Below are 56856 nucleotides of genomic sequence, written 5' to 3' on the forward strand. Positions count from 1 at the left end.
TGGGGTTGGCCGTCCGTCAACTTACGCACCAACCATTGAAACTATTCAGAAACGTTATTATGTTCGCCTTGCATCCAAACGTTTTGAACCGACAGAGTTGGGAGAAATTGTCAACAAGCTCATCGTTGAATATTTCCCAGATATCGTAAACGTGACCTTTACAGCTGAAATGGAAGGCAAACTGGATGACGTCGAAGTCGGAAAAGAGCAGTGGCAACGTGTCATTGATGCCTTTTACAAACCTTTCTCTAAAGAGGTTGCCAAGGCTGAAGAAGAAATGGAGAAAATCCAGATCAAGGATGAACCAGCTGGATTTGATTGTGAAGTGTGTGGCAGTCCAATGGTTATTAAACTTGGTCGATTTGGTAAGTTCTACGCTTGTAGCAATTTCCCAGATTGCCGTCATACCCAAGCAATCGTGAAAGAAATCGGTGTTGAGTGTCCAAGTTGTCATCAGGGACAAATCATTGAACGCAAAACCAAACGTAACCGCCTTTTCTATGGTTGCAATCGCTATCCAGACTGTGAATTTACCTCTTGGGACAAGCCTGTTGGTCGTGACTGTCCAAAATGTGGCAACTTCCTCATGGAGAAAAAAGTCCGTGGTGGTGGCAAGCAGATTGTTTGTAGCAAGGGTGACTACGAAGAAGAAAAGATTAAATAAGAAGAGAGTCCTGAAAGTGAATTTCAGGCTCCTTTTGGTTGGAACTTGACAAAATTCATCATTTTATGCGAAACTAGAGGAAGATTATTTTATACTCAATGAAAATCAAAGAGCAAACTAGGAAACTAACCGCAGGTTGCTCAAAGCACTGCTTTGAGGTTGCAGATAAGACTGACGAAGTCAGGAACCATACCTACGTCAAGGCGACGTTGACGCGGTTTGAAGAGATTTTCGAAGAGTATTAACTAGGAGAAGTTATGCGTATTATTTATCTAATTATTGGTTTTTTATCACTGGCCTTGGCTATTGTTGGGGTTGTTTTACCCTTGTTGCCTACAACGCCTTTTCTTTTGTTGTCTATTGCTTGTTTCTCAAGAAGTTCCAAGCGCTTCGAAGATTGGTTGTATCATACCAAGCTCTATCAAGCATATGTTGCTGATTTTCGCGAGACTAAGTCTATTGCGCGTGAACGTAAAAAAAAGATTATTGTCTCTATCTACGTCTTGATGGGAATTTCCATTTATTTTGCTCCTCTCTTACCAGTCAAAATCGGTCTAGGTGCTTTGACCATCTTTATCACCTATTATCTCTTTAAGGTTATTCCAGACAGAGAATAGTTAAAATAGTAGTTATTTGCCTTGATAAAATTGAAAGTATATTCACAACAATATGATATAATAAATTTAAAGTAATCTTCAAGGAGAATCAAATGATTTACGAATTTTGTGCTGAGAATGTGACCTTGCTTGAAAAAGCGATGCAGGCTGGAGCTCGTCGAATCGAACTTTGTGACAATCTAGCAGTTGGTGGGACAACCCCTAGCTATGGAGTAGCTAAGGCAGCAGTTGAACTGGCAGCTAACTATGATACGACCATTATGACCATGATTCGGCCACGTGGTGGCGACTTTGTCTATAATGATATGGAAATTGCTATTATGCTAGAAGACATTCGGTTGACTGCTCAGGCTGGAAGTCAAGGAGTTGTATTTGGGGTTTTAACTGCTGATAAGAAGTTGGATATGCCTAATCTGGAGAAGCTAATTGCGGCATCAAAAGGAATGGAAATTGTCTTTCATATGGCCTTTGATGAATTGAGTGATGAAGACCAGTTGGAAGCTATTGACTGGCTTAGCCAAGCTGGAGTCACTCGTATCCTGACTCGTGCGGGTGTGTCTGGCGATTCACTAGAAAAGCGTTTTGCTCACTACCACAGAATTTTGGAACATGCTAAAGGTAAAATTGAAATTTTACCAGGTGGGGGGATTGACTTGGACAACCGTCAAACCTTTATCGACCAGCTAGGTGTGACACAATTGCACGGAACCAAGGTTGTCTTTTAAAAAATAGAAAGGAACTGCTAGCTTTGGGTAGCAGTTTTCACTTATGTTTGAAATTTTTAAATCCTATCAGTTTAATCAAGAAAAGGCTTATGCTTATGGTTTTGTAGAAAGTAGTGGAGTCTGGATCTATAGTTGCCAGATTTTGCAGGGTGACTTTGTCATGACTGTGTCCATCACTGCTGATAATGTGAGTTTTCAGGTCTTTGATCAGGAAATGGGTGACCTCTATCCTCAAGTTCATATGGAAAGTATGACAGGAAGTTTTGTTGCAAGTGTCCGTGAGGCTTGTCTGGAGATTCTCTACCAGATTCGGAAGGCTTGTTTTGATGTGCAGGATTTTATCTGTCCTCAGACTAAGCGTATCATGGCTCAGATTCAGGAAAAGTACGGAAATCAGTTGGAGTATCTGTGGGAGAAATCGCCTGATACGGCAGTGTTAAGACATGAAAGTAATAAAAAGTGGTATGCCGTCTTGATGAGAATCTCTTGGGATAAGCTGGAAAAGGGTAGAGAAGGATTAGTGGAAGCAGTCAACCTCAAGCATGACCAAGTAGCTGACTTACTTTTAAAAAAGGGAATTTATTCAGCTTTTCATATGAACAAACGCTACTGGATTAGTGTGGCTTTTGATGATACTTTATCAGATGAAATAGTACTGGAATTGATAGAAAAAAGTTGGAATTTAACTTCTAAAAAATGAAACATTTCAAGGATTTTCAATTAGCTAAATATTCTATACTGAAGAAATTTTCAGAAAATATTGGATTTTTTCTTGACAAGTAGTTTTGTCTATGCTAAAATACTAAACAAGATATCAAACGAAGGAGAAAGTCAAACATGAAAACAGCTAAGTTTAATCAATTCGCTTTGTTGTTGAGGTACTCGGGCTAGTGCAAAAAGCATTAGTCCTGTTTGGCTTACCAAGCGGGAGTGAATCAACATCTCGCTTGGACTTCTAAGCGAGATGTTTTTTTAAAAACCACATTTGGAAAAGGGGAAATCTTATGAGAACAGTTGAATTTCTAGATACCAGCCTTCGGGATGGAGAACAGACACCTGGTGTTAATTTTTCAATCAAGGAAAAAATTGCCATTGCAAGACAGCTGGAGAAATGGGGCATTTCAGCCATAGAAGCTGGTTTTCCAGCGGCGAGTCCTGATTCATTCACAGCAGTGCAGGAGATTGCTAAGGTCTTGAAGAAAACAGCGGTGACTGGTTTGGCACGTTCGGTCAAGTCTGATATTGATGCTTGTTACGAGGCCCTCAAGGATGCCAAGTATCCACAGGTTCACGTCTTTATCGCTACCAGTCCGATTCATCGTAAGTATAAGCTCAATAAGAGCAAGGAAGAGATTTTGGAAGCTATTAAGGAGCATGTTTCTTATGCCCGTTCTAAGTTTGAAGTGGTCGAATTCTCTCCTGAAGATGCGACCAGAACAGAGTTGGATTTCCTCTTGCAAGTTGTTCAAACAGCGGTTGATGCAGGGGCGTCTTATATCAATATTCCTGATACGGTAGGATTTACCACACCAGAGGAATATGGAGCCATCTTCAAATACCTGATTGAGAATGTCAAGACGGATCGCCAGATCATCTATTCACCTCACTGTCATGATGATCTTGGAATGGCAGTAGCTAATAGCCTTGCTGCCGTCAAGAATGGGGCAGGACGTGTTGAAGGAACTATCAACGGTATTGGTGAGAGAGCTGGAAATGCTGCTTTGGAAGAAATAGCAGTTGCTCTCAATATTCGCCAAGATTACTACCAAGCAGAAACCAGTATTGTCCTAAATGAGACCATCAATACGTCAGAAATGGTTTCTCGCTTCTCAGGAATTCCAGTTCCTAAAAACAAGGCTGTGGTCGGTGGCAATGCCTTTTCTCACGAATCTGGTATTCACCAAGACGGAGTCCTTAAAAATCCTCTTACCTATGAAATCATCACTCCTGAATTAGTCGGTGTTAAGAGTAATAGCCTTCCACTTGGAAAATTGTCAGGTCGCCATGCCTTTGTCGAGAAACTAAGAGAATTGGCCCTAGACTTTACAGAAGAGGACATCAAACCACTCTTCGCTAAGTTCAAGGCTCTGGCAGATAAGAAACAAGAAATCACAGATGCAGATATTCGTGCGCTGGTAGCTGGAACCATGGTTGAAAATCCAGAAGGATTCCACTTTGATGATTTACAACTTCAAACTCATGCAGATAATGACATTGAAGCACTCGTTAGCCTGGCCAATATGGATGGTGAGAAAGTCGAATTTAATGCGACAGGGCAAGGTTCCGTTGAAGCGATCTTTAACGCTATTGATAAGTTCTTTAACCAATCTGTCCGCTTGGTGTCCTATACCATTGATGCGGTGACAGATGGAATTGATGCTCAAGCTCGTGTCTTGGTTACTGTTGAAAACAGAGATACAGAAACCATCTTTAACGCAGCAGGTCTTGATTTCGATGTATTGAAGGCTTCGGCTATTGCCTATATCAATGCTAATACCTTTGTTCAAAAAGAGAATGCTGGCGAGATGGGACGTAGCGTTTCCTATCGCGACATGCCTAGTGTGTAAAGGAGAAGGCTATGACAAAGAAAATAGTAGCTCTAGCAGGGGACGGAATCGGCCCAGAAATCATGGACGCTGGTTTAGAGGTTCTGGAAGCTCTAGCTGAAAAAACAGGTTTTGACTATGAGATTGATAGACGACCTTTTGGAGGTGCAGGTATTGATGCAGCAGGGAATCCCTTACCTGATGAAACCCTCAAGGCAAGTAGAGAAGCAGATGCCATTCTCCTAGCAGCTATTGGTAGTCCCCAGTATGATGGAGCAGCGGTTCGGCCTGAACAAGGCTTGCTAGCTCTCCGTAAGGAACTCAATCTTTACGCTAATATTCGCCCTGTAAAAATCTTTGACAGTCTCAAGCATTTGTCACCACTCAAACCGGAACGAATTGCTGGTGTAGACTTTGTCGTGGTGCGGGAGTTGACAGGCGGGATTTACTTTGGAGATCATATCCTTGAAGAGCGCAAAGCGCGTGATATCAACGACTATAGCTATGAGGAAGTGGAGCGGATTATTCGCAAAGCCTTTGAAATTGCAAGAAATCGCAGAAAAATCGTTACTAGTATCGATAAGCAAAATGTGTTGGCAACTTCAAAACTCTGGCGGAAAGTAGCTGAGAAGGTCGCACAGGATTTCCCAGATGTAACCTTGGAGCACCAGCTAGTCGACTCAGCTGCCATGCTCATGATTACCAATCCTGCTAAGTTTGATGTCATCGTGACAGAAAATCTTTTCGGAGATATTCTCTCTGATGAATCGAGCGTTCTATCTGGTACACTTGGAGTCATGCCATCAGCCAGTCACTCCGAAAATGGCCCAAGTCTCTATGAACCTATTCACGGTTCAGCACCTGATATTGCTGGTCAAGGAATTGCCAATCCTATTTCCATGATTTTATCAGTGGCCATGATGTTGAGAGATAGTTTTGGACGTTATGAGGATGCAGAGCGTATCGAGCGTGCTGTTGAGGCAAGTTTGGCAGCTGGCATTTTAACGAGAGATATAGGTGGACAGGCTTCGACCAAGGAAATGACAGAAGCTATTATTGCAAGGTTATGAAGTTAGACGAAAAAATTACTCTAGTCCTTTTGATTTGGAATGTCATGGTTTTCTTGATTTATGGTATTGACAAATCTAAGGCGAGGAGAAGAGCTTGGCGCATTCCTGAGAAAATCTTACTTATTTTAGCCTTTACTTGTGGTGGTTTTGGTGCCTGGCTAGCAGGAATCATCTTTCACCACAAGACTCGAAAATGGTATTTTAAAACAGTTTGGTTTCTCGGGATGGTGTCCACACTAGTAGCCTTATATTTTATTTGGAGGTAATGGATGGCAGGAAAATCGATTTTTGATAAATTATGGGACCGTCATGTCATCACAGGAGAAGAGGGGCAGCCCCAACTCATGTATGTGGACCAGCACTATATTCATGAAGTGACCAGCCCTCAGGCTTTTCAAGGATTACGAGACGCAGGTCGTAGATTGAGACGACCAGACTTGACATTTGGAACCTTTGACCACAATGTCCCGACGGTCAATATCTACGATATTCGAGATGTGATTTCTAAGGCACAAATTGATAAGCTGGCTGAAAATGTTGAGGAATTTGGAATTGAACATGCGGCCCATGGTTCTGAAAAACAAGGAATTGTTCACATGGTTGGTCCAGAGACAGGACGGACCCAGCCAGGAAAATTCATCGTCTGCGGAGATAGCCATACGGCTACTCACGGAGCTTTCGGAGCAATCGCTTTTGGAATTGGGACCAGTGAGGTCGAACATGTCTTCGCTACCCAGACCCTCTGGCAGGTCAAACCCAAGAAAATGCTGGTGGAATTCACTGGAGTTCCTCAAAAAGGAGTTTATTCCAAGGATTTCATTTTAGCCTTGATTGCCAAGTATGGTGTTGCCTGTGGAGTTGGCTATGTGGTGGAATATCGTGGACAAGCTATTGATGCACTGAGCATGGAAGAGCGAATGACCATCTGCAATATGTCCATCGAGTTTGGATCCAAGATGGGAATCATGAACCCAGATCAGACGACTTATGACTATCTCAAGGGACGAGAATGTGTTCCAGAAGATTTCGAAGAGGCTGTGGCGGATTGGAAAACAATTGTCAGTGATGATGATGCTGTTTACGATAAGGTTATCCAGATGGATGTCTCAGGATTGGCTCCTATGGTGACCTGGGGTACCAATCCTGCAATGGGGGTTGACTTTGACAGTAGCTTCCCAGAAATTAAGGATATGAATGATGAGCGAGCCTACAATTACATGGACTTGGAGCCAGGTCAAAAGCCAGCAGATATTGAACTAGGCTATATCTTTATCGGTTCTTGTACCAATGCTCGTCTCAGCGACTTGCAACTGGCTGCGCGATTTGTCAAAGGGAAGAAAATAGCTCCTAACTTAACGGCTATCGTGGTTCCGGGCTCTCGTCCTGTCAAACGAGCTGCTGAGAAGTTGGGTTTGGACAAGGTCTTTCTGGATGCTGGATTTGAGTGGAGAGACCCAGGTTGTTCTATGTGCCTAGGAATGAATCCGGACAAGGTTCCTGATGGTGTCCACTGTGCCTCAACAAGCAACCGCAACTTTGAAGACAGACAGGGATTTGGTGCTAAGACCCACCTCTGCAGTCCAGCCATGGCAGCAGCAGCAGCTATTGCAGGGCGTTTCGTAGATGTTCGGCTAATGCCAGAAGCCCAGTAAGGAGAGGATATGGAGAAATTTACAGTTTATACGGGAACGACCGTTCCTCTCATGAATGATAACATCGACACCGACCAAATCCTACCCAAGCAGTTTCTCAAGTTGATTGATAAAAAAGGCTTTGGTAAGTACCTCATGTATGCTTGGCGTTATCTGGATGACAAGTATACTGAGGACCCAGACTTTGTCTTTAACCGACCTGAATATCGTAAAGCCAGTATTCTTATCTCAGGGGATAACTTTGGGGCAGGGTCTTCGAGGGAACATGCAGCTTGGGCCTTAGCAGACTATGGTTTTAAGGTCGTGATTGCAGGGTCTTTCGGTGATATTCATTACAATAATGAACTCAATAATGGCATGTTACCTATTGTTCAGGCTAGAGAGGTTAGAGAGAAACTAGCCCAGCTAAAACCAAGTGACCAGGTAACTGTGGACTTGGAACAACAAAAAATCATCTCACCAATTGGAGAATTCACTTTTGAAATCGATAGCGAGTGGAAACACAAGCTCTTAAATGGTTTGGATGATATCGGTATTACCTTGCAGTATGAAGACTTGATTGCTGCATATGAAAAACAACGACCAGCCTATTGGCAGGATTAGAAGAAAAATAGAAAAGGAAATAGAACTATGACAAAACACATTCAATGGAACGGAACACTTTCACAAGAAGGCTATGATATTTTAAAAGGTGAGGGCGGTTGTATTGTTTGCCCTACTAAAGTTGGTTACATCATCATGACTAGCGATAAGGCTGGTCTTGAACGTAAGTTTGAAGCCAAAGAACGTAACCGTAACAAACCAGGTGTTGTTCTCTGTGGTAGCATGGATGAGCTTCGCGCCTTAGCACAACTCAACCCAGAAATTGAAGCCTTCTACCAAAAACATTGGGACGAAGACATTCTTCTTGGTTGTATCCTACCTTGGAAACCAGAAGCCTTTGAAAAACTGAAAGCATACGGTGATGGTCGTGAAGAACTGATGACTGACGTGCGTGGTACTAGCTGTTTTGTTATCAAATTTGGGAAAGCTGGTGAACAATTGGCTGCCAAACTTTGGGAAGAAGGCAAGATGGTCTACGCCTCCTCTGCAAATCCATCTGGAAAAGGAAACCGTGGTAAGGTAGAAGGTATCGGAGAACGCATCGAAGGAGCTGTTGACCTTGTTATCGAGGCAGATGACTATGTGGCATCCATCCAACCAGACAAAACGATTGAAACTCGCTACGAGCAAGGTGTGATGGTCTCTATGGTTGATAAAGACGGCAAACTCATCCCAGAACAAGGAGGAGCACGTTCAACTTCACCAGCTCCAGTTGTAATCCGCAAAGGGCTTGACATTGATAAGATTATGATGCACTTGTCAGACACCTTTAACTCATGGGACTACCGTCAGGGTGAGTATTATTAGGATAGAGAAGGAGTGGGGAGAAAATAATCTCTCCTTTCTTTTGTTATTCACACAATAAAAACCGAACGATATATTTTAATTTATAAAATTATTTGACAAAAACTGTACTTTTGTTTATAATGAATTAAGGAAACGTCGGAAAAGGCGTAGTGATGCGAGAGCATAGGTAGGTCATTACAAAAGAAACGAGACATCGATATGTTAAATGAATTTCCAATTTTTGATTACGAAGATATTCAATTGATCCCAAATAAATGTGTCATTAAAAGCCGTGCAGAAGCGGATACAAGTGTCACTCTAGGAAATCACACCTTTAAACTACCTGTTGTGCCAGCTAATATGCAGACAATTTTGGATGAAAATGTAGCAGAGCAACTGGCTAAAGGGGGTTACTTCTACATTATGCATCGTTTTGATGAGGCAGGACGCATTCCTTTTATTAAACGCATGCACGATCAAGGGCTCATTGCTTCTATCTCTGTCGGTGTTAAGGATTATGAGTATGATTTTGTCAGCCAGCTCAAGGCTGATGCTCCAGAATACATCACGATTGACATTGCTCATGGTCATGCGGATAGCGTGATTTCTATGATTCAACACATCAAGAAAGAATTGCCAGATACTTTTGTCATTGCTGGAAATGTGGGAACACCAGAAGCTGTGCGTGAATTGGAAAATGCTGGTGCGGATGCGACTAAGGTCGGAATCGGTCCTGGTAAGGTTTGTATCACCAAGGTCAAGACAGGTTTTGGTACAGGTGGTTGGCAGTTGGCTGCTCTCCGTTGGTGTGCCAAGGCTGCGCGTAAACCGATTATCGCTGATGGAGGAATTCGTACTCACGGTGATATTGCCAAGTCTATCCGCTTCGGTGCCAGCATGGTCATGATTGGTTCCCTCTTTGCAGGACATATTGAAAGTCCGGGGAAAACGATTGAGGTCGATGGTGAACAGTTCAAAGAATATTACGGTTCAGCCTCACAATATCAAAAAGGTGCTTACAAAAATGTGGAAGGCAAACGTATCTTGCTTCCTGCTAAAGGTCATCTGCAAGACACTTTAACTGAGATGGAACAAGACCTTCAAAGTGCTATTTCCTATGCAGGTGGACGTCAGGTTGCTGACCTTAAACATGTTGATTATGTTATCGTGAAAAACTCTATCTGGAATGGGGATGCTTCCCACTAAGACGGCCTATCTCACTAGAAAAAAACTTGTTATTAGAGCAAATTTCTGTTATAATAAAACAAGTTTCCACTCTTAGTGTAATGGATATCACGTAAGATTCCGGTTCTTGAGATGGGGGTTCGATTCCCTCAGGGTGGATGTAAACATCCTAAAAAAGCCTTTAATAGGGCTTTTTTCTTTACACTGCTCTAAATTTGTCCCTAAAACTGAATGAAAATCAAAGAGTAAACTAGGAAGCTAGCCGTAGACTGTACTTGAGTACGGCAATGCGAAGCTGATGTGGTTTGAAGAGATTTTCAAAGAGTTTAAAACTGAAAATCATATTCTATAGAGTGCCCAAATCCCCTCCAGTTCCGTTTTAAAGTGACTCAGGGGGCTTTTTTTGATATAATAAAAAGGACTGTTATCAGTTAGAAAGAGGTTAGTATGAAAGAATTACAAACTGTACTAAAGAACCATTTTGCAATCGAATTTGCAGACAGAAATTTATTGGAAACTGCCTTTACTCATACGAGTTATGCCAATGAGCACCGCCTCTTAAAAATTTCACACAATGAACGCTTGGAATTTTTAGGAGACGCTGTTCTACAGTTATTGATTTCAGAATATCTGTATAAAAAATATCCTAAAAAGCCTGAGGGTGACTTGTCTAAACTCCGTGCCATGATTGTCCGAGAGGAGAGTTTGGCTGGTTTTGCGCGCGATTGCCAGTTTGACCAGTTTATTAAGTTGGGTAAGGGGGAAGAAAAATCGGGTGGTCGTAATCGTGATACCATTCTTGGTGATGCCTTTGAGGCCTTTCTCGGTGCCCTCCTTTTGGATAAGGATGTGGCTAAGGTCAAGGAATTTATTTATCAGGTTATGATTCCTAAGGTTGAAGCAGGCGAGTTTGAGATGATTACAGACTACAAAACCCATCTCCAAGAGTTACTTCAGGTCAACGGGGATGTGGCTATTCGTTATCAGGTGATTTCTGAAACAGGGCCTGCCCACGATAAGGTCTTTGATGTAGAAGTTCTGGTTGAAGGCAAGAGCATTGGTCAAGGTCAAGGTCGTTCTAAGAAATTAGCAGAGCAGGAAGCTGCCAAAAATGCCGTTGAGAAAGGGCTGGATTCATGTATTTAAAGGAAATCGAAATTCAGGGATTCAAGTCTTTTGCTGATAAGACTAAGGTCGTCTTTGACCAAGGTGTGACGGCAGTTGTTGGACCCAATGGATCTGGAAAGTCAAATATCACAGAAAGCCTGCGATGGGCATTGGGAGAGTCCAGTGTTAAGAGTCTCCGTGGTGGCAAGATGCCAGACGTTATCTTTGCTGGAACTGAAAGCCGCAAACCACTCAATTATGCTTCTGTAGTTGTGACTTTGGATAATCATGACGGATTTATCAAGGACGCAGGTCAAGAAATTAGAGTGGAACGCCATATCTATCGTAGTGGAGATAGCGAATACAAGATTGACGGCAAGAAAGTCCGTCTCCGTGATATTCATGACCTCTTCTTGGATACAGGTTTGGGACGAGATTCCTTCTCCATCATTTCCCAAGGGAAGGTTGAGGAGATTTTTAATTCCAAGCCTGAAGAACGTCGTGCCATTTTCGAAGAGGCTGCTGGAGTTTTGAAATACAAGACTCGTCGAAAAGAAACTGAGAGTAAACTGCAGCAAACTCAGGATAATCTAGACCGCTTAGAGGACATTATCTACGAGTTGGATAATCAAATCAAGCCTCTTGAGAAGCAAGCTGAAAATGCCCGTAAGTTTCTAGATTTGGAAGGTCAACGTAAGGCCATTTATTTAGACGTGCTGGTTGCCCAAATCAAGGAAAATAAAGCTGAACTAGACTCGACAGAAGAAGAGTTGGCACAGGTTCAAGAACTCTTGATGAGTTATTACCAAAAGCGTGAAAAATTAGAAGAAGAAAATCAAACTCTTAAAAAGCAACGCCAAGATTTACAGGCTGAAATGGCCAAAGATCAAGGCAGTTTGATGGATTTGACCAGTCTGATTAGTGATTTAGAGAGAAAATTAGCCCTATCGAAATTAGAATCTGATCAAGTAGCCCTCAATCAACAGGAAGCACAAGCTCGTTTGGCCTCTTTGGAGGATAAGAGAAATTCACTCAGCAAAGAAAGATCTGATAAGGAAAGATCTTTAGCTCTCTTAAAGGAAAATCTAGTCCAAAATAATCAAAAACTCAATCGTTTAGAGGCTGAATTGCTAGCTTTTTCAGATGATCCTGATCAGATGATTGAGCTCTTACGTGAACGCTTTGTAGCTCTTCTACAAGAAGAAGCGGATGTCTCAAACCAACTGACACGCATCGAGAATGAGTTGGAAAATAGTCGTCAGCTTTCTCAAAAACAAGCAGACCAACTAGAAAAGCTGAAAGAACAACTGGATTCAGCTAAAGAGAAGGCTAGTCAGCAAGAGGCTGAGCTTGAAACTGCCAAGGAGCAGGTTCAAAAATTATTGGCAGACTATCAAGTCTGTGCCAAGGAGCAAGAGGAGCAGAAAGCTTCCTATCAAGCTCAACAAAGTCAACTATTTGACCGTCTGGACAGTCTTAAAAACAAGCAGGCCAGAGCTCAAAGTTTGGAAAATATCCTGAGAAATCATAGCAACTTTTACGCGGGTGTTAAGAGTGTTCTCCAAGAAAAAGACCGCCTTGGTGGGATTATTGGTGCAGTCAGTGAGCACCTGACCTTTGATGTTCATTATCAAACTGCTCTAGAGATTGCCTTAGGGGCAAGCAGTCAGCATATCATCGTAGAAGATGAAGAGTCGGCAACTAGAGCCATTGATTTCCTCAAACGGAACAGAGCCGGTCGTGCGACCTTCCTTCCCTTGACGACTATCAAGGCCCGTACAATTTCTAGCCAGAACCAAGATACTATCGCAGCAAGTCCGGGATTTTTGGGCATGGCAGATGAATTGGTTACTTTTGATACTAGACTAGAATCCATTTTCAAGAACTTGCTAGCTACGACGGCTATCTTTGATACCGTAGAACACGCGCGTGCAGCAGCTCGCCAAGTTCGTTATCAGGTTCGTATGGTCACTTTGGACGGCACAGAGTTGCGCACAGGTGGTTCTTATGCGGGTGGTGCCAATCGCCAGAATAACAGCATTTTCATCAAGCCAGAGCTGGAACAATTGCAAAAAGAAATTGCTGAAGAAGAAGCAAGCTTGCGTTCAGAAGAGGCGAGTTTGAAGTCCTTGCAAGATGAGATGGCTAGATTGATAGAAAGATTAGAAACCATCAAATCTCAGGGGGAGCAGGCCCGTATTCAGGAGCAAGGCTTGTCCCTCGCTTATCAGCAGACCAGTCAGCAAGTTGAAGAGCTAGAAACTCTTTGGAAACTCCAAGAAGAGGAATTAAATCGTCTTTCTGATGGAGATTGGCAAGCAGATAAGGAAAAATGCCAAGAGCGTCTTGCTACTATTGCCAGTGACAAGCAAAATCTGGAAGTTGAGATTGAAGAGATTAAGTCTAACAAAAATGCCATCCAAGAACGCTATCAAAATTTGCAGGAAGAGGTAGCGCAAGCTCGCCTGCTTAAGACAGAACTGCAAGGGCAAAAACGTTACGAAGTTGCGGATATTGAACGTTTAGGCAAAGAATTGGACAATTTAGATATCGAACAAGAGGAAATCCAGCGCCTTCTTCAAGAAAAGGTTGATAATCTTGAGAAGGTTGATACAGAATTGCTTAGTCAGCAGGCCGAAGAAGCCAAAACTCAGAAAACAAATCTCCAACAAGGTTTGATTCGCAAGCAGTTTGAATTAGATGATATAGAAGGTCAGCTGGATGATATTGCCAGTCATTTGGATCAGGCTCGCCAGCAGAATGAAGAGTGGATTCGAAAGCAAACTCGTGCTGAAGCCAAGAAAGAAAAGGTCAGCGAGCGCTTGCGCCATCTACAAAGTCAATTAACAGACCAGTATCAGATTAGCTATACTGAAGCTCTAGAAAAGGCGCATGAGTTGGAAAATCTCAATCTGGCAGAGCAAGAGGTTAAGGATTTAGAGAAGGCTATTCGCTCACTGGGTCCTGTCAATTTGGAAGCTATTGAACAGTACGAAGAAGTTCACAGCCGTCTGGATTTCCTAAATAGCCAGCGAGATGATATTTTGTCAGCGAAAAATCTGCTTCTTGAGACTATCACAGAGATGAATGATGAGGTCAAAGACCGCTTTAAATCAACCTTTGAGGCCATCCGTGAGTCCTTTAAAGTGACCTTCAAGCAGATGTTTGGTGGAGGTCAGGCTGACCTGATTTTGACTGAGGGAGACTTGCTGACAGCTGGGGTTGAAATTTCTGTCCAACCACCAGGCAAGAAAATCCAGTCTCTCAACCTCATGAGTGGTGGGGAAAAAGCCCTATCGGCTCTAGCCTTGCTTTTCTCTATCATTCGAGTTAAGACCATCCCGTTTGTTATCTTGGATGAGGTTGAGGCTGCACTGGATGAAGCCAATGTTAAACGTTTTGGAGATTATCTCAACCGCTTTGATAAGGACAGTCAATTTATTGTCGTAACCCACCGTAAGGGAACCATGGCAGCGGCCGATTCCATCTATGGAGTGACCATGCAAGAATCAGGTGTCTCAAAAATTGTTTCAGTTAAGTTAAAAGATTTAGAAAGTATTGAAGGATGACAATTAAACTAGTAGCAACGGATATGGACGGAACCTTCCTAGATGGGAATGGGCGCTTTGATATGGACCGCCTCCAGTCTCTCTTGGTTTCTTATAAGGAAAAAGGGATTTACTTTGCGGTGGCTTCGGGGCGCGGATTTCTATCTCTAGAAAAATTATTTGCTAATGTTCGTGACGACATTATTTTCATCGCGGAAAATGGCAGTTTGGTCGAATATCAAGGTCAAGACTTGTATGAAGCGACCATGTCTCGTGAGTTTTATTTGACGACTTTTGAAAAGCTGAAAACGTCACCTTATGTCGATATCAATAAATTGCTCTTGACGGGCAAAAAAGGCTCTTATGTTCTGGATACGGTTGATGAGACCTATTTGAAAGAGAGCCAGCATTATAATGAAAACATCCAAAAAGTAGTGAGTTTGGAAGCTATCACAGATGATATTTTCAAATTTACAACCAACTTCACAGAAGAAACGCTTGAAGCTGGGGAAGCTTGGGTAAACGAAAACGTTCCTGGTGTTAAGGCCATGACAACTGGCTTTGAATCTATTGATATTGTTCTGGACTATGTCGATAAGGGAGTGGCCATTGTTGAATTAGCTAAAAAACTTGGTATCACAATGGATCAGGTTATGGCTTTTGGAGACAATCTAAATGACTTACACATGATGCAGGTTGTCGGTCATCCTATAGCTCCTGAAAATGCACGACCAGAAATTTTAGAATTAGCAGAGACTGTGATTGGTCACCATAAGGACCAGTCGGTTATAGCTTATATGGAGGGCTTATAATGGCAGATATAAAATTGATTGCATTGGACTTGGACGGGACTTTGTTAACTACTGATAAAAGACTTACGGATCGTACCAAGGCAACCTTGAAAGCTGCGCGTGATCGTGGTATCAAGGTCGTATTGACAACTGGTCGTCCCTTAAAAGCTATGGATTTCTTTCTACATGAGCTAGGGACTGACGGACATGAAGATGAGTATACCATTACTTTTAATGGTGGTTTGGTTCAGAAAAATACAGGTGAAATTCTTGATAAGACAGTCTTTTCATACGACGATGTAGCACGTTTGTATGAGGAAACAGAAAAATTATCACTGCCTCTTGATGCTATTTCAGAAGGAACTGTTTATCAAATTCAATCTGACCAAGAAAGTCTTTATGCCAAATTTAATCCAGCATTGACCTTTGTTCCAGTGGACTTTGAAGACTTGTCTAGTCAGATGACCTACAATAAATGCGTGACTGCCTTTGCTCAAGAACCCTTGGATGCAGCTATTCAGAAGATTTCTCCAGAATTGTTTGACCAATATGAAATCTTTAAATCACGTGAAATGTTGCTAGAGTGGTCACCAAAGAATGTTCATAAAGCAACAGGCTTGGCAAAACTAATCAGCCATCTTGGAATTGACCAAAGCCAAGTCATGGCATGTGGTGACGAGGCCAATGACCTTTCTATGATTGAATGGGCAGGGCTCGGTGTTGCCATGCAAAATGCTGTTCCTGAAGTTAAGGCAGTCGCAAATGTGGTAACTCCTATGACCAATGATGAGGAAGCTGTCGCCTGGGTTATCGAAGAATATGTGCTAAAGGAGAACTAAGATATGGGATTGTTTGACCGTCTATTCGGAAAAAAAGAAGAACCTAAAATCGAAGAAGTTGTAAAAGAAGCTCTGGAAAATCTTGATTTGTCTGAAGATGTTGAGCCTGCCTTCACAGAAACTGAGGAAGTTCCTCAAGAAGAAGCAGAGGTTGAAAGTTCTGAAGAGCCTGTGATTGAAGAGGAGGAAATCAAAAAAACTGTTGAAGAAAATTATGATTCAGAGCCAGTTGTAGAGGTTCATCAAGAAGAAGTCGAAGAATTCCCAAACTCAGAAGAAGTCACAGAGGAAGAGAATACTGAGCTCCTAGAGACTGTAGAAGAAAATAGTTCTGAAGTGCTTGAAGCAGAAAGGCCTCAGGTAGAAGAAACTGTTCAGGAAAAATATGACCGCAGTCTCAAGAAAACTCGTACAGGCTTCGGTGCCCGCTTGAACGCCTTCTTTGCCAATTTCCGCTCTGTTGATGAAGAATTTTTCGAGGAACTGGAAGAACTGCTGATTATGAGTGACGTTGGTGTCCAGGTCGCTTCTAACTTAACCGAGGAGTTACGCTACGAAGCCAAGCTTGAAAACGCAAAGAAAACTGACGCACTTCGCCGTGTCATCATTGAGAAATTGGTTGAGCTTTATGAAAAGGATGGCAACTATGATGAAAGTATCCACTTCCAAGATGGCTTGACAGTCATGCTCTTTGTTGGGGTTAATGGTGTCGGGAAAACAACTTCTATCGGGAAACTAGCCCACCGCTATAAACAAGCTGGTAAGAAGGTCATGCTGGTTGCGGCAGATACCTTCCGTGCAGGGGCGGTAGCCCAGCTAGCTGAATGGGGCCGTCGTGTGGACGTTCCAGTTGTAACTGGACCTGAAAAAGCTGACCCAGCTAGTGTAGTCTTTGATGGCATGGAACGTGCTGTAGCTGAAGGTATCGATATTCTTATGATTGACACCGCTGGTCGTCTGCAAAACAAGGACAACCTTATGGCTGAGTTGGAGAAGATTGGACGTATCATCAAACGTGTTGTGCCAGAAGCGCCTCATGAAACCTTCTTGGCACTTGATGCATCAACAGGTCAAAATGCCCTAGTACAGGCCAAAGAATTTTCTAAAATCACGCCATTAACTGGAATTGTCTTGACTAAGATTGATGGAACTGCTCGAGGTGGTGTTGTTTTAGCCATCCGTGAAGAACTCAATATTCCTGTAAAATTGATTGGTTTTGGTGAAAAAATCGATGATATTGGAGAGTTTAACTCAGAAAACTTTATGAAGGGTCTCTTAGAAGGCTTAATCTAATCAGAAACAAAAATCCTGCAAGCTACAAACTTGCAGGAAATTTTTTTATTCTAAACGACCATCTTGACGATAGGCGATATCTGGTTGCCAAGTCCATTTGGCACCGAATTTTTCAAGTAAGTCAAAGCTGGCTTGAGGTCCCATACTTCCAGCTTTATAATCATGAAGTGGGGCACCGTTTTCAGCCCAGAGCTCTTCGATACGGTCAATCAATTTCCATGACGCACCAACTTCATCCCAGTGGCTAAAGTTAGTTGAGTTGTTATTTAGGACATCATAAATCAATTTCTCGTATGGTTCTGGAGAAGCACCAGTTGCGGTCGCGTCTGTACGGTAATCAAGTGAGTTAGGAGCCAAGTTGAATTCTTCTCCTACTTGCTTCCCATTTAGGCTAAGAGAGAATCCTTCTGTTGGTTGGATATAGATGGTCAAAATGTTTGGAGCAAGTGGCTCACCAAAGATAGAGTCCATTTGTTTAAAGACGATGTTGACATGAGTTCCTTTTTCAGTCAGACGTTTACCAGTACGGAAGAAGAAAGGAACGCCACGGAAGCGATCGCTGTCTACAAAGAAGGCACCAGATGCAAAGGTTTCAGTTGTTGATTCTGGATTCACATTTGGCTCGCTACGATAAGAGATATATTTCATGCCATCAATCTTACCTGAACGGTATTGACCACGGATAAAGTGTTCTTTAAGTTCTTCATCAGTTGGATGATAGAGGTTTTTAAAGACCTTAATCTTTTCAGCACGAATCTCGTCTTTTGTGAAGCTTGCTGGCTTGTCCATGGCAAGGAGAGAAAGAAGTTGTAGTGTATGGTTTTGTACCATGTCACGGAGGGCACCAGATTGGTCATAGTAGCCACCACGTTCTTCTACACCCAAGCGCTCCGCAAAGGTAATTTGAACATTGTCGATAAAGTCTTTGTTCCAAACGTTTTCAAAAATCAAGTTTGCAAAGCGAACTGCAAAGATACTTTGGATCATTTCCTTACCAAGATAATGGTCGATACGGAAAATTTGTTCTTCATCAAATGTTGCTAGGAGCTCGTCATTCAACTTGCTTGCAGTTGCGTAATCTGTACCAAATGGTTTCTCAACGATTAAGCGCTCAAAACCTTTTCCATCTACAATGTTTTCAGACTTGAGGTGCTTAGCAATGGTTCCAAAGAATTGAGGAGCCATAGATAAGAAGAAGAGCTTGTTGTGTTCAGCTTGGTACTTATCATTTAGTTCAGCCTGCAATTGACGCAATGCAATGTAGTGTTCCGTATCATTGACATCATGACTTTGATAGTAGAAGTGGCTAGCGAACTCTTGAGCCTGTTCGGTACTATCTGCCAAATCAAGGATCGATTCGACTACAACAGATTCAAAATATTCCTTGCTCCAAGGACGACGAGCAGTGCCAATAACTGCAAAGTGCTCGGAAAGATTGCCGGATTTATATAGTCTAAAAAGGGAAGGGTAGAGCTTGCGTTTAGCCAGGTCTCCACTCGCACCAAAAATTGTAACAATAACCTTAGATGACATCTAGCTACCTAATTTCTATTTTTATTCCTAGTCCTGCTAGGTATGAGGAAACCTCATTTCATAAACTTAATTCTAACATAATTTTCCGAAAAATCAAAAAATCCAATACGAGATAGAAAAAAACTGCAAGGAAATCCTTACAGTTTAAGTTTAAACGTTTAAGACCTTGTCCAAGAACTCTTTCAGACGTGGGTGTTGTGGGTTGTCAAAGATTTGATCTGGTGTTCCGTCTTCAAGGAACTCGCCATCTGCAGTAAAGATAACGCGGTTGGCAACCTGACGAGCAAATCCCATCTCATGGGTTACGATAATCATGGTCATACCTTGCTCAGCCAATTCCTTCATAACGTTTAGTACGTCTCCGACCATCTCAGGGTCAAGGGCAGAAGTTGGTTCATCAAAGAGCATGATGTCTGGATTCATTGCTAGTCCACGAGCGATAGCCACACGTTGTTTTTGACCACCTGATAGGCTATCTGGGTTAGCATTAGCTTTATCTGCTAGTCCAACCTTTTCAAGCAACTCCATTCCCAATTTCTCAGCTTCTTCCTTAGTCATCAACTTGTGCTCAATTGGAGCAAAAGTAATGTTGTCCAATACAGACATGTGTGGGAAGAGATTGAAGTGTTGGAAAACCATTCCGATATTTTCACGGACGTGGTCAACGTTGGTTGTTTTTTCAGTTAAGTCATAACCGTTCACAGTGATGTGACCACTAGTGACTTCTTCTAGAAGATTGAGGCTACGGAGGAAGGTTGACTTACCAGAACCTGAAGGACCGATGATACAAACAACATCTCCTTCATAGAACTTAGTCGTAATTCCTTTTAGGACTTCATTTTTTCCGTAGTTTTTGTGTAAATCATTTACATCAATTTTTAATTTTGCCATTAACGAATCCTCTTTTCTAAGCGTTTCGCTAGTCTAGTCAAAAGTGTGATAATTACAAGATAGAAGATAGCAAGGATTGCATACATCTTGAAACTTTGGTAGTTACGGGCGATGATAATCTTACCAGTTTGGAAGAGTTCAACCAAACCGATAGCAGATACGATGGTTGTATCTTTAAGAGCGATAACGAATTGGTTAACAAAGTTTGGCAACATCAATTTAGTTGCTTGTGGCAAGATAATCTTACGCATGGTTTTTCCATAAGAGATACCCAAGCTTCGGCTGGCTTCCATTTGGCCAACTGGAACGGCCTGAATACCACCACGAACGATTTCAGCGATATAAGCAGCCGCATTGAGTGAGAGGGCAATGGTACCGGCTACGAAGTCGTTAATTGGACTTTGTTGGCCTGTAATAGACTCGATGAAGTTTGGAATTCCCCAGAAGATGAAGGCTGCAAGAATCATCAAAGGAATACCACGGATAACGTCAACGAAAATCTCAGAAATCACACGAAGAGATTTGTAGGGGCTAACGCTAAACATACCGAAGATAATCCCGATAACAATAGCAATAGCAAATGAGATAAGAGCTAGAGCAAGAGTGATGCCAAGCCCGCTAAGGAGCTGTTTGTAGTTATTTTGAAGCAAGCCCCAGATAGTTGTCTCATCAACAGTGCTTGTTGAAGCAGATGAAGATTCGCTAGCTAGGTATTTATCAAGAATCTTTTGGAATTCTCCGTTTGCTTTAAGGTTTGCAAGTCCGTTATTGAACATTTCAATCAATTCAGGATTTGATCCTTTTTTAACGGCAAAGGCTGTTTCACCGATTGGAGTTCCAGCGATTGGAGTTTTCAATTTTTGACCTTGGCTGATAGAATATTTGAGAACAGGTTCATCATCCATAACGGCATCGATGGCACCAGTATTCAAACTGTCATACATTGAAGAACCATCAGCAAATGTTTTGATTTTGTAACCGTATTTGTTTTGATTTTCTGTTAGGAATGTTTGAGAAGCAGTTCCGTTTTTAACACCAACTGTCTTCCCTTTCAAATCTTCATAAGAAGCAATATTGCTTGATTCTTTGACACCAAGGATAGTATTGGCAGTGTAGTATGATTCTGAGAAGTCAAAAGTTGCCTTACGAGCATCAGTGACAGACATACCAGCAATGATACCATCAGCTTGACCAGCTTGAACAGCACTGATAGCAGCATCAAAACCAGGGTTGGTAATTTCAATTTCAAAACCTTGGTCTTTAGCGATTGCCTTAATCAATTCCATATCAATACCAGTAAATTGGTTACTTGAGTTTTGGAAAACAAAAGGTGCAAAAGAAGAATCGCTGGCAATAATGTATTTAGCTTTAACAGGAATGGCTTTTAAGCCTGCTAGAGTAGTTGTGGTTGGCACTGCTGAAGATGATGAAGCAGTCCATTTCTTGATGATTTTATCAAGACTACCATCTTTTTTCATTTCAGCCAAGGCTTGGTTAAATTCAGTGACTAGGTGCTCGTATTTGCTTCCTTTTTTAACACCGAAAGCAAAACTTCCGACAGCTTCACCATCCATTTCAATATGGAGGTCTTGACCTTGGTTAATGGCATACTCGATAACAGGTTTGTCATCCATCATGGCATCGATGGCACCAGCACTCAAGCTGTTGTTCATCAAATCACTAGTGTCAAATGTTTTAATAGTAAAGCCGTATTTATCTTTAATCGTTTCTAGGAAACGTTGAGCGGCTGTTCCGTTTTTAACACCAACGGTTTTGCCAGTTAATTGGTCATATTTACTAATCTTGTGTGCCTTTGTAGTTGCAATGACAACTTTTGTATCATAGTAAGTATCAGACATGGTGAAAACTTTTTCACGTTCTTTCGTCTTTGTCATCCCTGCCATGATAGCGTCAGCTTGACCAGCTTGAACCGCATTTACCGCTGCATCAAATCCAGGATAGGACATCTGAATATTCCATCCTTTAATCTCTGCGACTTTATTAATAATGTCAACATCAATTCCTTTATAAGTTTGATCTGAATCTTTAAACTCAAAAGGTGCGTAGGCGGTATCAGAAACAATCTTAATTGTCTCTGCTTTCGCAATACCTAATGAGAAAATTGGGAATAAAATTAGCAAAAATGCTAGAAATTTTTTCTTCATTTTTAGTCTCCTTTTCCGAATATTTTCCCATTATATCAGAAAAAGTAAAAAAAGGCAAATTTTTATATTTCTGTGTCAGAAAATATAACATTGTTTTTTCCTTTTCTTTCTTGAATTGCTACTATAAAGTGCTATAATAATAGTATATGATAGAAGAAAAGAGGACAGGGATATGAAGAACAAAAGAATATTTAAAGACTTCCAAGCTTCAAAAATGAGTTTAAACATTTACACAAGCCCCTTGTTAGCCTTTGCTTTTGTCTTCATAGGAGAGTTTGTGGCTTTTACTTTATATGGTATTAGTTTGTTAGCTCTTATCGGACTTGCTAGAAATTTTGGAGAGACTGGTCAAGCTTTTGCTACCTACTTGCAGACCTTGCAGCAGAGCTTGATGGATAAAACAAGTGACTTTCATTTAATTTTAGATTTACTGGCCTTTGGTTTTATACTCAACACTGTGTTCAGATGGGCTAAAAAAATTGAGAAAAGATCTATTCGGACTTTGGGATTTTATAGAGAGAATTTCCTCAGCAATTTTCTTAAAGGATTTGGCCTAGGCCTGGCACTTTTTCTTCTGACCTTGTTAGGTTTAGTGGCCTTGGGGCAATATCGTTTTGAGTCTATTCACTTAAATCCTTATTCGCTTGCCTTTGTTGTCTTTACTATCCCATTTTGGATTTTACAGGGGACAGCAGAAGAAGTAGTGTCGCGTACTTGGCTCCTTCCTCAATTGGCTTCAAGAACCAATCTAAAACTAGCTGTTCTTATATCGAGCCTGTTCTTTACCCTGCTTCATGTGGGAAATTCTGGTCTAACACCACTATCTCTAGTGAATCTCTTCTTATTCGGAGTTGCCATGTCACTTTACCTCCTCAAAACAGATACAGTTTGGGGTGTAGCAGGTATTCATGGGGCTTGGAATTTTGCTCAGGGCAATCTCTTTGGGATTTTAGTTAGTGGTCAACCATCAGGAACGTCATTGATGACCTTTTTACCACAAGGCAATCAAGACTGGCTGTCAGGTGAATCTTTTGGAATTGAAGGTTCTATCATGACAAGTCTAGTCTTGCTACTGCTGATTCTCTACCTTATCTATCAATTAAAGAAAGAAAATGAAAGGATGTGACTTCGGTCCGTCCTTTTCTTCGTGAAAATGCAACAAGTATGCTAAAATAGGAATAGCACATGGAGAGAGGATTCTTATGATCAATCGTATTACAGATAATCAATTTAAACTAGTATCAAAATATCAACCATCAGGAGATCAACCCCAAGCTATCGAGCAGTTGGTTGATAATATCGAGGGTGGAGAAAAAGCTCAGATTCTGATGGGGGCAACTGGAACAGGGAAGACCTATACCATGAGTCAGGTCATTTCCAAAGTCAATAAACCAACTTTGGTCATCGCTCACAATAAGACTCTGGCAGGACAGCTTTATGGGGAGTTTAAGGAATTTTTCCCTGAAAATGCAGTTGAGTATTTCGTATCCTACTATGATTATTACCAGCCCGAGGCCTATGTCCCTTCCAGCGATACCTATATTGAAAAGGATAGCTCTGTCAATGATGAGATTGACAAACTTCGTCACTCAGCGACTTCGGCCCTTCTGGAGCGTAATGATGTTATCGTCGTGGCTTCAGTCTCTTGTATCTATGGTCTGGGTTCGCCCAAGGAATACGCTGATAGTGTCGTTAGTCTGCGTCCAGGTCTTGAAATTTCTCGTGATAAACTCTTGAATGACTTGGTTGATATCCAGTTTGAACGTAATGATATTGATTTCCAACGGGGAAGATTTCGTGTGCGTGGGGATGTGGTGGAGATTTTCCCAGCATCTCGTGATGAACACGCTTTTCGAGTAGAGTTTTTTGGGGATGAGATTGACCGTATTCGTGAGGTTGAGGCCCTAACTGGACAGGTATTGGGAGAAGTGGATCATTTGGCGATTTTCCCTGCGACTCACTTTGTGACCAATGACGACCACATGGAAGTTGCCATTGCCAAGATTCAGGCAGAATTAGAAGAGCAACTAGCTGTCTTTGAAAAGGAAGGTAAATTGCTTGAAGCTCAACGTTTGAAACAGCGGACAGAGTATGATATCGAAATGTTGCGTGAGATGGGCTATACCAATGGTGTCGAAAACTACTCACGCCACATGGATGGACGGAGCGAAGGAGAGCCTCCTTATACCCTTCTCGACTTCTTCCCAGATGATTTCTTGATTATGATTGACGAAAGTCACATGACCATGGGACAAATCAAGGGCATGTACAATGGAGACCGTTCTCGTAAGGAAATGTTAGTAAATTATGGTTTCCGTTTGCCCTCCGCCTTGGACAATCGTCCTCTCCGTCGTGAAGAGTTTGAAAGTCATGTGCACCAGATTGTCTACGTTTCAGCGACACCTGGTGACTATGAAAATGAACAGACTGAGACAGTGATTGAGCAAATCATTCGTCCGACAGGTCTTTTGGATCCTGAGGTGGAGGTCCGTCCGACTATGGGACAGATTGATGACCTCTTAGGTGAAATCAATGCCCGTGTTGAAAAGAATGAACGAACCTTTATTACCACCTTGACCAAGAAAATGGCAGAGGACTTAACCGACTACTTCAAGGAAATGGGCATCAAGGTCAAGTACATGCACTCGGATATTAAGACCTTGGAGAGGACAGAGATTATCCGTGACCTGCGCTTGGGTGTCTTTGATGTCTTGGTCGGAATCAACCTGCTCCGTGAAGGGATTGACGTACCTGAAGTGAGTCTCGTAGCTATTCTCGATGCTGACAAGGAAGGTTTCCTTCGTAACGAGCGTGGACTTATCCAGACCATCGGACGTGCTGCCCGTAACAGCGAAGGCCATGTCATCATGTATGCGGACACGGTTACCCAGTCTATGCAACGTGCTATCGATGAAACTGCCCGTCGTCGGAAAATCCAGATGGCTTATAATGAAGAGCATGGTATCGTTCCACAGACAATCAAGAAGGAAATCCGTGACCTGATTGCTGTAACTAAGGCAGTTGCCAAGGAAGAGGACAAGGAAGTCGATATTAACAGCCTCAACAAACAAGAACGTAAAGAGCTTGTCAAGAAACTTGAAAAACAAATGCAAGAAGCCGTCGAAGTGCTTGACTTTGAACTAGCAGCTCAGATACGTGATATGATGCTGGAAGTCAAGGCGTTGGATTAGAATATTACCTAAAGGAGAAAAAATGTCCCGTTCCCAATTAACGATTTTAACAAATATTTGTCTGATTGAAGACCTCGAAACTCAGCACGTGGTTATGCAGTATCGCTCTCCTGAAACCAATCGCTGGTCAGGTTATGCCTTTCCTGGAGGTCATGTAGAAAATGGTGAGGCTTTTGCGGAGTCTGTCATTCGCGAAATCTACGAAGAAACAGGATTGACTATCCAAAATCCTCAACTTGTCGGTATTAAAAATTGGCCACTAGATACAGGTGGGCGCTATATTGTCGTTTGTTATAAGGCGACTGAGTTCTCTGGTACCCTTCGCTCTTCAGATGAAGGAGAAGTTTCTTGGGTGCAAAAAGACCAGATTCCAAATTTGAATCTGGCCTATGATATGCTACCCTTGATGGAGATGATGGAAGCTCCGGATAAATCGGAGTTTTTCTACCGCCACCGTACAGATGATGGCTGGGAGAAAGAAACTTTTTAGTTCTATGATTAGTCGATAGGTGTTATCTTTTAAAGTAAGGTACTGAAATATAGGTTAAGTATGGTGGTGTAAGTCAACTTAATATCTCTAAATTTCTTATTATTCTTTTCGATCTATATTTTGAACAATCTCCACCTTCAATTTTGAAATCAGAGATTGTTTTATTTTATGGTAAAATCTTAAAATATGAAAGGAAGTACCAGAAAGTGGTTGATAAAGTAATTGAACAATATGCAAAACAAGATAATCTTGATATTAGAGTAAACATACATAAGAAGTATTCAAAAAATAAATTAGGATTTAACAATTGGATATTTTCCAACTACCAAATCACTAATGAAGTAAAGGTTCTAGAATTGGGATGTGGTACAGGAGAACTGTGGAAAAGTAATATTGATTCTATAGATAAAATGAAGCAGTTGGTTATTACAGATTTTTCTAAAGATATGGTGAAAACAACGAAGTCAGTGATTGGAAATAGAGACAATGTCAACTATGAAATAATGGATATTCAAAAGATTTCTTTTGAGGATGAAACGTTTGATATTGTTATTGCTAATATGCTTCTACATCATGTAAATGATATTCCTAAAGCGCTCTCTGAGGTGAATAGAGTTTTAAAAACAGGCGGAATTTTTTACTGTGCTACATTTGGTGAAAATGGAGTTGTAGATTATTTGGCAAGTTTATTTAAAGATGAGGTTAATCAAGATTTGGAAAATAAAACTTTTACTTTACAAAATGGCAAAAGGTACCTGAGTAGGTATTTTAACTCTGTCGATACATTACTTTATGATGATGAGTTACAGGTAACTAGCATAGATGATCTAGTTAAATACATCCAATCCTTTAAAGGAATTTCAGAAATAGGTTCGCTAGAAGAAAAAGTCATTCGTAAAAGATTGGAAGTACATTTTCATAAGGGTAAGTTAATTATTCCTAAAGAATATGGTATGTTTATTGCTCGAAAGTAAAATTAAGGGAACGAAATTGTGAAAAATTAAGGAGAAACTTTTCAATATAAAATCAAGCGGATAGTCTTTAGAGCCTGCTATAGCTGATTCTATATAAAGGTCTCAATCTTTTGGATTTGGAGAACTTTCTTGGGTGCAAAAAGACCAGATTCCAAACTTGGATCTGGCCTATGATATGCTACCTTTGATGGAGATAATGGAAGCTCCGGACAAATCTGAATTTTTCTACCCTCGCCGTACAGAAGTCGATTGGGAAAAGAAAATTTTCTAATCCTTTACTAAATAACCTAGCTGATCCAAGGCCTCCTCGATATAGCGGAGGTCTTGTTGTGTTTCAGCTTCGACTAGGTGGTAATGGATGCCATCTGTCAATTCAGACAGAGGTCTAAAGTCAGAATGCTCGACTTGTTCAAGAAAATGTTGCACGTCTCGGCGACAAGACAGTTTCAGCAAGGTTTCGATTTCTCCATAAACGGGATGGTCAATCAAAGTGTTTTGAACACGTCCACCATTATCTACGATAGCAAGGAGTTCTTGACCGATTTCTTCAACTTCATGTTTCACTTTGAAAAGTTTGTGAACATAAGGATTGGTTTCAATTTGCTTATAGATGTAGCCACGATTGGTGGATAGGATAGGAGCGCCATCGGCTCTCAAAATTGCAATGTCCTGAACAATGACCTGACGTGTGACATGAAAATGTTCCGCCAAACTTTGGCCATTAAGGGCTTTAGAAGCTTCTCTCAAGAGTTGGAGCAGAGCATGTTTGCGATCTTTTGTCATAGCTTTTCCTTTTTAACGGCGTTTTCGAAGCACTTTATAGACAGCTAGTGCTAATGTATAGTCTACCATACTATGGATAATTGTACCAAATCCAACTAGTACAAATAGAACATAAAACATATTTTCTACATTGGTACCAGAAGTTGCGTAAAAAAGGACACAGGCTAATACTTCAGCAAGGGCATGGACAAGCGCTAACACAAAATTGAAAATCCAGGAAGCTTTTGGTTTATCTAGGGTATCGGGGAATTTTTGTAGGTAAAGAGCCCCAAAAGTCCCAAAAAAGATATGGGAAAAAGCTCGAAAAACGATAACCATGGGATAGCCGGCCATCAAGAATCCAAAACTAGAGGCTAGGATGACAAAAACAGCCATCAAGGGCGATAAGAACATGGCAATAAAAATAGCGATGTGGCTTCCTAAAGTATAGGAAGCAGGAGGAATGACAATCTTAAAAGGCATAACAATTGGAATCAAAATCGCAATAGCCGTTAAAAGGGCAGTCATTGTCATAAATTGTGTCTTTTTCCGTGTATTCATAAGAATCTCCTTTTAACTGTATATACACTAGTATAGTACTATAAACAAGACAATAAATCAAGGATTTACTTAAGTTTATAGGCCATTTTAAATTAAATATTGGCAAAGATTTCACTAAAAAGAAACTGTATAGAGCAAAATCTCCACCTTCAAGTTTGAAAGCGGAGATTATTTTTATTTCTTCAAGGTTTGTAGTCTTGGAACAATGGCTAGGGTTAGAACTGCGGAAATGACTAATTCAGCAATCGAATTTGTTGAGATAACAGTTGCTAGGAGTTTTTGGATATTCCCATCAAAGACATTTCCAAAAAGGTAGAAAATTCCACCAAGTACAAAGACTGTGTTAGTAAGTGAACCAAGGGCACCAGCTAGAATCAGACCAGTTTTATTTTTCATCAGTTTATAAACTAGATAAGGAGTTAAACCAATCAAAATACGTGGGACGATGGCAATGATAGCTGAGTAGATGTTTCCATTTGGTACAAATGGGGAAAAGAGATAGCTTGTCGGTAGAATCGTAATCGTGTTAACGGTCAAGCTAAGTAGTCCCATTAAAAATCCAAGTGTAACCCCAACTCGTGGACCGTAAATAATGCTGGCAATAATGACAGGAATATGAACGATGGTCGGTTTGATTGGAAATGGAAAAAGGTTAAAGATAAGTGAGCTTAGAAAATGAATCACAAGCATGGTTGCAAAAAAGATAGCAATAGGTGCAATATTAGAGCGTTTTTTCATCGAGAGTTTCCTTTATTCTTTCTAAAATAATTGTGAGGTCGGCTAAAGCTCCTCGTCCGTGGTCTCCACAAGCTAGTAGAGATTCTTTAGGAGCAATCAGCTGATAGCCGTAGGTTTCTAATGTTTTCAGATTAGCCTGAGTTGCCGGATGGTCATACATTTTTGTATTCATTGCTGGTGCGATGAGTTTGGGAATATGACTGGGCAAGGCTAGAGCTGTACAGGTCACCATGTTGTCCGCAAAGCCGTGTGCTAGTTTTGCAATAGTGTTAGCAGTTGCAGGGGCTACGATGAATAAATCTGCTTTTTTTCCAAGTTCGATATGATTGACTTGATCAGGATAGGGTTCCTTTATGACATCCAAGTGAACAGGATTCTGTGAGAGTACCTGTAGTGTCAAGGGTTGGATAAACTCTGTAGCAGCCTGAGTCATTAAGACAGTGACTTGATGGCCTTGTTTTTTTAGAGAGCTGACTAAATCTGCCGACTTGTAAGAGGCGATTGACCCCGTTATAGCCAAGAGAATGTTTGCCATAGCTTTCCTTTCTATGAATGATAGGCTTGAATTTTTTCAAGGAGGAGTTCTGCAATTTCTTCTTTAGTGTTAACCTTTTGAAGATGATCTTTCTCAACAAAGATTGCGCGGTGTTGATTTGCTGAAATTTGAGTCAGGTCATTTGCAATGATTAAGTCTGCTTGGTTTTTGATAAGACTTTTTCTAGCAATGTCAACCAGATGATCTTCGGTAACATCAACCAGCAACTTAAATCCAATCAGATGAATAGGAGGATTCCATTCCTTGATTAGAGAGATGATTTTTGGAGTCTTTTTTAGGAATAAAACCTGAATCTCATCAGTCGAAGAAATCTTTGCCTGATGATTCTGCTTGCTTAAAAATTCTTCTAGATTGGAACTAGACTGAATTTCCTCTAGACCTGTCATATAAACAGGAGTGTAATCAGACACAGCCATTGAGTGAATCAAGACCTGATAGTCCTTGACACGTTCTTGCATTTCAAGGAGAAGGTCGTTTGTATTGTTAATTTCTTGAATGCTTAGGTTGGGATGGGCTTCTGGCTTCACAGCTCGTTTTGTTGTTATCAGACAAACTTCATGCCCCGCAGTAAGCAGGGTTTCTGTGATGATTTTCCCCAAGTGACCTGTAGAATGGTTAGTGATAGAGCGGACTCTATCGATAGCTTCACTGGTACCGCCCGATGTAACTAAAATTTTCATAGCACTATTGTACACAAAAATAAACGGTAAGTAAAATGAAAGTGATAAATTTTTGGTAAAAACGAAGATTTACTATAGTTTCAAACTATAAAGCCATATAAAATTTAAGAAAGGGCTCTAAAAACCTTGAAAATAGGGATATTCACGAACGTTTATAGAGTTTAAGAATGTTAAAAATCTTGTTTTGTGTTATAATGAATTATCATATAAGAGGTTAGAGGAGTTTTGAATGAAAACAGATATTGAAATCGCACAGAGTATTGAGCTGAAGCCAATCGTTGATGTTGTAGAGAAACTTGGTATTTCTTACGACGATTTGGAGTTGTACGGAAAGTACAAGGCTAAGCTCAGCTTTGATAAAATTCGTGCAGTTGAGAGCAATCCAGTTGGAAAATTGATTCTGGTTACTGCCATCAACCCAACACCTGCAGGTGAAGGAAAATCAACCATTACCATTGGTCTTGCAGATGCCTTAAACAAAATCGGCAAGAAAACCATGATTGCTATTCGCGAACCATCTCTTGGTCCAGTAATGGGAATTAAGGGTGGTGCGGCAGGTGGTGGTTATGCCCAAGTTTTGCCAATGGAAGACATCAACCTTCATTTTACTGGGGATATGCATGCCATTACAACTGCTAACAATGCTCTTTCTGCCTTGATTGACAACCACTTGCACCAAGGAAATGAGTTGGGAATTGACCAACGTCGTATTCTCTGGAAACGTGTAGTGGACTTGAACGACCGAGCACTTCGTCACGTGACCGTAGGACTTGGTGGCCCTCTAAACGGTATTCCTCGTGAGGATGGCTTTGACATTACCGTCGCTTCCGAAATCATGGCGATTCTTTGCTTGGCTACGGACATCGAGGACTTGAAACGCCGTTTGGCTAATATTGTTATTGGTTATCGTTACGACCGTACACCAGTTTCTGTAGGTGATTTGCAGGTTGAAGGTGCCTTGGCTTTGATTTTGAAGGATGCTATTAAACCAAACTTGGTTCAGACAATTTATGGAACACCTGCTTTTGTGCACGGTGGTCCATTTGCCAATATTGCTCACGGATGTAACTCTGTCTTAGCAACTACAACAGCCCTTCACTTGGCTGATTACACAGTTACTGAAGCTGGTTTTGGTGCAGACCTTGGTGCCGAGAAATTCCTTGATATTAAGACACCAAACTTGCCAACATCTCCAGATGCAGTAGTTATTGTCGCAACCCTTCGAGCCCTTAAGATGAATGGTGGTGTGGCTAAAGACGCTTTGACAGAGGAAAATGTGGAGGCGGTTCGTGCCGGTTTTGCTAACTTGAAACGCCACGTTGAAAATATCCGTAAGTTCGGTATTCCTGCAGTAGTAGCTATTAATGAATTTGTCTCTGATACAGAAGCTGAAATTGCAGCCTTGAAAGAACTCTGTGCTTCTATTGATGTGCCAGTTGAACTAGCAAGTGTCTGGGCTGATGGTGCAGAAGGTGGAGTAGCTCTTGCTGAAACGGTTGTCAAGACTATCGCTGAAAACCCATCTAACTATAAACGTTTGTATGATAATGACCTTTCTGTCCAAGAAAAGATTGAAAAGATTGTTACTGAAATCTACCGTGGTAGCAAAGTGAACTTTGAGAAGAAAGCTCAAACACAAATCGCTCAAATCGTTCAAAACGGTTGGGACAAATTGCCAATCTGTATGGCTAAAACTCAATATAGTTTCTCTGACAATCCAAATTCGCTTGGAGCACCAGAAAACTTTGAAATTACCATTCGTGAATTGGTACCAAAATTAGGTGCAGGCTTCATCGTTGCCCTAACTGGTGATGTCATGACCATGCCAGGACTTCCAAAACGACCAGCAGCCCTCAACATGGATGTTGAAAGCGATGGAACCGTTCTAGGTTTGTTCTAGTATATTGAAATTGACTTCATACTCTTCGAAAATCTCTTCAAACCACGTCAGCTTCACCTTGCCGTACTCAAGTACAGCCTGCGGCTAGCTTCCTAGTTTGCACTTCGATTTTCATTGAGTAATAAATGAGTTTGGAAATAATATCCAAGCTCATTTTTTATCTAGATATAAGAAGTTGCCTTCTACACGTAACCAGTCTAGGTAAAGATATTTTCCCTGAATTCTGATATAATAGAAATATTGACTTCAAGAGTAAGGAAGAGAAGATGAACACATTATTGAATGGAATGAATGACCGTCAGGCTGAGGCGGTGCAAACGACAGAAGGGCCCTTGTTGATCATGGCGGGGGCTGGTTCTGGAAAGACCAGAGTTTTGACCCACCGCATTGCTTATCTGATTGATGAAAAGCTAGTCAATCCTTGGAATATCTTGGCCATTACCTTTACCAACAAGGCTGCGCGTGAGATGAAGGAGCGTGCTTATAGCCTCAATCCAGCCACTCAGGACTGTTTGATTGCAACCTTTCACTCCATGTGTGTGCGTATTCTGCGTCGCGATGCGGAGCATATTGGCTACAACCGCAATTTTACTATTGTAGATCCAGGGGAGCAACGAACTCTCATGAAACGCATTCTCAAGCAATTAAACTTAGATCCGAAAAAATGGAATGAACGGAGCATTTTAGGGACTATTTCCAATGCCAAGAATGATTTGATTGATGATGTAGCTTATGCTGCCCAAGCTGGCGATATGTATACGCAAATCGTAGCTCAGTGTTATACAGCCTATCAAAAAGAGCTTCGCCAGTCAGAGTCGGTTGACTTTGATGATTTGATTATGCTGACCTTGCGTCTCTTTGATCAAAATCCTGATGTTTTGACCTACTACCAGCAAAAATTCCAATATATCCACGTTGATGAGTATCAAGATACCAACCATGCTCAGTACCAACTGGTCAAACTCTTAGCTTCACGCTTTAAAAATATCTGTGTGGTTGGGGATGCGGATCAGTCTATCTACGGTTGGCGTGGTGCTGATATGCAGAATATCTTGGATTTTGAGAAAGATTATCCCCAAGCCAAGGTTGTTTTGTTGGAGGAGAATTACCGTTCAACTAAAACCATTTTGCAAGCGGCCAACGAGGTCATTAAAAATAATAAAAACCGCCGTCCTAAGAATCTCTGGACTCAAAATGCGGATGGGGAGCAAATCGTATACTATCGTGCCGATGATGAGCTGGATGAGGCTGTATTTGTAGCTAGAACTATCGATGAACTTAGTCGCAGTCAAAACTTCCTTCACAAGGATTTTGCAGTTCTCTATCGTACAAATGCGCAGTCTCGTACTATTGAGGAAGCCCTGCTCAAGTCCAATATTCCTTATACAATGGTCGGCGGGACCAAGTTCTACAGCCGTAAGGAAATCCGTGATATTATTGCTTATCTCAACCTCATTGCTAATTTGAGTGACAATATCAGTTTTGAGCGTATTATCAACGAGCCTAAACGTGGAATTGGCCCAGGTACTGTTGAGAAAATCCGTGATTTTGCCAATATGCAAAACATGTCCATGCTAGATGCTTCAGCTAATATCATGTTATCTGGTATCAAGGGTAAAGCAGCCCAGTCAATTTGGGATTTTGCCAATATGGTTCTGGATTTGCGGGAGCAACTGGACCAATTAAGTATCACTGAGTTGGTTGAGGCGGTTCTAGAAAAAACAGGTTATGTCGATATTCTTAATGTCCAAGCGACTCTAGAAAGCAAGGCTCGGGTTGAAAATATCGAAGAGTTCCTCTCTGTGACGAAAAACTTTGATGACACCTCTGATGTGCCCGAAGATGAAACTGGTTTGGACAAACTGAGTCGTTTCTTAAATGACTTGGCCTTGATTGCGGATACAGATTCAGGTAGTCAGGAGACATCAGAAGTGACCTTGATGACCCTGCATGCTGCTAAGGGTCTTGAGTTTCCAGTTGTATTTTTGATTGGTATGGAAGAAAATGTCTTTCCGCTTAGCCGTGCGGCTGAAGATCAAGATGAATTAGAAGAAGAGCGTCGTCTTGCCTATGTAGGTATTACGCGTGCAGAGAAAATTCTCTATCTGACCAATGCCAATTCACGCCTGCTTTTTGGTCGTACCAACTACAACCGTCCGACTCGTTTTATTAACGAAATCAGTTCAGACTTGCTTGAGTATCAAGGATTGGCCCGTCCAGCAAATACAAGCTTTAAAGCGTCTTATAGCAGTGGTGGGGTTGCCTTCGGTCAAGGTATGAGTTTGGCTCAAGCTCTTCAAGACCGTAAACGCAGTGCTGCCCCAAAATCTATCCAGTCAAGCGGTCTCCCATTTGGTCCATTTACAGCTGGCGCAAAATCAGCGTCTAGTGAGTCAAATTGGTCCATTGGAGATATTGCTCTCCACAAGAAATGGGGAGAGGGAACTGTTCTGGAAGTTTCAGGTAGTGGTGCTACGCAGGAATTGAAAATCAATTTCCCAGAAGTAGGTTTGAAAAAACTTTTAGCCAGTGTGGCTCCAATTGAGAAAAAAATCTAATTTTCCATCCTTCTCACGAATAATAAAGTGAGGAGGATTTTTATGTACAGTATTTCATTCCAAGAAGATTCATTATTGCCAAGAGAGAGATTGGCCAAAGAAGGAGTTGAAGCGCTCAGTAACCAAGAGTTGCTAGCTATTCTACTCAGGACAGGAACACGTCAAGCTAGCGTTTTTGAAATTGCCCAGAAAGTCTTGAATAATCTTTCAAGCCTAACAGATTTGAAAAAAATGACCCTGCAGGAATTGCAGAGTCTATCTGGTATCGGGCGCGTTAAGGCCATAGAATTACAAGCAATGATTGAACTGGGGCATCGTATTCATAAACATGAGACTATTGAGATGGAAAGTATTCTCAGCAGTCAAAAGCTGGCCAAGAAGATGCAGCAGGAATTAGGGGACAAAAAACAAGAGCACCTGGTGGCGCTCTATCTCAATACTCAAAATCAAATCATCCATCAACAGACCATTTTTATCGGTTCTGCAACTCGTAGTATCGCTGAGCCGCGAGAGATTCTTCACTATGCTATCAAGCATATGGCGACTTCACTCATCTTGGTCCATAATCATCCTTCAGGAGCGGTAGCGCCTAGCCGAAATGATGATCATGTCACTAAACTTGTGAAAGAAGCCTGCGACCTGATGGGAATTGTCCTCTTGGACCATTTGATTGTCTCACATTCTAGTTACTTTAGTTACCGTGAAAAGACAGATTTAATCTAAAGTTCATTAACGACATAGTCAAAGAGATTTTTATCTTTGGGACGATTTTCAAATAGAAACTCTGGATGCCATTGGACACCGAGAAAGGCGACATCATCCGTACTCATGACAGCCTCAATGATACCATCTTTAGGATCATGAGCTGCAATCTTTAAGTTAGGTGCTAAATCCTTAATACTCTGGTGGTGGAAGGAGTTGATATGGGAGATTTCTCCATAGATTTCTCGGAGAACGGTATTTGGTTCTGTCACTAAGCGTTGGGTTGTGTACTCGGCGGAACAATCCTGCCAATGGTCTTCGATATCTTGGTACAAAGTTCCACCCATGGCAACGTTAAAGAGTTGGGTACCACGGCAGACAGAGAAAATGGGCTTTTTCTGTTTAATAGCTTCCTTGATGAGGGCCAGTTCGAAGATATCTCTTTGAAGGTGGTAGTCATCACTATCAATGGTTTTTGGTTCACCATAGAATTTTGGATCAACATTTTGCCCACCTGTCAAGATGAGCTTGTCAATCATACTGATATAGTGGCAGGCCATTTCTTGATTACCAATCGGTAGGATGATGGGAATCCCTCCAGCGTCTTTAACGCCTTCAACAAAGCCTTTTGCTGCGTAGCTCATCATGATGTCATCATCTGGATGAGTTTTTTCGTTTCCTGTAATCCCTATAACTGGTTTTTTCATAAAATGATTTTCGCTTTCTAATCCTCTTTTCGCATGAAATAGAGGAGGGTTTGGAGTTCGCTTGTCAAATCGACATACTGAACGACCACATCTTTTGGTAAATGCAGATGGACTGGTGAAAAACTAAGAATTCCTTTCACGCCAGCATCCACCAAGAGATTAGCAACCTCTTGTGACTTAACGCTGGGAACGGTCAGGATAGCAGTCTTGACATCAGCATCCTTGATTTTATCCTTTATTTGAGAAATCCCGTAAATAGGAATCCCATCAGGGGTTTGGCTACCGACTTCGGGATGGTCATCTAGGTCAAAGGCCATGATAATCTTCATCTTGTTACGTTCGTGGAAGCGATAGTGGAGAAGGGCATGGCCCATATTTCCAATACCTACCAGCATGACATTGGTGATGGAGTTATCATTGAGCAAATCGGCAAAAAATGTCATCAGTTTTTTGACATCATATCCAAATCCACGCCGACCTAGTTCACCAAAATAGGAAAAATCACGACGTACGGTCGCTGAATCAATCCCAATGGCCTCTGCAATTTGCTTAGAGTTGGCACGTTCAATCTTTTCTGCATGAAATCTCTTAAAAATTCGATAGTAGAGAGAGAGTCTTTTTGCTGTAGCTTTTGGAATAGCAGACTGTTTATCTTTCACAAAATCACAACCTTTCTATTCTTCTATTTTATAGAAACATTGTGAAAAAATCAACAAAAACAAGAAAAAACTAAGAAAAATCTTAGTTTTAATGTAAAAAATCTGCATGTGATAGAAAACGGTAGAGGTCTCCGACCAGACCTTGGTAAACTTCCTGGCCCTTAAAAGTCAAAGAAGTCACATAAAGTGTATCTGGTAGGGTCACACATCCTGACAGAGCCAGCATGAGAGCCTCATAATCTTCATACTTGAGAGTCCGCTCTACATGATAGTTATCCTTATAGGTCAGTTCAAACATTTTGGCTCTATCTTTCTGATTTTGTAAAGACACCACGTTCTACCAAGCTATCCATGAGGAAGTAGAATTTTTCCTGATGAATGTGGTGGTCTTCTGATTTGAAAATATCAACTAGACGAAGGCCAAACTTGTCAGTGATATTGATTTTAGCCCCTGTAAGTTCCTTGTTAATAATGATTTTGAGTTGGAAGCCTTCACCGCTGTTTGGCACTTTTTCCAAAAGGCGAGTCAATTCATAGTTACCAACCTTTGTCTCAAAAAAAGTGTTGTCTTTGAGGGTGAATTTTTTAACAGAAGGGCTAAGAGTGTAGTCGTAACGACAATTTTTTAACTGAATGGTTTTTTCAAATGCCATATGGCTAACCTCCGATAATTTCTTTTAAGGTTTTTGCGAGGGTTTGTAGGTCTTCAACAGTATTTTCTGGCGACAAACTGATACGAACGGATTCCTTCAAGCGTTCTGAATTTGCCCCATACATAGCTTCAAGAACATGGCTGGATTGAACAATGCCTGCCGTACAGGCTGAGCCAGTAGAGATTGAAATTCCAGCCAAATCTAGACGAAGGAGTAAGAGATCATTTTTCTGGCCAGGAAATCCAATATTGAGAACATAAGGGAGATGATGTTCTCCTCTATTCAAGTAATATTGAATGTCCTCTAGCTCTGCCAGAAAGGCAGTTTCTAAATTTTGTACATGTTGAAAATGTTCTTCTTGTTTTTCTAGGTCTTCTTTTAGGGCTGCAACCATAGCCACTATGGCAGCTAGATTTTCAGTCCCTGCACGTTTTTTCTGTTCTTGGTCTCCGCCATGGAGATAGGAATCAAAGTCCATGCCAGATGCGTAGAGAAAGCCGATTCCCTTAGGACCATGGAATTTATGGGCAGAAGCGGTGAGAAAATCAATGCCCAATTCTTCTGGGTGTATAGGGATTTTTCCGATTGCCTGAACTGCATCGACATGATAGGCAGCAGGGTGTTGCTTGAGTATTTGGCCAATTTCAGCAATGGGCAGTAGGTTTCCTGTCTCATTATTGGCAAACATGGTTGAAACCAAAATCGTATCGCCACGTAAAGCTTTTTGAATTTGTTGGGCTGTGATTTCTTGATTTTCTGGCTGGATAATGGTTGCTTCAAAACCGAAGTGTTGAACCAAGTAATCAATGGTTTCAAGGACGGCATGGTGCTCAATGGCAGTTGTGATGATATGTTTTCCTTGTTCTTGATGACGAAGGCAGTACCCAATGATAGCAGTATTGTTGCCTTCAGTCCCACCAGAAGTGAAAAAGATATGTTGAGGTTTTGTCCCTAGTAACTGAGCTAGTTCCTGACGGGCTTCTCGCAAGAGTTTGCCAGCTTGACGACCATGACCATGAATACTAGAAGGGTTTCCATGGGTTTCTTGCATCACCTTGGTCATAGCTGAAATAGCAACTGCTGACATAGGAGTCGTTGCAGCATTGTCCAAATAAATCAAAGAATCACCTTATTTCTTTTTGTTGTAGGCAAAGAGTGGGCTGACTGGTTTTCTTTCGTGGATACGGACGATAGCATCACCAATTAACTCACTAGCAGTGATGTAGCATACGTTTTTAGGAGTTTTTTCTTTTGTTGCTACTGAATCAGTCACAAGAATTTCTTTAATATTAGTATTGTCAAGAAGTTCAGCAGCACCTTCAACGAAGAGACCGTGGCTAGAAACAGCATAAATTTCTGTAGCCCCTTCACGTTCAACGATTTTAGCAGCTTCAGAGAAGGTACGTCCTGTATTTAAAATATCGTCAATCAAGATGGCTTTTTTACCTTCAACATCACCGATGATATAACCTTCGTTGCGAGTTGCATCGTCTTGAGGATAGTCGATAATGGCGATAGGAGCATCAAGATATTCAGCCAGGCTACGAGCACGTTTTACACCTGAATTTTTAGGGCTAACCACGACAACATCTGACCCAAGGAGCCCCTTATCGCAGTAATGTTTTGCAAATAGGGGAACTGTATAGAGGTTATCGACAGGAATATCAAAGAAACCTTGAACCTGAACAGCGTGTAAATCAAGCGTAAGGACACGGTCAACTCCAGCCTTAACCAGCATATTAGCAACTAGTTTAGCTGTAAGTGGCTCACGTGGTGAAGCAATGCGGTCTTGACGTGCATAGCCAAAATATGGAAGGACAACGTTGATACTGTGGGCACTTGCGCGCACACAAGCGTCAACCATGATCAACAATTCCATTAGGTGGTTGTTAACAGGGAAACTTGTTGATTGGATGATGTAAACATCATAACCACGGACACTTTCTTCGATATTTACTTGGATTTCTCCGTCTGAAAATTGACGTGATGATAGTTTTCCAAGTGGGACACCAACAGCTTGAGCAATTTTCTGTGCAATCTCTTGGTTAGAGTTGAGTGCGAAAAGTTTCATGTTTTTTCTATCTGACATTATAGACCGTCCTCTGTAAACTTTTTAAATCCTAGCCATATCTGCCTAGCCTATATGAACTGGGATTTTTGTATTTTATCTTTTCTATTTTACCAAAAAATAGAGATTATTTCAGCTATTTTTCATGCTTTTGACAAATCGGACCAATTTTGAGGGAGCTTTTTGATAAGTAATCTGATTTTCCTCTAAAAATTGTTGGAAATCCTGTTTGCCTTGCTCGTGATTTTCCACTTCAAGCTCTAATTCGTAATCTGTCATATCAAAGTACTGACTTTCATCCAGCGCCATGAGGCCAATAGCTGTTTGCATTTCATAGCGAAGTGTTGTTAGACAACCGAGTACCTGCCATTTCTTGCTTTGAATACCATGTTTCGCCAATTCATCCAGTACTAGCCCTTGAGGAAGTTCTTTCTTGATCAAATAGTTTTCTGCATCATTTAGTTGCAATTTTTGATTGTATTCCATGTTTCCAACACTTTGAGGGACTTTGAGTGTCAATTCTGCCCAGTCTTCAAAGGTTCGAATGCGCATAGCAACTTTCTTTTCTCGCAGCTCAAAATCAGGTGTGTCGATGTAGTAATTTTTTTGAAGAACAGGAGTGACACCTCTGAACTGGTCTTTTAGACGATCATATTCATCTTTTTTCAAGAGTGTTTTCAATTCAATTTCTAAATGTTTCATTTTTCTTACCTTTTCTTTATCTATGAAAGCGGATTATATGATATAATAGCTTTGTATTTATTGTATATAAATCTGGAGAAAAAATCAAAGATATTTTTGAAGGATAATATGAGAACAAGGGAGAATATATGACCTTAGAATGGGAAGAATTTCTAGATCCTTACATTCAAGCTGTTGGTGAGTTAAAGATTAAACTACGTGGTATTCGGAAGCAATATCGTAAGCAAAATAAGCATTCTCCGATTGAGTTTGTGACTGGTCGAGTTAAGCCAATTGAAAGTATCAAGGAAAAAATGGCTCGACGCGGTATTACTTATGCGACCTTAGAACACGATTTACAGGATATTGCTGGTTTGCGTGTGATGGTCCAGTTTGTAGATGATGTCCAAGAAGTTGTGGCTATTTTGCGCAAGCGTCAGGATATGCGGATCATACAGGAGCGAGATTACATTACTCATCGAAAAGCCTCAGGCTATCGTTCCTATCACGTGGTAGTAGAATATACGGTTGATACTATCAATGGAGCCAAGACCATTTTGGCAGAAATTCAAATTCGTACTTTGGCCATGAATTTCTGGGCAACGATAGAACATTCTCTCAACTACAAGTACCAAGGGGATTTCCCAGAGGAGATTAAGAAGCGACTGGAAATTACATCCAAGATTGCCCATCAGCTAGATGAAGAAATGGGTAAAATTCGTGATGATATTCAAGAAGCTCAGGCACTTTTTGATCCTTTGAGTAGAAAATTAAATGATGGTGTAGGAAACAGTGACGATACAGATGAAGAATACAGGTAAACGAATTGACCTGATAGCTAATAGAAAACCACAGAGTCAAAGGGTTTTGTATGAATTGCGAGATCGTTTGAAAAGAAATCAGTTTATACTCAATGATACCAATCCAGATATCGTTATTTCCATTGGTGGGGATGGCATGCTCTTGTCGGCCTTTCATAAGTACGAAGACCAGCTTGATAAGGTGCGCTTTATCGGTGTTCACACTGGACATTTGGGCTTCTATACGGACTACCGTGATTTTGAGTTGGATAAGCTAGTGACTAATTTGCAACTAGATACAGGAGCAAGAGTCTCTTACCCAGTTCTGAATGTGAAGATCTTTCTTGAAAATGGTGAAGTGAAGATTTTTAGAGCATTAAATGAAGCCAGCATCCGCAGATCTGATCGAACTATGGTGGCGGATGTTGTGATCAACGGTGTTCCTTTTGAACGCTTTCGTGGAGATGGGCTAACAGTTTCGACACCGACTGGTAGTACAGCCTATAACAAGTCGCTTGGTGGAGCTGTTTTACATCCTACCATTGAAGCTCTTCAGTTGACGGAAATTGCCAGCCTTAATAATCGTGTCTATCGAACGCTGGGCTCTTCCATTATTGTTCCTAAGAAGGATAAGATTGAACTCATGCCAACGAGAAACGATTACCATACTATTTCGGTTGACAATAGCGTTTATTCCTTCCGCAATATTGAGCGTATTGAGTATCAAATCGACCATCATAAGATTCACTTTGTCGCGTCACCGAGTCACACCAGTTTCTGGAATCGTGTTAAGGATGCTTTCATCGGCGAGGTGGACGAATGAGGTTTGAATTTATCGCAGATGAGCATGTCAAGGTTAAGACCTTTTTGAAAAAGCACGAGGTTTCTAAGGGACTGCTGGCTAAGATTAAGTTTCGAGGCGGAGCTATTCTGGTCAATGATCAACCGCAAAATGCAACGTATCTATTGGATATCGGCGACCGAGTTACCATCGATATTCCCGCCGAGGAAGGCTTTGAAACTCTGGAAGCAATCGAGCGCCCACTGGATATTCTCTATGAGGATGACCATTTTCTAGTCTTAAATAAACCCTATGGAGTGGCTTCTATTCCTAGTGTCAATCACTCCAATACCATTGCCAATTTTATCAAGGGTTACTATGTCAAGCAAAATTACGAAAATCAGCAGGTTCACATTGTAACCAGACTTGATAGAGATACTTCTGGCTTGATGCTCTTTGCCAAGCACGGCTATGCCCATGCACGACTAGATAAGCAGTTGCAGAAGAAATCTATCGAGAAACGCTACTTTGCTTTGGTTAAAGGTGATGGACACTTGGAAGCAGAGGGGGAAATTATTGCTCCTATTGCGCGTGATGAAGACTCTATTATTACTAGACATGTAGCTAAAGGTGGAAAGTACGCCCATACATCATATAAGATTGTCGCTTCCTATGGAAATATTCACTTGGTCGACATTCGCCTGCACACTGGTCGAACCCACCAAATCCGAGTCCATTTTTCTCATATTGGTTTTCCTTTGTTGGGCGATGACTTGTACGGAGGTAGTCTGGACGATGGCATTCAACGTCAGGCCTTGCATTGCCATTACCTATCCTTCTATCATCCATTTTTAGAACAGGACTTGCAGTTAGAAAGTCCCTTGCCGGATGATTTCAGTAACCTTATTACTCAGTTATCAACTAATACTCTATAAAAACTGTTTCAGAGTATAATTATTATCTTAAAGGAGAAAACTCATGGAAGTTTTTGAAAGTCTCAAAGCCAACCTAGTTGGTAAAAATGCTCGTATCGTTCTCCCTGAAGGGGAAGAGCCTCGTATTCTCCAAGCAACTAAACGTTTGGTAAAAGAAACAGAAGTGATTCCTGTTTTGCTTGGAAATCCTGAAAAAATTAAAATTTATCTTGAAATTGAAGGTATCATGGATGGTTATGAAGTCATTGACCCTCAACATTATCCTCAATTTGAAGAAATGGTTGCTGCCTTGGTAGAGCGTCGCAAGGGAAAAATGTCTGAAGAAGATGCACGCAAGGTTTTGGTTGAAGATGTCAACTATTTTGGTGTTATGTTGGTTTACTTGGGCTTGGTTGATGGAATGGTGTCAGGAGCGATTCACTCAACAGCTTCAACAGTTCGCCCAGCCCTACAAATCATCAAAACTCGTCCAAATGTGACTCGTACTTCAGGTGCCTTCCTCATGGTTCGTGGTACGGAACGTTACCTATTTGGAGACTGTGCTATCAATATCAATCCTGATGCAGAAGCCTTGGCTGAAATTGCCATCAACTCAGCAATCACAGCTAAGATGTTTGGCATCGAGCCTAAAATTGCTATGCTAAGTTATTCTACTAAAGGTTCAGGATTTGGTGAGAGCGTCGATAAGGTTGTAGAAGCAACTAAAATTGCTCACGACTTGCGTCCTGACCTTGAAATCGATGGTGAGTTGCAATTTGATGCAGCCTTTGTTCCAGAAACTGCAGCTCTGAAAGCTCCTAGAAGTACGGTAGCTGGTCAAGCAAATGTTTTCATCTTCCCAGGTATCGAAGCAGGAAATATTGGCTACAAGATGGCTGAACGTCTTGGTGGCTTTGCGGCTGTAGGACCTGTTTTGCAAGGTTTGAACAAGCCAGTTAACGACCTCTCTCGTGGATGTAATGCTGATGATGTGTACAAGTTGACCCTTATCACAGCAGCTCAAGCAGTTCATCAATAAAGAGAAGTTGTACTAAATAATTCGTATTTATAATCAAAAAACGCATAGTATCAAGTGCTGAGTCCTTGATATTATGCGTTTTATTGTGTGAAGATTTACTTCATTTTCTCTTAAAATTGAGTTTTTGCCCAGCCTATTTTAGTCTTTATAAGCTACGATACCAATGATGGTATCAACTGCACGTTCCATAGTCTGAAGGCTAACGTATTCAAAACGTCCGTGCATATTTTCTCCTCCCGCAAAGATATTAGGAGTTGGGATTCCCATAAAGGAAATCTTAGAGCCGTCTGTCCCTCCACGGATTGGTTCGATTATAGGAGTGATACCCAGATCTTCCATAACGGCTTTGGCAATGGTAATTGGAGTCATATCTTTTTCAATGACTTCTTTCATATTGTAGTACTGGTCTGTCAAGTTTAGGGTGACACGGTCGCTACCAAGTTCTTGATTCATCTTATCAGCGATAGACTGCATAGCTGCTTTACGCGCTTCAAAGGCATTTTTTTCAAAATCACGAATGATGTAGCTTGCATGCGCCTCCTCGACACTACCTGTCACATCCATTAGATGGTAAAAACCTTGGTAACCTTCAGTTAACTCTGGTCTGTCATTCTCTGGAAGTTGATTGTGAAAATCAATTGCTAGCTGAAGGGCGTTGACCATCTGACCTTTGGCAGTACCAGGGTGGACATTACGTCCTTGGAAATGCAATTCAGCACCCGCTGCTGAAAAGGTTTCGTACTGAAGCTCACCTAATGGCCCACCATCAACTGTGTAGGCAAAGTCCACATCAAAATCATCTGCATCAAATTGATTAGCACCAACACCAATTTCCTCATCTGGACCAAAACCAACACGAATCTCACAGTGTTTTATTTCAGGGTGGGCAGTCAGATATTCAATAGCAGTCATAATTTCAGCAATACCAGACTTATCATCAGCACCTAGCAAGGTTGTTCCATCTGTTGTGATGAGCGTTTGTCCTGGATATTTCTCAAGACTCTTAAAGTCAGCTGGATCGAGTTTGAAACCAGAATTTCCTAGTTTAATCACACCACCATCGTAGTTTTCAATTACCTGTGGATTGACTCCTTCGGCATTAAAGTCAGCAGTATCCATGTGGGAGATGAAGCCAATTTTTCGTGTTAAAGATGGATCATTGGCTGGTAAGGTCCCAATTGCAAAACCATTTGGCAGATAATAAACATTTTGCAGTCCAACACGTTTCATTTCAGGGATAAGAACATTGGTTGCGAAGTCCACCTGACTCTGTGTACTTGGAGTAGTAGTAGAGTGTTCATCAGAGCGCGTGTTGACCTTAACGTAGGTCAAGAAGCGGTCCAAGAGATTTGGATAAGTCATAAAAAACTCCTTTTGAATTCATTTTTTCCATTGTATCATAGAAAGAAAAGAAAAACAAAAGACAGAAGTTAAGGAAATTCACTATGTTGGCGTTTACTTATTAATGGATAAATGATAAAATAAACTTGATAAAAATATCACAAGGAAGCAGTTATGAAAAAAGCAATTTTAATGATGACATTCGGTTCGCCAGAAGAGATTACCTTTGAAGGTGTGGCTGATTTTTTCACAAATATTCGTCGTGGAGTGAGACCTCAAGACCACGAGATTCAAACACTCTATGATAATTATGTACTTATTGGAGGTACGCCTCTGCAAAGAATTACCCGTGAAGAGGTTGCCTTAGTAGAAGCTAAACTGGGGAATGAGTATAGTGTTTATTTTGCTAATAAGTTTTCTAGACCTTTTATCCCAGATGTGATTGGTCAAATGGAAGCAGACGGCATTGAACAGTGTATTTGCCTGATTTTGGAGCCCCATTATTCTTTTTACTCTGTCATGGGTTATGAGAAATTTTTAGAAAGCAAGCAAATTCAATTTTTGGTCATTAAGGACTGGTATCAGGAAGAAGCGCTCTTAAACTATTGGGCAGATGAAATTGGTAAAATTTTAAAAGAAGAAGTAAAGCAGGATAGCTTTAAAGTCATCTTTTCAGCCCACAGTGTGCCTATTTTTGCCTTAGATTTTGGTGACCCATATATTGACCAAATTTTCGAAAATAGCAAGCTAGTCGCTGAAAAACTAGGATTGAGTTCAGAGCAATATACTAACACTTGGCAGAGTGAAAGTGATATCGGGATTCCATGGATTAAGCCAGATGTTTTAGAGTATCTCAGAGAACAGAAAGAACATCCAGACCATTATATTTTTGTTCCTATCAGCTTCATTAGCGAGCATATTGAAGTCTTGTTTGACAATGATGTGGAATGTTATGACTTATGTCAGGAATTTGGTGTAAACTACCATCGTCCACCAATGCCAAATACAGATTCTCGTTTGATTGACGCCTTGGTCAATACCGTCAGAGCCAATGAACATCAAGAGTTTAAGGAATTTCTCCCAGAAGAAGAGACCTTTGATGAGTTAGTTCCTTCAGACGAGACGAAAAACATTTTGGCCGAATCTCAAGATTTACAAATGCCAGAATTTGTGAAAAAACTGATTGAGAAAAAAGGTCGTGAAAATGTTAAGATGCCTTATTTGATTAAGAAAATGCTAGAGAAAGCAGGTAAGTTGCCGAAAGAGTAAAGAAAAAGGATTTAGCTTTGCGCTAGATCCTTTTAATCGATTATTTTTTCTCAAGAAGGGCTTTGATTTCTTGAAGTACTTCCAACTCAGTTGGAGCAGCTGGAGCTTCCTCAGCAGCCTCTTCTTTCTTAGTAAGGCTTTGAGCTTTTTCCATAGCTTTAATAACGAAGAAGAGAACAGTACCTACAACAAGGAAGTTGATAATAGCACTCAAGAATTTACCATATGTAACACCATTCCATGCAAGCTCAGCGATGTTTTGTACTTTAGCAGCTTTCAAGGCTGGGTTCAATAGGAGTGGAGTGATGATATCATTAACAAATGAAGTAACGATAGCACCAAAAGCAGAGGCAATGATCACACCGACAGCAAGGTCAACAACATTACCACGAAGCAAAAATGCTTTAAGATCTTTTAACATTTTCTTAATCCCCTTTCAAAAATTTTTGCTCTTAATTATATATTAATTAAGAAAAGCTTGCAAGATATATGCTCAAAAAATTTATTTTTTAAAAATATATAGTTTGCTTAAAATATAATTAAGAATAATTATTGATATTTGTGCAAGAACTGTTTCGATTGCATTTATCTTATCAAGATTTTCATTTACAAATTGCCCTATAATATGAGGGAATTGAGTCACAAACAGAAAAGTAAAGAGCAAATCTAACAGAAAAGTAGAAAGGCGAGCAAGAGAAAATTTCACTAGACGCTTAGGCCAATTCTTCCTTTCTTGCTTAAACACGATAATATCATTTGTGATAAAGGCAAAGAGGATACCGATACTATTTGCTAGCCCAGTAGCAAGGAGTTCTTTATGGGTTAATTGATAAATGACTAGTCGTGAGAGAATCGAAACTAGAGTTGTTGCAAGGCCAAAAAAGAGATAGGCTAAGATTTCATTGTTAAGAAATTTTTGAATACAAATTTTCATGTTTTTAGTATAGCATAAAGCAGGCTATTGTGCTATACTAGTAAGGTTGAATAAAGCAACCCTTGGTGCTTAGCTTCTTTCACCAAGCATATTACACGCGGGCAACCGCTAAAGGAGAAAAGATGAAAAAATTAACTATTCGTGATGTTGCAGACATTGCAATCGTTGCTGCTATTTATGTCGTTTTGACTGTCACACCGCCTCTAAATGCCATCAGCTATGGTGCTTATCAGTTTCGTATTTCAGAAATGATGAATTTTATGGCTTTTTACAATCCTAAGTACATCATTGGAGTTACCATCGGTTGTATGATTGCTAATTTCTTTAGCTTCGGACTGCTAGATGTCTTTGTTGGTGGTGGGTCAACCTTAGTATTCCTCAGTCTAGGTGTTTGGCTTTTTGCAAAATACAGCAAAGATTACCTCTTTAATGGATTAATTCGAAAAGATCATTTCTTCTTTTCAATCCTCTTTTCAATTTCCATGTTTACTATCGCTGCGGAGTTGAATATCGTGGCGCAATTACCATTTTTCCTTACTTGGTTCACAACAGGAATTGGTGAATTTGCCTCATTAATTATTGGAGCGATTATCATTGGTAAAATTGGTCGCCGAATCGATTTAAGCAAATAGAAGAAGATAAGCTAGGTAGCTCTTACCTGGCTTTTTCCTATGGAAAATTTCTAAGGAAACCTTGACAAAATTTTCTGATTATAGTATACTTTTCAAGTAAGCTGATTTAGCTCAGTTGGCAGAGCGCATCCATGGTAAGGATGAGGTCGCCGGTTCAATCCCGGCAATTAGCATGAAATAAACAGAAAAGCCCTTGATATACAAGGGTTTTGGTTATGTCTCCCCAAATCTGCCCCAAATTTTTCAAAGATACTTCTTATGCACCTGTGTAAATAAAATTAATACTCAATGAAAATCAAAGAGCAAACTAGGAAGCTAGCCGCAGGTTGCTCAAAGCACTGCTTTGAGGTTGTAGATAGAACTGACGAAGTCAGTAACCATACATACGGTAAGGCGACGCTGACGAAGTTTGAAGAGATTTTCGAAGAGTATAAAGAGTTTCGTTTGTTGACAAAAGTCATTCTCTTTAGTAGAATAGTAGATGCGATGAGTCGATAGGTAGTCTTCGGACTACTATTGAGCATAAGGAGGTCATAACGCAGGAGCGGACCTTGATGAGTTGTGTGAACCTGCTCATCACATGAAGATGCCTCTTAGTCCCTGGTCTAGCGACTGGGGATTTTTATTTTCCAAAAAATGATGAAAAAGCTTTGCAATTCATGGAAAAAGTAGTATAATACATCTATTATAGAAATTTTTAGAAAATTCCGAAAGAGGTTATTTATGGGATATACAGTTGCTGTAGTCGGCGCGACAGGTGCTGTCGGAGCTCAGATGATAAAAATGTTGGAAGAATCAACACTTCCAATCGATAAAATTCGTTTACTTGCTTCTGCACGTTCAGCAGGCAAGACTTTGAAATTTAAAGATCAAGATATTACGATTGAAGAAACGACTGAAACAGCTTTTGAAGGAGTTGATATTGCTCTCTTTTCGGCAGGTGGTTCTACATCAGCTAAGTATGCACCATATGCAGTTAAAGCTGGAGCGGTAGTAGTAGATAATACATCTTACTTCCGTCAAAATCCAGATGTTCCTTTGGTTGTTCCAGAGGTCAATGCTCATGCACTTGATGCCCACAACGGGATTATTGCCTGCCCTAACTGTTCAACAATCCAAATGATGGTAGCTCTTGAGCCAGTTCGTCAAAAATGGGGCTTGGATCGTATCATTGTTTCAACTTACCAAGCAGTTTCAGGTGCTGGTATGGGAGCAATTCTTGAAACACAACGTGAACTTCGTGAAGTTTTGAATGATGGTGTGAAACCACGTGATTTGCATGCGGAAATCTTACCTTCAGGCGGTGACAAGAAACATTACCCTATCGCCTTCAATGCTCTTCCACAAATTGATGTCTTCACTGACAATGATTACACTTACGAAGAGATGAAGATGACTAAGGAAACTAAGAAAATCATGGAAGATGATAGCATCGCAGTGTCTGCAACATGTGTGCGCATTCCAGTCTTGTCAGCTCACTCTGAGTCTATTTACATCGAAACAAAAGAAGTGGCTCCAATTGAAGAAGTGAAAGCAGCTATCGCAGCCTTCCCAGGCGCTGTCCTTGAAGATGATGTAGCTCATCAAATCTATCCTCAAGCCATCAATGCAGTGGGTTCACGTGATACCTTTGTTGGTCGTATCCGTAAAGACTTGGATGCGGAAAAAGGAATTCACATGTGGGTTGTTTCAGATAACCTTCTTAAAGGTGCTGCTTGGAACTCAGTTCAGATTGCTGAAACTCTTCATGAACGTGGCTTGGTTCGTCCAACAGCTGAATTGAAATTTGAATTAAAATAGTCATATCGTTTAGGAGTTCAGATGAACTCCTTCTTTGAAATAGAGAGGTATTTTTATGTCTTATCAAGATTTAAAAGAGTGTAAAATCATCACAGCCTTCATTACCCCTTTCCACGAGGATGGTTCTATCAACTTTGATGCTATTCCAGCCTTGATTGAGCATTTATTGGCCCATCATACAGACGGCATTCTTCTAGCTGGAACGACTGCTGAGAGTCCAACTTTAACCCACGATGAGGAGTTGGAACTCTTTGCGGCTGTACAAAAGATTGTCAATGGACGAGTTCCTTTGATTGCGGGTGTAGGTACCAATGATACGCGTGACTCGATCGAGTTTGTCAAAGAAGTAGCGGAATTTGGTGGTTTCGCAGCTGGGCTTGCTATTGTTCCTTACTACAACAAACCTTCTCAAGAAGGAATGTATCAGCATTTTAAAGCCATTGCAGATGCTTCTGACCTACCAATTATTATCTATAACATTCCAGGGCGTGTAGTTGTCGAATTGACTCCAGAAACCATGCTTCGTTTGGCTGACCATCCAAATATTATCGGTGTCAAAGAATGTACTAGCTTGGCTAATATGGCTTACTTGATTGAGCACAAGCCAGAAGAGTTCTTGATTTATACAGGTGAGGATGGAGATGCTTTCCATGCCATGAACCTTGGTGCGGATGGGGTTATTTCTGTTGCATCACATACAAATGGGGATGAAATGCACGAGATGTTTACTGCCATTGCAGAAAGCGATATGAAGAAAGCCGCAGCTATTCAACGTAAATTCATTCCTAAGGTTAATGCCCTCTTCTCATATCCAAGTCCTGCTCCTGTCAAGGCCGTTCTCAACTATATGGGATTTGAAGCTGGTCCAACTCGATTACCTCTAGTTCCAGCACCAGAAGAAGATGCAAAACGCATTATCAAGGTTGTTGTAGATGGCGACTACGAAGCAACTAAAGCAACCGTAACAGGTGTCTTAAGACCAGATTACTAATAAGACAATAAAATCCATGACCGCAAGAACGATCATGGATTTTTCTTATTTTCCTAAGCAGAATTGGCTAAAGAGTTGGGTGATGAGTTCATCAGGAGCAGCATCCCCAGTGATTTTTCCGAGGATTTCCCAAGTACGAGTCAAATCAACTTGAAGCAAGTCAACTGGCATACCTAGTTCAAGACCTTCGTTAACAGCTTGTAGGCTTTCAACTGCTTTTTCAATCAGGGAAATGTGACGGGCATTTGACAAGTAGGTAGCATCTTGCTCAACAAAACCGGCATTCTCAAAGAAGAGGTTGTTGATTTTCTCTTCAATCTTATCGATGTTTTGGTTTTTAAGGACTGAAATACGAATAACGTCTTCAGGTAGTTCCGAAATTTCAATCGCTTCAGGCAGGTCTGTTTTATTAAGTAGAATAATACGGTTAGTATCCTGACTAATTTCAAGAAGTTGTCTGTCTTGAGCAGTCAGTGGTTCACTGGCATTTAGCACCAGTAGAACCAAGTCGGCTTCCTTGAGGGCTTTTTTCGAACGCTCAACACCTATTTGTTCCACGATGTCATCCGTTTCACGGATACCAGCTGTATCAATCAATTTGAGAGGAACACCATTGATGTTGACGTATTCTTCGATGACATCTCGAGTAGTACCAGCAATGTCTGTAACGATAGCCTTATCCTCACGCAAGAGGTTGTTGAGGAGGCTGGATTTCCCAACGTTTGGACGTCCGATGATGGCTGTTGAAATTCCCTCACGGAGGATTTTACCGCGGCGGGCTGTCCTAAGGAGATTGGTTAGCAATTGCTCAAACTCCATAGTCTTCTCTCGGACAACAGCAGTAGTGGCTTCCTCAACATCGTCATACTCAGGATAATCAATATTGACCTCGACCTGGGCAAGTGTATTGAGGATTTCTTGACGAGTATTATTGATAAGATCAGAAAGGGAACCATCAAGTTGTTTGACCGCAATGTTCATGGCCTTGTCTGTCTTGGCGCGGATGATATCCATGACCGCCTCAGCCTGTGTCAAATCCACACGACCGTTTAGAAAGGCACGTTTGGTAAATTCACCAGGTTCTGCCAAGCGAGCTCCTTCACGGATCGCTAGTTGGAGAATTTCATTGGTCACCGCAATCCCACCGTGGGTGTTAATCTCGATAATATCTTCACGAGTGAAGGTCTTTGGAGACTTCATAGCTCCAACCATAACCTCGTCCATGACCTTCCCTGTCTGAGGGTCAACAATGTGACCGTAGTTAAGAGTATGGCTAGCAACCTTACTCAAGTCTTTTCCTTTAAAAATCTTTTGCGCAATAGCAAAACTTTCTGTTCCGCTCAGGCGGACAATACCAATAGCCCCTTCACCTAGTGGAGTAGAGATAGCAACGATGGTATCAAATTCACGTGTAATCATAATGTTTCCTTTAATAAATAGCTCTTTTATTGGAAATTTTTCCAAGTCTCTTTTCAAATTGTAACAAATTTGAACTATTTCTTCAATGGATGCTACTTGGAGATTGAAAAAGCCTAAGCAATTCTGCTTAAGCTAGATTATTTGGTGCGCATTTCACCTTGAGGGAAGTAAGTTCCTTCTGGCATGTCGTTGATGATGACATGGACAGCAGATTGAGGTGCTCCAGTGTTACGGACAACAGCTTCCGTTACTTCCTTAGCAAGAGCTTTCTTTTGCTCGAGTGTGCGTCCTTCAAATAAATCGATGCGTACAAATGGCATAATAGCTTCCTCCACTAGTTTTTGATTTCTTCTATTTTACCACATTTTGCCGTTTAAAGCTTAAGAAAATTATGATATACTAGAATGTAGCAAAAATTTAGAAATGGACGTGAAGCAAGAAACATGGCACAGTTGTATTATCGTTATGGGACCATGAACTCTGGTAAGACGATTGAGATTCTCAAAGTGGCCTATAACTATGAGGAGCAAGGAAAAGGTGTTGTGATTATGACCTCAGCTCTGGATACTCGTGACGGTGTTGGCTATGTGTCGAGTCGTATTGGCATGAAACGCTCTGCCATTGCAATTGAGGAGTCAACAGATATTTTTGGATTTATCCGAGATTTACCTGAGAAACCATACTGTGTTTTGGTCGATGAAGCCCAGTTTCTCAAACGTCATCATGTTTATGACCTAGCTCGTGTTGTTGATGAGTTAGACATACCTGTCATGGCTTTTGGTTTGAAAAATGATTTTCGAAATGAACTGTTCGAAGGTTCCAAGTATCTCTTGCTGTTAGCAGACAAGATTGACGAAATCAAGACCATCTGTCAGTATTGTAAGAAAAAGGCGACTATGGTTTTGCGAACACAGGATGGACTGCCCGTTTACGATGGAGAACAGATCCAGATTGGTGGTAACGAAACCTATATCTCAGTTTGCCGTAAACATTATTTTGCCCCTGAAATCAATAAGGAGAATGAAGAAAAATGAACATCTATGATCAACTACAAGCTGTAGAAGACCGTTATGAAGAATTAGGAGAGTTGCTCAGTGACCCAGATGTGGTTTCGGACACCAAGCGTTTCATGGATCTCTCAAAAGAAGAGGCTTCAAGCCGTGATACAGTGACGGCTTATCGAGAATACAAACAAGTCCTTCAAAACATCGTTGATGCCGAAGAGATGATTAAGGAATCAGGCGAAGATGCGGATTTGGAAGAAATGGCTAAGCAAGAATTGAAAGATGCCAAGGCTGAAAAAGAAGAATACGAAGAAAAACTCAAAATTTTGCTCCTTCCAAAGGATCCAAACGATGACAAGAACATCATCCTTGAAATTCGTGGAGCGGCTGGTGGTGACGAAGCGGCACTTTTCGCCGGAGACCTTCTAACTATGTACCAAAAGTATGCAGAAGCCCAAGGCTGGCGATTTGAAGTCATGGAAGCTTCTATGAACGGTGTCGGTGGTTTCAAAGAAGTCGTTGCCATGGTTTCAGGTCAATCTGTTTACTCTAAACTCAAGTATGAATCTGGTGCCCATCGTGTGCAACGTGTTCCTGTGACAGAAAGCCAAGGCCGTGTTCATACTTCGACAGCGACAGTTCTTGTTATGCCTGAAGTGGAAGAAGTTGAATACGATATTGATCCAAAAGACCTTCGTGTTGACATCTACCATGCCTCTGGTGCTGGTGGACAGAACGTCAATAAGGTTGCGACAGCCGTTCGTATCGTTCACTTGCCAACCAATATCAAGGTTGAGATGCAGGAAGAACGTACCCAGCAGAAAAACCGTGAGAAGGCCATGAAAATCATTCGTGCGCGTGTTGCTGACCACTTTGCTCAGATTGCACAAGATGAACAAGACGCTGAGCGTAAGTCAACAATCGGTACTGGTGACCGTTCAGAACGGATTCGTACTTATAACTTCCCACAAAACCGTGTCACAGACCACCGTATCGGTTTAACCCTCCAAAAACTAGATACCATTTTGTCTGGTAAATTGGACGAAGTTGTGGATGCCTTGGTGCTCTATGACCAAACGCAAAAATTAGAAGAATTAAATAAATAATGAAATTAGCTCAATTATTTTCAGATTTTGAAGAAGAGTTGATAAGACAAGGAGAGGAAGCTGAAAGCCTCTCTTTTGTCTATCGTAGCCTGAAAAACCTCACTTTTACAGACTTTGTTTTTGCCCTCCAGCAAGAGGTAACAGAGGAAGAAAAACAATTTGTAGGGGAAATTTACCAGCAGTTAGTAGCTCATAAACCAGCCCAGTACATTATCGGTCATGCAGATTTCTTTGGAATGCAGTTAACAGTTGATGAGCGGGTTTTGATTCCCCGACCAGAGACTGAGGAGTTGGTGGAGCTTATCCTGGCTGAAAATCATGAAGAAAATCTTTCGGTTCTTGATATTGGAACAGGAAGTGGAGCTATAGCTCTTGCACTCTCTAAAAATAGACCAGATTGGTCAGTGACAGCAGCAGATATTTCTCAAGAGGCTTTAGAATTAGCTAGCGAAAATGCTAAAAATCAAAATCTTCAAATATTTTTTAAAAAATCTGACTGTTTTACAGAAATTTCTGAAAAATATGATATAATTGTTTCCAATCCACCCTATATCTCTCGTGAAGATGAGTCAGAGGTCGGCTTGAATGTCTTGTATTCGGAGCCTCATCTAGCTCTCTTTGCAGACGAGGATGGCCTAGCTATTTACCGTAGAATTGCTGAAGATGCAAAAGACTATCTCAAAGACGGTGGTAAGATTTACCTTGAAATTGGATACAAGCAAGGTCAAAGTGTTCCTGAACTTTTTAGGAAGCATTTTCCTGAAAAACGTGTAAGAACACTTAAGGACCAATTTGGTCAAGATAGGATGGTCGTGGTTGATGATGAACAGGATTAGACAAGAGTTGGAAAATGGCGGCGCTGTCGTTCTGCCTACAGAGACAGTTTACGGTCTTTTTGCCAAGGCTCTAGACGAAAAAGCAGTTGATCACGTATACCAGCTCAAACGACGTCCTAGAGATAAGGCGCTCAATCTCAATATAGCCTCTCTCGAGGACATCTTGCACTTTTCTAAGAATCAGCCAACTTATCTACAAAAACTTGTAGAGACCTTTTTACCAGGTCCCTTGACCATTATTCTCGAAGCTAATGACAGAGTCCCCTATTGGGTCAATTCTGGTCTTGAAACTGTTGGATTTCGGATGCCCAGTCACCCTATCACACTGGATTTAATTCGAGTGACAGGACCCCTGATTGGACCGTCTGCCAATATTTCAGGTCAGGCAAGTGGAGTAACCTTTGAACAAATTCTGAAGGATTTTGACCAAGAGGTTCTGGGTCTGGAAGACGATGCTTTTCTAACTGGACAGGATTCAACTATTTTGGACTTGTCTGGAGATAAGGTGAAAATCTTACGCCAAGGGGCCATTAAGCGAGAAGATATTCTTGCTCAGTTGCCAGAGATTTCTTTTGAGGAGGCATGAAATGCTCAGAAATTTAATAGAAACTGATGTGAAAGCTATTTGTGCAATTAATCAAGAGGCTTTGGGCTATTCTTTTAGTCCAGAGGAAACGGCTAGCCAACTAGCTAGACTGTCTCAGGATTCCCATCATTTCCTACTTGGCTATGAGGATGTAGCTAGTCATGGCTTACTTGGATATGTCCACGCTGAAGTCTATGAATCACTTTATTCTAAAGCAGGATTTAATATTTTAGCTTTAGCAGTTTCACCTCAAGCGCAAGGTCAAGGTATTGGTAAAAGCTTATTACAAGGGTTGGATCAAGAAGCAAAAAGACGTGGTTATGGGTTTATCCGCTTAAACTCTGCTGATCATCGTCTGGGTGCTCATGCATTTTATGAAAAAATTGGTTATACTTGTGATAAAATGCAGAAACGGTTTATTCGCATCTTTTAGTTTGATTTTCTAATAAGAAAATTAAACTAATGGACTAGTCACACAATAAAGGAGAAGACCTATGATTTTTGACAAAGATGATTTTAAAGCATATGATGCTGATCTCTGGAATGCTATTGCCAAAGAAGAAGAACGACAACAAAACAACATTGAGTTGATTGCTTCGGAAAACGTAGTTTCCAAGGCTGTTATGGCAGCTCAAGGGTCTATCTTGACGAATAAATACGCCGAAGGTTACCCAGGACGCCGTTACTATGGTGGAACTGATGTGGTAGACGTGGTAGAAAGTCTAGCTATTGAACGTGCAAAAGAAATTTTCGGCGCTAAATTCGCTAATGTCCAACCTCACTCAGGAAGCCAAGCCAACTGTGCGTCTTACATGGCCTTAATTGAGCCAGGTGATACCGTTATGGGGATGGATTTGGCAGCAGGTGGACACTTGACCCACGGAGCTCCAGTTAGCTTCTCAGGTCAAACCTACAACTTTGTTTCTTACAGTGTTGACCCTGAAACGGAACTCTTGGACTTTGATGCTATCTTGAAACAAGCCCAAGAAGTAAAACCAAAATTGATCGTAGCAGGTGCTTCAGCCTATTCTCAAATTATCGACTTTTCAAAATTCCGTGAAATTGCGGACACTGTTGGGGCTAAACTTATGGTAGATATGGCTCATATCGCTGGTTTGGTTGCTGCTGGTCTACATCCAAGCCCCGTACCATACGCTCATATCACGACAACCACAACCCACAAAACCCTTCGTGGCCCTCGTGGTGGTTTGATTTTGACCAATGATGAAGACTTAGCTAAGAAAATCAACTCAGCTATTTTCCCTGGTATTCAGGGGGGGCCTTTGGAGCACGTTGTGGCGGCTAAAGCTGTTTCCTTCAAAGAAGTTTTGGATCCAGCCTTCAAGGAATATGCTGCTAATGTTATCAAAAACAGCAAGGCTATGGCAGATGTCTTTTTGCAAGATCCTGATTTCCGTATCATTTCTGGCGGAACTGAAAACCATCTCTTCCTAGTGGATGTGACTAAAGTTGTAGAAAATGGAAAAGTTGCTCAAAACTTGCTGGATG

58 protein-coding genes, 2 tRNA genes, 1 pseudogene and 1 riboswitch (2 of these 62 cut by a window edge) are annotated in these 56856 nt (G+C 41.1%); of the genes and pseudogenes, 41 read left to right on the top strand and 20 right to left on the bottom strand.

The annotated features are described in order from the left end of the window. The 17 genes from topA to ftsY form a co-directional block, all read left to right on the top strand. A protein-coding gene (gene topA / locus CYK18_RS02050; protein WP_101784762.1) for a type I DNA topoisomerase crosses the window boundary here: on the top strand, positions 1 to 664 show its 3' portion. It extends 1424 nt beyond the left edge of the window; the window shows 664 of its 2088 coding nt (coding positions 1425-2088); its start codon lies beyond the left edge, outside the window; the stop codon is at positions 662 to 664. A gap of 257 nt (positions 665 to 921) precedes the next feature. Further along, positions 922 to 1281, top strand: coding sequence for a YbaN family protein (locus tag CYK18_RS02055; protein ID WP_101781795.1), 360 nt, complete (start codon positions 922 to 924; stop codon positions 1279 to 1281). Between the two features lie 92 nt (positions 1282 to 1373). Next, complete coding sequence (locus CYK18_RS02060) at positions 1374 to 2006, top strand: copper homeostasis protein CutC (RefSeq protein ID WP_101781797.1); 633 nt, start codon at positions 1374 to 1376, stop codon at positions 2004 to 2006. A 43-nt stretch (positions 2007 to 2049) separates the two neighbouring features. Next, complete coding sequence (locus CYK18_RS02065) at positions 2050 to 2706, top strand: MmcQ/YjbR family DNA-binding protein (RefSeq protein WP_101781799.1); 657 nt, start codon at positions 2050 to 2052, stop codon at positions 2704 to 2706. A gap of 304 nt (positions 2707 to 3010) precedes the next feature. Continuing rightward, positions 3011 to 4573: a 2-isopropylmalate synthase gene (locus tag CYK18_RS02070; RefSeq protein WP_033677351.1), complete on the top strand. Its 1563-nt coding sequence runs from the start codon at positions 3011 to 3013 to the stop codon at positions 4571 to 4573. Between the two features lie 11 nt (positions 4574 to 4584). Beyond that, positions 4585 to 5622 (top strand): 3-isopropylmalate dehydrogenase, encoded by a 1038-nt coding sequence (leuB, locus tag CYK18_RS02075; protein WP_101784765.1) that lies wholly within the window; start codon positions 4585 to 4587, stop codon positions 5620 to 5622. Further along, positions 5619 to 5888, top strand: coding sequence for a DUF1294 domain-containing protein (locus CYK18_RS02080; RefSeq protein WP_101784767.1), 270 nt, complete (start codon positions 5619 to 5621; stop codon positions 5886 to 5888). Before leuB ends, CYK18_RS02080 begins: the two co-directional genes overlap by 4 nt. Before the next feature lie 3 nt (positions 5889 to 5891). Next, entirely contained in the window at positions 5892 to 7274 is a 1383-nt protein-coding gene (gene leuC / locus CYK18_RS02085) for a 3-isopropylmalate dehydratase large subunit (protein ID WP_101784770.1), read from the top strand. A gap of 9 nt (positions 7275 to 7283) precedes the next feature. Continuing rightward, positions 7284 to 7877: a 3-isopropylmalate dehydratase small subunit gene (leuD, locus tag CYK18_RS02090; RefSeq protein ID WP_101781807.1), complete on the top strand. Its 594-nt coding sequence runs from the start codon at positions 7284 to 7286 to the stop codon at positions 7875 to 7877. A gap of 27 nt (positions 7878 to 7904) precedes the next feature. Beyond that, positions 7905 to 8684 (top strand): L-threonylcarbamoyladenylate synthase, encoded by a 780-nt coding sequence (locus CYK18_RS02095; protein WP_000160505.1) that lies wholly within the window; start codon positions 7905 to 7907, stop codon positions 8682 to 8684. 198 nt (positions 8685 to 8882) lie between these two features. After that, entirely contained in the window at positions 8883 to 9869 is a 987-nt protein-coding gene (locus CYK18_RS02100) for a GMP reductase (protein ID WP_000931164.1), read from the top strand. Positions 9870 to 9935: 66 nt separating this feature from the next. Next, positions 9936 to 10007, top strand: a tRNA-Arg gene (locus CYK18_RS02105). A gap of 288 nt (positions 10008 to 10295) precedes the next feature. Beyond that, positions 10296 to 10994, top strand: a complete 699-nt coding sequence (gene rnc, locus CYK18_RS02115; RefSeq protein WP_020901436.1) for a ribonuclease III — start codon at positions 10296 to 10298, stop codon at positions 10992 to 10994. Next, positions 10985 to 14524: a chromosome segregation protein SMC gene (smc, locus tag CYK18_RS02120; RefSeq protein ID WP_101784772.1), complete on the top strand. Its 3540-nt coding sequence runs from the start codon at positions 10985 to 10987 to the stop codon at positions 14522 to 14524. The genes rnc and smc overlap by 10 nt, the downstream gene beginning before the upstream one ends. Next, entirely contained in the window at positions 14521 to 15315 is a 795-nt protein-coding gene (locus CYK18_RS02125; protein ID WP_101781811.1) for a Cof-type HAD-IIB family hydrolase, read from the top strand. The genes smc and CYK18_RS02125 overlap by 4 nt, the downstream gene beginning before the upstream one ends. Further along, positions 15315 to 16133: a Cof-type HAD-IIB family hydrolase gene (locus CYK18_RS02130; RefSeq protein ID WP_033687075.1), complete on the top strand. Its 819-nt coding sequence runs from the start codon at positions 15315 to 15317 to the stop codon at positions 16131 to 16133. Before CYK18_RS02125 ends, CYK18_RS02130 begins: the two co-directional genes overlap by 1 nt. A gap of 3 nt (positions 16134 to 16136) precedes the next feature. Beyond that, positions 16137 to 17426, top strand: coding sequence for a signal recognition particle-docking protein FtsY (ftsY, locus tag CYK18_RS02135; protein WP_101784774.1), 1290 nt, complete (start codon positions 16137 to 16139; stop codon positions 17424 to 17426). Between the two features lie 45 nt (positions 17427 to 17471). Here the strand turns inward: ftsY and zwf are convergent, their stop codons facing one another. The 3 genes from zwf to CYK18_RS02150 all read right to left on the bottom strand — a co-directional run bounded on the left by zwf (position 17472) and on the right by CYK18_RS02150 (position 22015). Then, positions 17472 to 18959 (bottom strand): glucose-6-phosphate dehydrogenase, encoded by a 1488-nt coding sequence (gene zwf / locus CYK18_RS02140; RefSeq protein ID WP_049501794.1) that lies wholly within the window; start codon positions 18957 to 18959, stop codon positions 17472 to 17474. Between the two features lie 150 nt (positions 18960 to 19109). Next, positions 19110 to 19850, bottom strand: a complete 741-nt coding sequence (locus CYK18_RS02145) for an amino acid ABC transporter ATP-binding protein (protein WP_001096321.1) — start codon at positions 19848 to 19850, stop codon at positions 19110 to 19112. Further along, positions 19850 to 22015 (bottom strand): ABC transporter substrate-binding protein/permease, encoded by a 2166-nt coding sequence (locus CYK18_RS02150; protein WP_101784776.1) that lies wholly within the window; start codon positions 22013 to 22015, stop codon positions 19850 to 19852. Before CYK18_RS02150 ends, CYK18_RS02145 begins: the two co-directional genes overlap by 1 nt. Positions 22016 to 22187: 172 nt before the next feature. Between CYK18_RS02150 and CYK18_RS02155 the strand changes: the two genes are divergently transcribed. The 5 genes and pseudogenes from CYK18_RS02155 to CYK18_RS02175 form a co-directional block, all read left to right on the top strand. Further along, positions 22188 to 23141: a CPBP family intramembrane glutamic endopeptidase gene (locus tag CYK18_RS02155; protein WP_101784778.1), complete on the top strand. Its 954-nt coding sequence runs from the start codon at positions 22188 to 22190 to the stop codon at positions 23139 to 23141. Positions 23142 to 23217: 76 nt separating this feature from the next. Beyond that, positions 23218 to 25206, top strand: a complete 1989-nt coding sequence (uvrB, locus tag CYK18_RS02160) for an excinuclease ABC subunit UvrB (protein WP_049544180.1) — start codon at positions 23218 to 23220, stop codon at positions 25204 to 25206. 22 nt (positions 25207 to 25228) lie between these two features. Beyond that, positions 25229 to 25696, top strand: a complete 468-nt coding sequence (locus CYK18_RS02165; protein WP_101781823.1) for an 8-oxo-dGTP diphosphatase — start codon at positions 25229 to 25231, stop codon at positions 25694 to 25696. 206 nt (positions 25697 to 25902) lie between these two features. Beyond that, positions 25903 to 26670 carry a class I SAM-dependent methyltransferase gene (locus CYK18_RS02170; RefSeq protein ID WP_257959169.1) on the top strand — a complete coding sequence of 256 codons (768 nt, stop codon included), beginning with the start codon at positions 25903 to 25905 and terminating at the stop codon, positions 26668 to 26670. 118 nt (positions 26671 to 26788) lie between these two features. Beyond that, a pseudogene (locus CYK18_RS02175) lies at positions 26789 to 26941 on the top strand (8-oxo-dGTP diphosphatase); the annotation flags it as partial. On the opposite strand, the gene CYK18_RS02180 reads toward CYK18_RS02175, so the two are convergent. The 5 genes from CYK18_RS02180 to coaB form a co-directional block, all read right to left on the bottom strand. After that, positions 26938 to 27453 carry a transcription repressor NadR gene (locus tag CYK18_RS02180; protein ID WP_101784780.1) on the bottom strand — a complete coding sequence of 172 codons (516 nt, stop codon included), beginning with the start codon at positions 27451 to 27453 and terminating at the stop codon, positions 26938 to 26940. The pseudogene CYK18_RS02175 and the gene CYK18_RS02180 overlap by 4 nt on opposite strands. Positions 27454 to 27465: 12 nt before the next feature. Continuing rightward, positions 27466 to 27993, bottom strand: coding sequence for an ECF transporter S component (locus CYK18_RS02185; protein ID WP_101784782.1), 528 nt, complete (start codon positions 27991 to 27993; stop codon positions 27466 to 27468). 174 nt (positions 27994 to 28167) lie between these two features. Beyond that, on the bottom strand, positions 28168 to 28731 hold the full coding sequence (locus CYK18_RS02190) for an ECF transporter S component (RefSeq protein WP_000747412.1): 564 nt from the start codon (positions 28729 to 28731) through the stop codon (positions 28168 to 28170). Continuing rightward, positions 28715 to 29266 (bottom strand): phosphopantothenoylcysteine decarboxylase, encoded by a 552-nt coding sequence (coaC, locus tag CYK18_RS02195; protein ID WP_101784784.1) that lies wholly within the window; start codon positions 29264 to 29266, stop codon positions 28715 to 28717. Before coaC ends, CYK18_RS02190 begins: the two co-directional genes overlap by 17 nt. 11 nt (positions 29267 to 29277) lie before the next feature. After that, positions 29278 to 29967, bottom strand: coding sequence for a phosphopantothenate--cysteine ligase (coaB, locus tag CYK18_RS02200; RefSeq protein WP_101784786.1), 690 nt, complete (start codon positions 29965 to 29967; stop codon positions 29278 to 29280). 229 nt (positions 29968 to 30196) lie between these two features. Here coaB and CYK18_RS02205 point away from each other — a divergent pair, with 229 nt between their 5' ends. The 3 genes from CYK18_RS02205 to radC all read left to right on the top strand — a co-directional run bounded on the left by CYK18_RS02205 (position 30197) and on the right by radC (position 35148). Then, on the top strand, positions 30197 to 31867 hold the full coding sequence (locus CYK18_RS02205) for a formate--tetrahydrofolate ligase (RefSeq protein WP_049524078.1): 1671 nt from the start codon (positions 30197 to 30199) through the stop codon (positions 31865 to 31867). Between the two features lie 266 nt (positions 31868 to 32133). After that, a complete protein-coding gene (gene pcrA, locus CYK18_RS02215; protein WP_101784788.1) occupies positions 32134 to 34425 on the top strand; it encodes a DNA helicase PcrA in 2292 nt (763 codons plus the stop codon). Between the two features lie 42 nt (positions 34426 to 34467). Then, entirely contained in the window at positions 34468 to 35148 is a 681-nt protein-coding gene (gene radC, locus CYK18_RS02220) for a RadC family protein (RefSeq protein WP_033677299.1), read from the top strand. Here radC and CYK18_RS02225 read toward each other — a convergent pair. The 7 genes from CYK18_RS02225 to CYK18_RS02255 form a co-directional block, all read right to left on the bottom strand. After that, a complete protein-coding gene (locus CYK18_RS02225; RefSeq protein WP_023944221.1) occupies positions 35145 to 35834 on the bottom strand; it encodes a gamma-glutamyl-gamma-aminobutyrate hydrolase family protein in 690 nt (229 codons plus the stop codon). The genes radC and CYK18_RS02225 overlap by 4 nt on opposite strands. 17 nt (positions 35835 to 35851) lie before the next feature. Beyond that, positions 35852 to 36493 carry a redox-sensing transcriptional repressor Rex gene (locus tag CYK18_RS02230; RefSeq protein WP_000653414.1) on the bottom strand — a complete coding sequence of 214 codons (642 nt, stop codon included), beginning with the start codon at positions 36491 to 36493 and terminating at the stop codon, positions 35852 to 35854. A gap of 88 nt (positions 36494 to 36581) precedes the next feature. Continuing rightward, positions 36582 to 36791, bottom strand: coding sequence for a DUF4649 family protein (locus tag CYK18_RS02235; RefSeq protein ID WP_004254203.1), 210 nt, complete (start codon positions 36789 to 36791; stop codon positions 36582 to 36584). A gap of 7 nt (positions 36792 to 36798) precedes the next feature. Beyond that, positions 36799 to 37146, bottom strand: coding sequence for a DUF1831 domain-containing protein (locus tag CYK18_RS02240; RefSeq protein WP_000863540.1), 348 nt, complete (start codon positions 37144 to 37146; stop codon positions 36799 to 36801). Positions 37147 to 37150: 4 nt separating this feature from the next. Then, positions 37151 to 38266 carry a cysteine desulfurase family protein gene (locus CYK18_RS02245; RefSeq protein WP_000639650.1) on the bottom strand — a complete coding sequence of 372 codons (1116 nt, stop codon included), beginning with the start codon at positions 38264 to 38266 and terminating at the stop codon, positions 37151 to 37153. A 9-nt stretch (positions 38267 to 38275) separates the two neighbouring features. Continuing rightward, positions 38276 to 39235, bottom strand: a complete 960-nt coding sequence (locus CYK18_RS02250; RefSeq protein WP_001283823.1) for a ribose-phosphate diphosphokinase — start codon at positions 39233 to 39235, stop codon at positions 38276 to 38278. Positions 39236 to 39346: 111 nt separating this feature from the next. Beyond that, a complete protein-coding gene (locus tag CYK18_RS02255; RefSeq protein WP_101784790.1) occupies positions 39347 to 39916 on the bottom strand; it encodes a CYTH domain-containing protein in 570 nt (189 codons plus the stop codon). Positions 39917 to 40044: 128 nt separating this feature from the next. Here CYK18_RS02255 and yjbM point away from each other — a divergent pair, with 128 nt between their 5' ends. Genes yjbM through pta form a run of 4 tightly spaced genes read left to right on the top strand, consistent with a single transcriptional unit; the run spans position 40045 to position 43429 of the window. Continuing rightward, complete coding sequence (gene yjbM, locus CYK18_RS02260) at positions 40045 to 40716, top strand: GTP diphosphokinase (protein WP_000171685.1); 672 nt, start codon at positions 40045 to 40047, stop codon at positions 40714 to 40716. Beyond that, complete coding sequence (locus tag CYK18_RS02265) at positions 40700 to 41518, top strand: NAD kinase (RefSeq protein ID WP_101784792.1); 819 nt, start codon at positions 40700 to 40702, stop codon at positions 41516 to 41518. The genes yjbM and CYK18_RS02265 overlap by 17 nt, the downstream gene beginning before the upstream one ends. Next, positions 41515 to 42411 (top strand): RluA family pseudouridine synthase, encoded by an 897-nt coding sequence (locus CYK18_RS02270; RefSeq protein WP_101784795.1) that lies wholly within the window; start codon positions 41515 to 41517, stop codon positions 42409 to 42411. The genes CYK18_RS02265 and CYK18_RS02270 overlap by 4 nt, the downstream gene beginning before the upstream one ends. A 43-nt stretch (positions 42412 to 42454) precedes the next feature. Then, on the top strand, positions 42455 to 43429 hold the full coding sequence (pta, locus tag CYK18_RS02275; RefSeq protein ID WP_101784797.1) for a phosphate acetyltransferase: 975 nt from the start codon (positions 42455 to 42457) through the stop codon (positions 43427 to 43429). 138 nt (positions 43430 to 43567) lie between these two features. On the opposite strand, the gene pepT is transcribed toward pta, so the two are convergent. Next, positions 43568 to 44791 (bottom strand): peptidase T, encoded by a 1224-nt coding sequence (gene pepT / locus CYK18_RS02280; RefSeq protein WP_101784799.1) that lies wholly within the window; start codon positions 44789 to 44791, stop codon positions 43568 to 43570. 153 nt (positions 44792 to 44944) lie between these two features. On the opposite strand from pepT, the gene hemH reads away from it, so the two are divergent. After that, complete coding sequence (hemH, locus tag CYK18_RS02285) at positions 44945 to 46039, top strand: ferrochelatase (protein ID WP_101784801.1); 1095 nt, start codon at positions 44945 to 44947, stop codon at positions 46037 to 46039. 40 nt (positions 46040 to 46079) lie between these two features. On the opposite strand, the gene mscL is transcribed toward hemH, so the two are convergent. Then, entirely contained in the window at positions 46080 to 46460 is a 381-nt protein-coding gene (gene mscL, locus CYK18_RS02290) for a large conductance mechanosensitive channel protein MscL (protein ID WP_101784803.1), read from the bottom strand. An 81-nt stretch (positions 46461 to 46541) separates the two neighbouring features. Next, on the bottom strand, positions 46542 to 46973 hold the full coding sequence (locus CYK18_RS02295; protein WP_101784805.1) for a GtrA family protein: 432 nt from the start codon (positions 46971 to 46973) through the stop codon (positions 46542 to 46544). Positions 46974 to 47001: 28 nt separating this feature from the next. Continuing rightward, positions 47002 to 47098, top strand: a riboswitch (PreQ1 riboswitch). On the opposite strand from CYK18_RS02295, the gene CYK18_RS02300 reads away from it, so the two are divergent. The 5 genes from CYK18_RS02300 (at position 47096) to dapA (ending at position 50396) form a co-directional block, all read left to right on the top strand. Continuing rightward, positions 47096 to 47605 carry a QueT transporter family protein gene (locus CYK18_RS02300; protein ID WP_000737072.1) on the top strand — a complete coding sequence of 170 codons (510 nt, stop codon included), beginning with the start codon at positions 47096 to 47098 and terminating at the stop codon, positions 47603 to 47605. (Overlaps the previous riboswitch by 3 nt.) 100 nt (positions 47606 to 47705) lie before the next feature. Then, positions 47706 to 47778 (top strand) — tRNA-Thr (locus CYK18_RS02305). Positions 47779 to 47893: 115 nt separating this feature from the next. After that, entirely contained in the window at positions 47894 to 48103 is a 210-nt protein-coding gene (locus CYK18_RS11005; protein WP_101776731.1) for a hypothetical protein, read from the top strand. Between the two features lie 225 nt (positions 48104 to 48328). Next, positions 48329 to 49405: an aspartate-semialdehyde dehydrogenase gene (locus CYK18_RS02315; protein WP_101784807.1), complete on the top strand. Its 1077-nt coding sequence runs from the start codon at positions 48329 to 48331 to the stop codon at positions 49403 to 49405. 55 nt (positions 49406 to 49460) lie between these two features. After that, a complete protein-coding gene (gene dapA / locus CYK18_RS02320) occupies positions 49461 to 50396 on the top strand; it encodes a 4-hydroxy-tetrahydrodipicolinate synthase (protein ID WP_000121606.1) in 936 nt (311 codons plus the stop codon). A 45-nt stretch (positions 50397 to 50441) separates the two neighbouring features. Here dapA and mnmE read toward each other — a convergent pair whose 3' ends face one another. Continuing rightward, entirely contained in the window at positions 50442 to 51815 is a 1374-nt protein-coding gene (mnmE, locus tag CYK18_RS02325) for a tRNA uridine-5-carboxymethylaminomethyl(34) synthesis GTPase MnmE (RefSeq protein ID WP_101784809.1), read from the bottom strand. Between the two features lie 137 nt (positions 51816 to 51952). Beyond that, positions 51953 to 52135 (bottom strand): 4-oxalocrotonate tautomerase, encoded by a 183-nt coding sequence (locus CYK18_RS02330; protein ID WP_001117401.1) that lies wholly within the window; start codon positions 52133 to 52135, stop codon positions 51953 to 51955. 123 nt (positions 52136 to 52258) lie between these two features. On the opposite strand from CYK18_RS02330, the gene CYK18_RS02335 reads away from it, so the two are divergent. The 6 genes from CYK18_RS02335 to glyA all read left to right on the top strand — a co-directional run. Next, positions 52259 to 52849, top strand: coding sequence for a thymidine kinase (locus CYK18_RS02335; RefSeq protein ID WP_000068154.1), 591 nt, complete (start codon positions 52259 to 52261; stop codon positions 52847 to 52849). Further along, positions 52846 to 53925 carry a peptide chain release factor 1 gene (prfA, locus tag CYK18_RS02340; protein ID WP_033680345.1) on the top strand — a complete coding sequence of 360 codons (1080 nt, stop codon included), beginning with the start codon at positions 52846 to 52848 and terminating at the stop codon, positions 53923 to 53925. The genes CYK18_RS02335 and prfA overlap by 4 nt, the downstream gene beginning before the upstream one ends. Further along, positions 53925 to 54761 (top strand): peptide chain release factor N(5)-glutamine methyltransferase, encoded by an 837-nt coding sequence (gene prmC, locus CYK18_RS02345; protein WP_101784811.1) that lies wholly within the window; start codon positions 53925 to 53927, stop codon positions 54759 to 54761. Before prfA ends, prmC begins: the two co-directional genes overlap by 1 nt. Further along, positions 54745 to 55347 (top strand): L-threonylcarbamoyladenylate synthase, encoded by a 603-nt coding sequence (locus CYK18_RS02350; protein WP_180947997.1) that lies wholly within the window; start codon positions 54745 to 54747, stop codon positions 55345 to 55347. Before prmC ends, CYK18_RS02350 begins: the two co-directional genes overlap by 17 nt. A gap of 1 nt (position 55348) precedes the next feature. Next, positions 55349 to 55780 carry a GNAT family N-acetyltransferase gene (locus tag CYK18_RS02355; protein ID WP_101784815.1) on the top strand — a complete coding sequence of 144 codons (432 nt, stop codon included), beginning with the start codon at positions 55349 to 55351 and terminating at the stop codon, positions 55778 to 55780. A gap of 61 nt (positions 55781 to 55841) precedes the next feature. Beyond that, on the top strand, positions 55842 to 56856 hold the 5' portion of the coding sequence (gene glyA, locus CYK18_RS02360) for a serine hydroxymethyltransferase (RefSeq protein ID WP_000575485.1). The gene runs 242 nt beyond the window's last position; 1015 of the gene's 1257 nt are visible here — the first part of the coding sequence; it begins with the start codon at positions 55842 to 55844; its stop codon lies off the right edge, out of view.

It is taken from the genome of Streptococcus mitis, from assembly GCF_002860865.1.
GTDB lineage: Bacteria > Bacillota > Bacilli > Lactobacillales > Streptococcaceae > Streptococcus > Streptococcus mitis_AT.

Excerpts from the sequence above, each read along its gene's own strand:
- CYK18_RS11005 (WP_101776731.1), top strand. The coding sequence starts at position 47,894 with ATGAAAATCAAAGAGCAAACTAGGAAGCTAGCCGCAGGTTGCTCAAAG.
- mnmE (WP_101784809.1), bottom strand. The coding sequence starts at position 51,815 with ATGATTACACGTGAATTTGATACCATCGTTGCTATCTCTACTCCACTA.
- CYK18_RS02355 (WP_101784815.1), top strand. The coding sequence starts at position 55,349 with ATGCTCAGAAATTTAATAGAAACTGATGTGAAAGCTATTTGTGCAATT.
- CYK18_RS02295 (WP_101784805.1), bottom strand. The coding sequence starts at position 46,973 with ATGAAAATTTGTATTCAAAAATTTCTTAACAATGAAATCTTAGCCTAT.
- uvrB (WP_049544180.1), top strand. The coding sequence starts at position 23,218 with ATGATCAATCGTATTACAGATAATCAATTTAAACTAGTATCAAAATAT.
- mscL (WP_101784803.1), bottom strand. The coding sequence starts at position 46,460 with ATGTTAAAAGATCTTAAAGCATTTTTGCTTCGTGGTAATGTTGTTGAC.
- leuB (WP_101784765.1), top strand. The coding sequence starts at position 4,585 with ATGACAAAGAAAATAGTAGCTCTAGCAGGGGACGGAATCGGCCCAGAA.
- prmC (WP_101784811.1), top strand. The coding sequence starts at position 53,925 with ATGAAATTAGCTCAATTATTTTCAGATTTTGAAGAAGAGTTGATAAGA.
- CYK18_RS02190 (WP_000747412.1), bottom strand. The coding sequence starts at position 28,731 with ATGAAAAAACGCTCTAATATTGCACCTATTGCTATCTTTTTTGCAACC.
- CYK18_RS02270 (WP_101784795.1), top strand. The coding sequence starts at position 41,515 with ATGAGGTTTGAATTTATCGCAGATGAGCATGTCAAGGTTAAGACCTTT.
- CYK18_RS02130 (WP_033687075.1), top strand. The coding sequence starts at position 15,315 with ATGGCAGATATAAAATTGATTGCATTGGACTTGGACGGGACTTTGTTA.
- pta (WP_101784797.1), top strand. The coding sequence starts at position 42,455 with ATGGAAGTTTTTGAAAGTCTCAAAGCCAACCTAGTTGGTAAAAATGCT.
- yjbM (WP_000171685.1), top strand. The coding sequence starts at position 40,045 with ATGACCTTAGAATGGGAAGAATTTCTAGATCCTTACATTCAAGCTGTT.
- CYK18_RS02080 (WP_101784767.1), top strand. The coding sequence starts at position 5,619 with ATGAAGTTAGACGAAAAAATTACTCTAGTCCTTTTGATTTGGAATGTC.
- coaB (WP_101784786.1), bottom strand. The coding sequence starts at position 29,967 with ATGAAAATTTTAGTTACATCGGGCGGTACCAGTGAAGCTATCGATAGA.
- prfA (WP_033680345.1), top strand. The coding sequence starts at position 52,846 with ATGAACATCTATGATCAACTACAAGCTGTAGAAGACCGTTATGAAGAA.
- zwf (WP_049501794.1), bottom strand. The coding sequence starts at position 18,959 with ATGTCATCTAAGGTTATTGTTACAATTTTTGGTGCGAGTGGAGACCTG.
- smc (WP_101784772.1), top strand. The coding sequence starts at position 10,985 with ATGTATTTAAAGGAAATCGAAATTCAGGGATTCAAGTCTTTTGCTGAT.
- CYK18_RS02070 (WP_033677351.1), top strand. The coding sequence starts at position 3,011 with ATGAGAACAGTTGAATTTCTAGATACCAGCCTTCGGGATGGAGAACAG.
- radC (WP_033677299.1), top strand. The coding sequence starts at position 34,468 with ATGTACAGTATTTCATTCCAAGAAGATTCATTATTGCCAAGAGAGAGA.
- CYK18_RS02165 (WP_101781823.1), top strand. The coding sequence starts at position 25,229 with ATGTCCCGTTCCCAATTAACGATTTTAACAAATATTTGTCTGATTGAA.
- CYK18_RS02300 (WP_000737072.1), top strand. The coding sequence starts at position 47,096 with ATGAAAAAATTAACTATTCGTGATGTTGCAGACATTGCAATCGTTGCT.
- CYK18_RS02330 (WP_001117401.1), bottom strand. The coding sequence starts at position 52,135 with ATGCCATTTGTACGCATCGATTTATTTGAAGGACGCACACTCGAGCAA.
- CYK18_RS02100 (WP_000931164.1), top strand. The coding sequence starts at position 8,883 with ATGTTAAATGAATTTCCAATTTTTGATTACGAAGATATTCAATTGATC.
- CYK18_RS02155 (WP_101784778.1), top strand. The coding sequence starts at position 22,188 with ATGAAGAACAAAAGAATATTTAAAGACTTCCAAGCTTCAAAAATGAGT.
- CYK18_RS02180 (WP_101784780.1), bottom strand. The coding sequence starts at position 27,453 with ATGACAAAAGATCGCAAACATGCTCTGCTCCAACTCTTGAGAGAAGCT.
- CYK18_RS02060 (WP_101781797.1), top strand. The coding sequence starts at position 1,374 with ATGATTTACGAATTTTGTGCTGAGAATGTGACCTTGCTTGAAAAAGCG.
- CYK18_RS02315 (WP_101784807.1), top strand. The coding sequence starts at position 48,329 with ATGGGATATACAGTTGCTGTAGTCGGCGCGACAGGTGCTGTCGGAGCT.
- leuD (WP_101781807.1), top strand. The coding sequence starts at position 7,284 with ATGGAGAAATTTACAGTTTATACGGGAACGACCGTTCCTCTCATGAAT.
- coaC (WP_101784784.1), bottom strand. The coding sequence starts at position 29,266 with ATGGCAAACATTCTCTTGGCTATAACGGGGTCAATCGCCTCTTACAAG.
- CYK18_RS02055 (WP_101781795.1), top strand. The coding sequence starts at position 922 with ATGCGTATTATTTATCTAATTATTGGTTTTTTATCACTGGCCTTGGCT.
- hemH (WP_101784801.1), top strand. The coding sequence starts at position 44,945 with ATGAAAAAAGCAATTTTAATGATGACATTCGGTTCGCCAGAAGAGATT.
- leuC (WP_101784770.1), top strand. The coding sequence starts at position 5,892 with ATGGCAGGAAAATCGATTTTTGATAAATTATGGGACCGTCATGTCATC.
- CYK18_RS02235 (WP_004254203.1), bottom strand. The coding sequence starts at position 36,791 with ATGTTTGAACTGACCTATAAGGATAACTATCATGTAGAGCGGACTCTC.
- CYK18_RS02095 (WP_000160505.1), top strand. The coding sequence starts at position 7,905 with ATGACAAAACACATTCAATGGAACGGAACACTTTCACAAGAAGGCTAT.
- pcrA (WP_101784788.1), top strand. The coding sequence starts at position 32,134 with ATGAACACATTATTGAATGGAATGAATGACCGTCAGGCTGAGGCGGTG.
- CYK18_RS02250 (WP_001283823.1), bottom strand. The coding sequence starts at position 39,235 with ATGTCAGATAGAAAAAACATGAAACTTTTCGCACTCAACTCTAACCAA.
- CYK18_RS02240 (WP_000863540.1), bottom strand. The coding sequence starts at position 37,146 with ATGGCATTTGAAAAAACCATTCAGTTAAAAAATTGTCGTTACGACTAC.
- CYK18_RS02185 (WP_101784782.1), bottom strand. The coding sequence starts at position 27,993 with ATGAATACACGGAAAAAGACACAATTTATGACAATGACTGCCCTTTTA.
- CYK18_RS02150 (WP_101784776.1), bottom strand. The coding sequence starts at position 22,015 with ATGAAGAAAAAATTTCTAGCATTTTTGCTAATTTTATTCCCAATTTTC.
- CYK18_RS02125 (WP_101781811.1), top strand. The coding sequence starts at position 14,521 with ATGACAATTAAACTAGTAGCAACGGATATGGACGGAACCTTCCTAGAT.
- CYK18_RS02335 (WP_000068154.1), top strand. The coding sequence starts at position 52,259 with ATGGCACAGTTGTATTATCGTTATGGGACCATGAACTCTGGTAAGACG.
- CYK18_RS02265 (WP_101784792.1), top strand. The coding sequence starts at position 40,700 with ATGAAGAATACAGGTAAACGAATTGACCTGATAGCTAATAGAAAACCA.
- CYK18_RS02065 (WP_101781799.1), top strand. The coding sequence starts at position 2,050 with ATGTTTGAAATTTTTAAATCCTATCAGTTTAATCAAGAAAAGGCTTAT.
- CYK18_RS02255 (WP_101784790.1), bottom strand. The coding sequence starts at position 39,916 with ATGAAACATTTAGAAATTGAATTGAAAACACTCTTGAAAAAAGATGAA.
- rnc (WP_020901436.1), top strand. The coding sequence starts at position 10,296 with ATGAAAGAATTACAAACTGTACTAAAGAACCATTTTGCAATCGAATTT.
- CYK18_RS02145 (WP_001096321.1), bottom strand. The coding sequence starts at position 19,850 with ATGGCAAAATTAAAAATTGATGTAAATGATTTACACAAAAACTACGGA.
- ftsY (WP_101784774.1), top strand. The coding sequence starts at position 16,137 with ATGGGATTGTTTGACCGTCTATTCGGAAAAAAAGAAGAACCTAAAATC.
- CYK18_RS02225 (WP_023944221.1), bottom strand. The coding sequence starts at position 35,834 with ATGAAAAAACCAGTTATAGGGATTACAGGAAACGAAAAAACTCATCCA.
- CYK18_RS02205 (WP_049524078.1), top strand. The coding sequence starts at position 30,197 with ATGAAAACAGATATTGAAATCGCACAGAGTATTGAGCTGAAGCCAATC.
- dapA (WP_000121606.1), top strand. The coding sequence starts at position 49,461 with ATGTCTTATCAAGATTTAAAAGAGTGTAAAATCATCACAGCCTTCATT.
- CYK18_RS02350 (WP_180947997.1), top strand. The coding sequence starts at position 54,745 with ATGATGAACAGGATTAGACAAGAGTTGGAAAATGGCGGCGCTGTCGTT.
- pepT (WP_101784799.1), bottom strand. The coding sequence starts at position 44,791 with ATGACTTATCCAAATCTCTTGGACCGCTTCTTGACCTACGTTAAGGTC.